The following is a 57,671-nucleotide window of genomic DNA, read 5'->3' as shown; positions in this document are numbered from 1 at the left end:
CTAGTGCCCAGGGAGCTTCTATTACTTCTAAAGGTAGAGCAGCTTTAGGTAAAAAATTTAAATGGGGAGGAGCTCCTATTGATGCTAGTCATAGTTCTATGACCGCTACACTTGGTATTATGGCAACAGAAGACAATACTGCAATTACAATTAGCGGTTATAATACAGAATGTAAATTCAGGTCAGAAGGAGTAGTGGATGGCATAGACGCTAACTCTATTAATATCGTTTTAAATAAAGGAGAGTCTTATGTAGTTGAAGCTGCAAAAGAAGCTACTGATGCAAATATAGACGGATGGATTGGAGCCTCTATTAATTCTGATAAAGACATTGCTATAAGTAACGGAATGCTAAATTTTGGTGTAGAATCTAATAGTGAAGCTAGAGATGCAGGAGCAGATCAACCAGTACCAGAAGATAAATTAGGTCAAGAATATGTTTTTGTTCGTGGGCAAGGTGGGGCAACTAATGAGTTTGTTATCATTATTGGTACACAAGCAAACACTAAAGTCTATGTAAATACAATAGTTGATGAAAATACTATTCCATTTGCTACTATTGGGGTTGGAGAATATGTAAAAATACCTGCTTCTAAATACACAGGTACATCCGTTGGAAAAAACATGTTTGTAAAATCTAACAAGAACGTATATGCTTATCAAGTGCTTTCTGGTAGCTCTTTCACTAAAACAGTTAGCTTAAATTTTGTAGCACCTGTAAGCTGTTTGCTACCAGATACTATGGATTTTATATACAACATTACAGACCTTTCTGGAATCTCGGTTACAGGAGGCATATTTATAATTGCGTCTACCACAACAAACAACGCAGATATTATTGTAAAAGACAACAACAAAAAAATTGATTTAGCTTCAGAAGAAGCCGTTTCGGGTAATTCTGCTTGGAAAACATTTTACATTGCAAACCTTAAAGGAAATGTTTCCGTAGAATCTACAGGACCAATAGCTGTTGGTTTTACAGGACAAAGTAAAAACATAGGTGTAGCTGGATATTTTTCTGGGTTTGATACTGTACCTGTTACAGAATTAGCTATTACAGGCGGTGGATGTTTACCAAATGCTGCTATTGAAGTAGTAAATAAAGATTTTGAAACATACCAATGGTATGATAATGGTGCTTTAGTACAAGGAGCAACTAGCCCTAGTTATACACCAACTACATCTGGTGATTATTATGTAAGTGTTTCTAAAGGAGGATGTACTTATAATTCTCAACCAATTTCTGCTTACTACTGTAACCCAGATATTGTTGTAAATAAAACATCAGACAAAACAGAAGTTATAGAAGGTGGTACAATTACTTTTAAAATTACTGTAGAAAGTAAAGGATTAGGCCCTGTAACAAATGTTAACATTTCAGATGTAATCCCTAGTGGATTAACAATATCTAGTGCGGAAGCAAGTACAGGATCTTGGTCTGCACCAAACTGGACAGTAGGTACACTTACAAGCGGACAAATAGAAACCATTACAATAAAAACTATTGTTGATCCAATGACAGGCATTACCGCTAGCACAGAATTAACAAACACAGCAACAAACTCACAAGACCAAGTAGATAGTAATATTACTACAGACACCCCTTCTGTATCTTTTAATACTTTAAGAGATTATGATGGTGATGGCGTTGCAGATATATATGATATTGACGATGATAACGATGGTGTTTTAGACACTGTTGAAGGAAACGATGATATAGATAACGATGGTATCCCTAATTTATTAGATTTAGATTCTGATGGTGATGGTTGTCCAGACACTATAGAAGCAAGAATACCTGCTGCTTTAGAAAATACAGGTGTAACCAATGGTAATGGCACAAACAACACAATCACCAATACCACAAATGCTGTTATAAACATTACAAACAACCCTGTTGGCAGCAACGGATTAGCTAACAGCTTAGAATTAAATGATACAGATGCAACCTCAATAAACTATACTTCTACCTATAACACGTATGCTTTAAACTCTACTGTTAATGTTTGTGGAGTTGCTATGATAACACAAGTATATCAAACCGAAAATGAACGTTGGATAGAAATTACCAATACAGATACTACAAATATTGTAGCACCAAACGCAGCTATTATTACACTCTTTAAAAATACTAATGGAGATCAAACAGGTAAAGCACCTACAGCCTATACTTCTAATACAAATACTATTAACCCAGGTGAATCTATATTGATATCAGCAGGTAGTGTTACAAATAAACTTTCTTCTGCAGTAGAAATAGTAAATACAAATGTTACCAATTTTGCTGGAGAAAATGATATTATAGCATTAACAAGAACATCTAACAATACTGCTTGGGAAACAAGAATTGATGTTTTAGAAACAATAAAAGACAGCACTAGTTATGTGCGTATTGATGAAATTTTAGAACCAAATATAACTACAGACACAACAGAATGGGTAGCTTTTATAAATGATAATATTATTACGTATTCAGATTTAGAGAATGAAGATAACGTAGAACGTCATACACACGATCCTTTATTATCAGAAATAGCAACTGCCAATAACAACGCTAACATTAAACCAGGTTTACACAACTTTGGACTAACAAATAGAACGAGTTCTGATTGGTCTAATGGATATCCTGATAGATCTAGAAACGTACAAATTTCTGAAACATATTCTTTTTCAGAAAAACTAAGTGCTAGAAAATTTGAAGTTAAAAACGGAAGTATTTTTAGTATTACGGATAATTTATTAGTAGTAACAAACAACATTAACATCGATAGTGCTACAGATGAAATTAGATTGGTTAGTTCTGATGATACTAATAAAGCACAACTAATACAAACGCACGAAGGAGATAAACTAGTAACAGGTTTAGGTAAAATTCTTATCGATCAAAACTCAAATGTACCAAGTAAATACAGATATAACTACATGAGTTCGCCTGTAAACACTGTTGGTAGCAATTCTTTTACTTTAGAAAATGTGCTAAAAGACGGAACAACACCTACCTCTACAACTTCTACAATAAAAGATATAAATTTTGTAACCGGTTATGACGGTAGTGCAACATCACCAATTTCTATAGCAGAGTACTGGGTTTACACCTATTCAAACGCATCAGGAAGAAGTAATTGGTCTCATAAATATAAAAACAGAACAATTTCACAAACCGACGGTTTTACAATTAAAGGAACTGGTACTGCACAAAATTACACTTTTACAGGTACACCAAAAGACGGAGATTTAAGCACTACTATTGGCGCGCAACAATCTTACCTTCTAGGAAACCCATACGCATCTACAATGAGTGCTAAAAAGTTTATAGAAGACAATAAAAACACAATAACAGGTAATATCTATTTTTGGGAACATGATGGAGAAGAAAGTACCGAAGCTAAAAACCAAGGACATAATTACGGTGGGTATATTGGTGGTTACGCAATAAGAAACAGTGCTATGGGAATTGCTGCAAACCAAGTATCAACTAACAATGGTGCAACACGCACAAATAGTGTTATTGAAGCAGAAACAGGAACACTATCTAATGGTGCAGAAATTTATACCGATGATGAAATGAGCGGAGTATTGTTAAACGGATACAATCAAAAAGTTGCTTTTACAAGTGGTGTTAACGCAGATTCATTATTTATAAATTATAAAACAAATCAATCTCTATTTTTAAATATTAAAATAAACGGGGTAGATCATCCTACTTACCTTAACACTGTACCTGGTAACTATGCAAATGTTTTTATTGTAACAGATATAAAAGTTTCTGATGAAATAGAATTTATTTATCCTGATGAAACTTCAAAGATAAAAATCTATATTAACGAAATTACTTTAACCGGAGATGGCGCAAATGATGCAGCACCTTCATTAGGTAACGGAGACTACAAAATTCCAGGTGCGTATATACCTATCGGACAAGGTTTTTTTGTTACAGCTAATGAAAATGGCGGAACGATTAACTTTAATAATAGCCAAAGAGAATATATTACTGAAGGAGCAGAATCCGTTTTCTTTAAAAGCAGTAATAAAAAAGCAAAAACAACCGACTTTACAAACACATTACCTATTATTAAACTAGGTATGGATTATAAAAACAATAATGAATTAAGCCTGCATAGACAAATAGGTATTTCATTTAAAAACGGAAATTCATTTGAATTTGAAACAGGATACGATGCACCAATTTATGATGCTGGAACAACCGATATCTACTGGAAATTTCCAAGTAATGACAATAAATATGCAATTACAGGTGTGCAAAGTATTACCGAAGACCTAGAAATTCCTTTAGAAATTACTTTAAAAAACACAGGTACAATTACTATTGGTATTGATGAGTGGAATGCAATTGACAGAAACATCTATTTAATAGATAGAGTAACAGAAACCTCTTATTTATTAAACAACGCAAAAATTGCTTTAACTTTAGTAAAAGGAACCTATTCAGAAAGGTTTTATTTAGGATTTAAAAATATTAAACCAGAAATAGAAGCAACTCTAGATACTAAAGATTCTGTAATTTTAGACACAAACATCTCTGTTTATTTAGATAATAATACACAAGAGTTGGTTATTAACAATAACAGTAATTTACAAATAGAAAATGTAAAATTATTTAACCTTACAGGTCAACAAGTAAACAAATGGACTGACTTTGAAACAGCTACAGCAGAAAGTAGATTAAAAATTAAAAACCTTTCTAAAACCGTTTATATTGTAAACATAGCAACAGAAAAAGGAATCGTTTCTAAAAAAGTTATATTAGAATAATTTAATTTTAAAGCACTTATAAGGTAACCACGTTTTTATTTTTAGAACGTGGTTATTTTTTTATTCCTAAAATTAATAAAACTATATCCAAAAATTAAACTTTAGAAGTGTTATTTTTAAGGTAATCTCTTCTCCGTCAATTAATGGCCAAAAAAAATCCATCCCAATAAACATACAAAAAACCAAATTTAATCCATGGTTTTCTCTTATTCAAATTGATTAGAACTACTTACTACTAATACCACAAACCCATCATTTATAAATTTTACTTTTTTAATAAATTGAATATCTTCCATTGTATTTGTAGGCACTAAATATATGTGTACATATAGTACTTCTAAACCCATAACACTCGTACAAACTCTTTTACATGCAACTTCTTTTTTAATGATTTATCATTTGGATTGATATCTAAAAAAGCAATATAGTTATCATCTTCTAAAGCTCTTTTAAAATATAGAAGAAGCAACTAACAGCCTATTTACCATATAAAATCAATTATTAATATTCTAAAGTACTGATACCTTTGTTTTACAACAACTCATTTTATTATTACATTAGCATTTTATAATATAAAATACTCAACATCCCCCAAAATGAGAAAAAATTTATATAAAATAGTTCTCAGTATTATTTTATTAACCTTAACACAAGTTGGTTATAGCCAATTAAGTGACTTACACTACCTCCCTCCTCTAAAACAAGCAGTTAATAATCAAGCAATTGAACAACAAACCATCTATTTATCTACTCCAGAAACTTCTAGTTTTAATGTAAATATATTTAGAGGTACTAGTACTACAGCACTTGCCACTTTATCAATATCAAAAACAAATTCAGCAACTTACTCATTAGCTGACGGTGATAACGAAATAACTCTAGTAACCAATTCCAATACAGGTATTGCACTATCTAATAGTGGTTTGAGATTTGAATCTGATAATAAAGAAAAATTTTACGTGAACTATAGAGGGAGTTCTTCGGAACAAGCAGCATCAATAACCTCTAAAGGTAGAGCCGCTTTAGGTAAGAAATTTAAATGGGGAGGAGCTCCTGTTGAAGGAAAAAATACTACAAAAAATAAATCTACGGATATTAGTGCTACATTAGGTATCATGGCTACGGAAGACGGCACTACCGTAACAATAAGTGGTTATGATCCAACATGTAGATTTAGATCTCCAACTGCAGTAGACGGCATTAGTTCTAGTACTATAACGATTAACCTAAACAAAGGACAGTCTTATGTACTTGAAGCTGTTACAGACTTTACACTACCAACACCCGCGGCTAATAAAGACGGATGGATTGGCGCATCTATTGTCTCTAATAAAGACATAGCCATCAGTAACGGAATGTTAAATTTTGGGGTAGATACTGATAAAGTCTCTAAAGACGCTGGAGCAGACCAACCTGTACCAGAAGATAAATTAGGTAAAGAATATATTTTTGTTCGTGGTAACGGAACGGAAGTAGATAAAAGTGAATTTGTGATCATCATAGGAACACAAGAAAACACAGAAATTTATGTAAATGATGAGACAGTTCCTTTTGATACAATTGGTGTCGGAGAGTATACAAAAGTACCTTCCTCTAAATATTCTGGTGCCACTATTGGAAAAAACATGCACATAGCCACTACAAAAAACGTTTATGCCTATCAAGTTCTTGCCGGATCCAGCAACAAATCTGATAAAACAGTAAGTTTAAATTTCGTAGCCCCAGTAAACTGCTTATTACCAGACACCATGGACCACATCTCCGCTATAGAAGATATTCCTGGGCTTAATCCTGTAGGTAGAGTTGGAGGTTTATTTATTATCGCATCAACTACAACAGCAAACGCTGATATTGATGTTGCCGATAGTAATGGAGCGGTTATTTTACCTACAGAAGAAACTGTTTCAGGCACTACCGAATGGAAAACATTTTATATTACCGGACTTACAGGAGATGTGTCTGTAAAATCTACAGGCCCCATAGCTGTTGGGTTTTTAGGTTTTGAGGAAAATAGAGGTATTGCAGGGTATTTTTCTGGGTTTGACACTGTACCTGTTACAGAATTAGCTGTTACAGGTGGAGGTTGTTTACCTGGCGGTACTATTGAAGTCGTTTCTAAAAATTTTGAATCTTACCAATGGTATGATAATGGTCTTTTAATTATAGGCGAAACCGACCATACCTATACCCCTACAACATCTGGAGATTATTTTGTACGTGTTACAAAAGGAGGCTGTACGTATGATTCTCAACCAATTTCTGCTTACTATTGTAACCCAGATATTATTGTAAATAAAACTGCTGACAAAACCGAAGTTATGGAAGGAGAAAACATTACTTTTAAAATTACAGTAGAAAGTAAAAGTTTAAATACAGTTACAAATCTTAACATCTCAGATGTGGTTCCTAATGGTTTAACAATTATTAGCGCAAGTACAAGTATAGGTTCTTGGACAGCTCCTAATTGGACAGTAGGAGACCTTATAAGTGGGCAAGTAGAAACTATTACAATTGTTGCAAAAGCAGATGCAATGACAGGAATTAACGCTACTTCTGCTAAAGTAAACACAGCTACAAATACACAAGACCAAACAGACAGCAATACTACCACAGACTCACCTTCTGTTTCTTTTAATCTCTTAAGAGATTATGATGGAGATGGCGTTGCAGACATCTATGATATTGATGATGATAATGATGGTATTTTAGATACGGAAGAAGGAAATATTGATACAGATAATGATGGTATACCAAACCATTTAGATTTAGATTCTGATGGAGATGGTTGCCCAGATGCAATAGAAGCAAATGTGCCAACTACATTTAAAGAAGCGCCTGTAAGTAATTTAGATACAGATAATATAACAACCATAATAACCAATATAGCAAATGCAGTTATAGATATTACACAAGACCTAGTTGGTGCCAATGGATTAGCAAATAGCTTAGAAGATGTAGACACAGATGCATCAGCCATAAATTACACATCAACATACACTAATTATGCTTTAGATACGGCATTAAAAGCATGTGGTACACCAATGATAACACAAATATATACTACAGACACAGAACATTGGGTAGAAATTACAAACATAGACCCAACAAATATTGTTGGTATAAACGCAGCAACATTAGCATTATTTAAAGACGAATCTGACCCAACAACAGCAACATCTCCTGTAATTTTTGCCAATACAACAGCTATTCAACCAGGTACTTCTATTTTAATTACTAATAATCTTACTAATACTTCATTAACTAATGCTAACGTTACGCCGATTACCGATGCAAACGTAGTAGATTTTGAAAATGCAGATGATGTATTAGTACTAACCAAAGGTACAGAAATCAATGCTTGGAACGGAAAAGTAGATGTTGTAAGTGCAATTGCAGACAATACAAGTTATGTTCGTATAGATGAAACTTTAGTACCAAATACAGCCTATGACGCTACAGAATGGGTTGCTTTTATAGATGATACTATTGTTACTTATTCAGATGCAGCAAATGATAATACCATAGAGCGTCATGCACATGCACCACTTTTATCAGAAATTGTTAATGCAAATGATGACGCCAATATACGACCTGGTTTGCATAACTTTGGACGTACTAGAAGATCAAATACTGCTTGGTCTAGCGGATATCCTGACAGATCTAGAAATGTCCAAATTTTTAAAAACTTTAGTACTTCTGATAAAATAAGTGCAAGAAAACTAGAAGTTAGAAACAGTATATTTAGTATTACAGATAATTTACTAGTAGTTACTAATGAGGTTAAAATTACAAATTCGACCGATGAAATTAGATTGATAAGTTCTGACAACACCAACAAAGCGCAATTAATACAAACGCATACATCAACATCTAAAGTAACCGGTGCTGGTAAATTATTAGTAGACCAATACGCTACCGTACCAAGTAAATACAGGTATAACTATTTAGGCTCTCCTGTAAATACAATTGGTAAAACAAATTTTACGGTTGCTAGTGTTTTAAAAGATGGTACAAAACCATTAGACGCAACCTCTACTATTGGTAATGGAAGCACTAACATAGCTAAAGAAATTACTTTTGTAACAGGTTATGATGGTGATTATACAAAATCTCCCATAGAAATTGCAGAATACTGGATTTATACGTACGCAGCCTCTGCAGACGGAAAATCTAATTGGTTACAGAAGTTTAAAGGAGGAATCATTGCACAAACAGATGGGTTTCTACTTAAAGGACCAGGAAGTTTAAATCAGAATACAAAAGGACAAAATTATACTTTTGTAGGCACACCAAAAGACGGAACATTAACAACAACTATTAGTGCGGGAGATTTTTATTTAGTAGGAAATCCATATGCATCTGCAATAAGTGCTAAAAAGTTTATTCAAGATAATTTAGATACTACTAACGGAAGCTTATATTTCTGGGAACATGGAGGAGAAAAAGCTTCTAGTGATGGATCTGAAGGACATAATTACGGAGGATACATAGGAGGATATGGAGTTAGAAACCTATCTGGTGGAGTTGCTGCAACCAGTGTATCTAGCAATAATACTAGCGATAATGGCACACCTACTTTGGGTACTGGTTCTTATACAGAGCCAAAGGCTTTTATAGCAATCGGACAAGGTTTTTTTATAAATGGAGATGATGCCGCCTCTACAACTATAGACAATATTCAGTTTAACAATAGCCAAAGAGAATACATACAAGAAGGAAATGATTCTTATTTCTTTAAAAGTGAAAACAAAAAATTGAGTGCTAAAACACAAGGTACTCAAAATACATTGTCAATTATAAAATTAGGAATGAATTATATAAATGATGACAATTTACCATTGCATAGACAATTATTAATTTCATTTAAAAACAATAACTCTTTTGATTTTGACAGAGGATATGACACAGAAATTTATGATGTAGGAACTACTGATATCTACTGGAAGTTTCCAAACAATGATAAAAAGTATGTAATTACTGGCGTACAAAGTATTTCTGATGAATTAGAGATTCCTTTAGAATTAATAATATCTAAAGATGGACAAGTAACAATTGGTCTAGATGAATGGAATGCGATTGAAAGTGACGTTTATTTAAAGGATAAATTAACAAATACATCTTATGCTCTTAATAGTAAAACGATTGACTTAACACTTGCAAAAGGAACGTATACAGATCGTTTTGTACTTGCTTTTTCTAAAACCACAACATTAAGTGTAGATGATACTCTTTTAGAAAATAAAGTTACTGCCTATGTAGACAACAATGCTAAAGAAATTATAATTAACAACAACAGCAATTTAGAATTAAAAAAAGTAGCTTTATTTAATCTATTAGGTCAAAAGATAGTTGAATGGAATAACATTAAAACTGAAAGTAGACTAAAAATTAATAACCTCTCTAAAGCTATTTATATTGTAAACATAGCGACAGAAAAAGGAATGGTTTCTAAAAAAATTATATTAGAATAATTTATTCTAAAACACTTATATGGTAACCACGTTTTAAAATAAAAACGTGGTTACTTTTTTTTTCTTTCTAATCTTTATAAAAGCATATCCAAAAATTAACCCAAAAAACATCCAAAATAGAAACTTTAAAAGAACTGTTTTTAAGATAATTTCTTCATCATCAATCAATGGCCACAAAAAAGCCTCACCAATAAACATACAAAACCCACAAATTAAACCAATTCCAACCCACGGTTTCATCTTTATTCAAATTGATTAGAAATACTTGCTGCTAACGCCACAAACTCATCGTTTGTTAATGTTACTTTTTGTGTAAATTGCATATCTGCCATTTGGTTTGTTGGCACTAAATGCACATGTACATGTGGCACTTCTAAACCAATAACACTCATACAAACTCTTTTACAAGCAACTGCTTTTTCTAAAGCTTTTGCAACTCGGTAAGAAAAGTCCATTAGGTTTAAATACTCTTCTTTAGACAAGTCGAATAATTTATTTTCTTCCTTTTTTGGCACTACTAAAGTGTGTCCTTTTGCATTTGGGTTGATATCTAAAAAAGCAATATAATTATCGTCTTCTGCTACTTTGTAACACGGAATTTCTCCTTCTATTATTTTTGTAAAAATGCTCATTATGTATGTGTAATTGGATTATAGATTAAATGTAAACAGTAATAAAACTGACAAACAGTAGTAAATATAAAAAAGAATTCGGGTTCTAGCAGTGCTAAAACCCGAATTTATAATGAATAAAAACGTCATTGCGAATGTAATGAAGCAATCTTTTAATCGATAAAGAGATTACTTCGTCATTCTTCCACGTAATGACTTTATCTCGAAATTTCTACAATCTCGAATTTCATAATTCCGTTAGGAACCTTAATTTCTGCAATATCTCCAACTTTTTTACCTAGCAAACCTTTACCTATTGGTGAGTTTACAGATAATTTACCGTTTCTAACATCGGTTTCAGAATCTGCTACCAAGGTGTAAGAAAACTCCATTCCGTTTGCAGAATTTTTTATTTTAACGATAGAATGAATCAGTACTTTAGAAGTATCTAATTGAGATTCATCTATAATTCTAGCATTAGAAATTACATTTTTTAATTTTGCAATCTTAAACTCTAAGTGAGATTGTTCTTCTTTTGCTGCATGGTATTCTGCATTTTCACTTAAATCTCCTTTATCTCTTGCATCTGCAATTTCTTGTGTTACTCTTGGTCTTTCTACTTGCTCTAGTTGCACCAATTCTTCCTTCAATTTCTTTAATCCTTCTGCCGAATAATATGATATATCGCTCATTTTTTTTTAATTTAAATTCATCAACTCTACTTAATAAATTACCTAAATCTATTAATAAAAGAGTAACTCTCTCACTTATAACACCCTTTAGGGGCTTAAATTTAAAAATCCCATTACCTTTGCAGTAATGAGATTGTCCTACAAAGATACAAAATATTTGTAAATTTCAATCGTTATTAAAATAACAAGGCTGTTTTATGTTAAAAAAATCACTCTTTTTTGTTAGTTTATTTGCATTTTTTTCTTGTGGAGAGGATAATCTTCCTGATAACTGTTTACGCCCAGCTTCTTTTAGCAGAGTAATATCTTCTAACAACCCTGATTTCAATAAAGCGTTAACACCGAATGGGTTTGCTATATTTCCTGGAGGTATAAAAGGAATTTTACTCTTTAATACAGGAAAAAGCAAAAATACTTATGTTGCATTCGATTTGATTTGTCCGACCAATGATTGTAATAATCAAATGGTATTTGAAAACAGATTATTAAAATGCACTTGCGATGGAAGTACTTACAGTGTAGATATTGGAGGAATACCTCAAACACCAGGTTTTATTTGTCCTGCGTTAGAATACAAAGTCACAGAAATTGGAAATTCAATTCGAATCAGTAATTATTAATAGGGTACTTTATATAAGTTGCTTATTTTTGCCTAAACACAACAATATTCAACGTGAAAAACTATTATTCTTCAGATTTTAAATTAGGCGTTCTTGGTGGCGGACAATTAGGCAGAATGCTTTTGGCCGAAACTCAAAAATTAGACATTCATACTTCTATTTTAGAAAGCAATAAAAACGCACCTTGTGCAGAAATTTGCAACACTTTTGTTGTTGGAGATTTATTAGATTTTGATGCTGTTTATAACTTTGGTAAAACAGTAGATGTACTAACTATTGAAATTGAAAATGTAAACCTAGATGCCTTAGATAGATTAGAAGAAGAAGGTTTAACAATTTTTCCGAAGCCAAAAGATTTACGTATTATTCAGAGTAAAGCAAGACAGAAAAATTTTTATATAGATCATCAAATTCCTACTGCAGCCTTTTCTCATTACGCGTATTTAGAGGAATTAAAACATTGTTTTGAAAACAATATTATAGATTTTCCTTTTGTCTGGAAAGCTGCTCGTTTTGGTTATGATGGTACTGGTGTTAAAATTGTTAGAAATATAGACGATTTAAACAACTTACCAAATGTAGAATGTATTACAGAAAAACTGATTCCTTTTAAAAACGAATTGGCAGTAATTGTAGCAAGAAATGTTAGTGGAGAGGTAAAAACATATCCCGTTGTAGAAATGGAATTTCATCCAGAAGCAAACCAGGTTGAGTATGTTATTTGTCCGGCAAGGATAGATAGTACCGTTGCAGAAAAAGCAAGAGAGGTTGCTTTAAAAGTAGTAAGTGATTTAGATTTTGTTGGTTTGTTGGCTGTAGAAATGTTTCAAACAGTAGATGATAAAATTTTAGTGAATGAAGTTGCTCCAAGACCTCATAATTCTGGTCATTATTCTATAGAAGCAAGTTATACCAATCAATTTGAACAACATATTCGTTCTATTTTAAACCTTCCTTTAGGAAATACAGACAGTAAAGTTGCCGGAATTATGGTAAACCTTGTTGGTGAAGAAGGTTTTTCTGGTGATGTAATTTACGAAAATATAGAAGAGATTCTAAAGATTGATGGTGTTACGCCACATATCTACGGAAAAAAAGAAACTCGTCCGTTTCGAAAAATGGGACATGTTACGATTGTAAATACAGATATTGATATTGCAAGAAAAGTAGCACAAGAAGTAAAAGAAACGATTAGAGTTATAAGTAAAAACAATTAACATTAAACAATTATCAGTTATCAATGATAACTGATAATTGATAACTGAAAAATTATGGTAGGTATAATAATGGGAAGTGATTCTGATCTTCCAATAATGCAAGAAGCAATAGACATTTTAGAGAGTTTTAATATTGCAATAGAAGTAGATATTGTTTCTGCTCACAGAACTCCAGAAAAATTAGTAGACTATTCTAAAAACGCGCACAAAAGAGGTATTCAAGTAATAATAGCGGGTGCTGGTGGCGCAGCGCATTTACCAGGAATGGTTGCTTCTATGAGTCCGTTGCCTGTAATAGGAGTTCCTGTGAAAAGCAGAAATTCTATTGATGGTTGGGATTCTGTTTTATCAATTTTACAAATGCCTGGTGGCGTACCTGTAGCAACGGTTGCTTTAGATGGCGCAAAAAACGCAGGTATTTTAGCGGCTCAAATAATTGGTGCTTCAGACAAAGCTGTTTTAGATAAAATAATTGCTTACAAAGAAGAATTAAAATTGAAGGTTGAACAGGCTTCTGAACGAGTTAGAAAATAAAAAATGTCTCCTCGAGCGCAGTCGAGAGGTTTATTTTAGGTCTCAACTGCGCTCGACCTGACACAGTTTAACAATTACACCTTTTTAGATGAATCCACTTTTACAAGATTTTAATACACCTCCTTTTTCTAAAATTTCTAATAAAGATTACAAACCTGCTATTAAAAAAGGGATTGAAATTGCCAAAGCAGAAATTGATGAAATTATAAACAACCCTGAGGTTCCTACTTTTGAAAACACAACCGTTGCTTTAGATTTTACTGGTGAAAAACTAAATAAAATTACGAGTATTTTCTTCAACTTAAACTCTGCAGAAACTAATGATGAGATTCAGAAAATTGCTCAAGAAGTTTCTCCTTGGTTAAGTGAATTTAGTAATGATATTACCTTAAACGAAGATTTGTTTAAAAGAGTAAAATCGGTTTTTGATAGTAAAGAAACGTTAGATTTAACACCAGAGCAAACAATGCTTTTAGAAAAGCAGTACAAAAGTTTTGCAAGAAATGGTGCTAATTTAAAGGAATCGGATAAAGTAAAGCTTCGTAAAATTGATGCTCAACTCTCTAAATTATCTTTAAAATTTGGAGAAAACGTATTAGCAGAAACCAATGCTTTTGAACTTCACTTAACAAATGAAGAAGATTTAGCTGGCTTGCCAGAAAGTGTAAAAGAAGCAGCCAAAGAAGTAGCAACTTCTAAAGAGAAAGTAGGATATATTTTTACCTTAGATTACCCAAGTTACATTCCTTTTTTAACCTATGCAGACAATAGAGAGTTGCGTAAAAAAATGGCAATTGCAGCTGGTAAAAAAGCTTTCCAAGACAATGAATTCAACAATGAAAAAATTGTTTTAGAAATTGTAAATCTTCGTCATCAAAGAGCTAATTTATTAGGTTATAAAACACATGCTCATTTTGTTTTAGAAGAAAGAATGGCAGAAACGCCAGAAAAAGTAATCGAATTTTCTAATAATCTTTTAGAAAAAGCAAAACCTGCTGCTTTAAAAGAGTTTGAAAACTTAGAAAACTTTGCTAAAAAATTAGACGGAATAGATCATCTTGAAAAATGGGATGGTTCATACTATTCTGAGAAGTTAAAGAAAGAATTATTCGATTTAGATCAAGAATTATTAAAGCCTTATTTTAAATTAGAAAACGTAATTGATGGTGTTTTTGAAATTGCCAACAGATTATATGATTTAAAATTTGAAGAAGTTTCTAACATCGACAAATATCACGAAGATGTTAAAACCTATAATGTAACAGACACAAACGGTAACTTTATTTCTGTGTTTTATGCAGATTTTCATCCAAGAAAAGGAAAACGTAATGGTGCGTGGATGACAAGTTACAAATCGCAACAAATTAAAAACGGAATTAACGAAAGACCACAGGTTTCCATTGTTTGTAATTTTACCAAACCCACCGAAACCAAACCGTCTTTATTAACGTTTAACGAGGTTACAACCTTGTTTCATGAATTTGGTCATGCATTACACGGAATGCTAGCAAATACAACTTATAACAGCTTATCTGGAACGTCTGTTTCTTGGGATTTTGTAGAATTACCAAGTCAGGTTTTAGAAAACTGGTGTTTCGAGAAAGAAGCCTTAGAATTGTTTGCAAAGCATTATGAAACCGGAGAAGTTATTCCGATGAAATATGTAGAAAAAATTAAAGAATCTGCAAGTTTTCATGAAGGTATGCAAACCTTACGTCAGTTAAGTTTTGGGTTGTTAGACATGCAGTGGCATGGTAGCGAGTCTTCACAGACAATTACTTCTATAAAAGAGTTTGAAAATGCAGCTTTTGAAAACACAAAATTATATCCTGATGTTGCAGAAAACTGTATGAGTACTGCTTTTTCTCATATTTTTCAAGGAGGATATTCTGCCGGATATTACTCGTACAAATGGGCAGAAGTTTTAGATGCAGATGCTTTTGAATATTTCTTAGAAGAAGGAATTTTTAACAAAGAAGTAGCTACAAAATTTAAAGACAATGTACTTTCTAAAGGTGGAACAGAAAAACCTATGGAATTATACAAACGTTTTAGAGGTAAAGAACCTAAACCAGATGCACTTTTAAGAAGAGCGGGGTTAATTTAGTATTCAGTTTTCAGTAGCAGTTTTCAGTTCTCATCTTACTGAAAACTGCTACTGCCAACTGTAAACTGTTTTACTGCCTACCAAAATGCTACGCATTTTTCACTTCTATCCATTTACTCATATATTTTGTAGCTTGTAACGTTTGATACTGCAACAAACTTCCTAAAAAATTATGAGTTCTATGTTGATCTAAATTTTCTTGAATTTCTTTTATTTGGTTGATAAAAAGCACTCCTAACCTCTCTTTATCATAGATTTGATTGATGATTTCAATTCCGTTTTTTTGAGATGCTTTCCAAAGTTTTTCATCAGTATATAATTGAACTGCTTTTTCTGAAAATTTAGAGTAATCAGATTCTATAAAACCGTTCCAAAGTAATGTGTTGTGCATTCCTTCTGCGCCAATTTCTGTTGTAACACTTGGCGTACCACAAATCATAGCTTCCGTTAACTTTCCTTTTATACCTGCTCCAAAACGAAGAGGCGCTAACACAACCCTTGCGTTTTTAACAACCTCTTTAGCTTCTTCTGCAAAGCCTTTAATAATAAATCCTTCTTTTTTATTATGTAATTGATTTATTTGCTGGTTTGCATACGCTCCATAAATATGAACCTCTACTTTTGGTAAAACCTTTCTAATTTCTTTCCAAATCTCATTTTTTAATGTTAAAACAGCATCCACATTAGGTTTGTGAAAAAAGTTACCAATAAAAATAAAATGCGCTCTTTCCTCAAAAGTTTTCCATTTTTCTTGCTGATGAACATCAATCTTATCTAATAAAAAAGGGAGATAATACAAGATTTTTTCATCAACTTTAAAAACATTTTTTAATAAATTCATTTCAAAAGAAGAGATAATCAAACTCATATCACAACGTAAAATTGAAGCGATTTCTCTTTTAGCATCATCCGACTTTAATAATGCATCCGTTGTAAATTCTTCTCCTTTTCTTAATTGCTGATGACGGGTTTTTCTTAAAAAATGTAAATCTTCCGTATCTAAAACTCGTATTGCATTTGGGCAATTTTCTGCAACTCGCCAACCAAATTGTTCTTCCATCATAAAACGATCAAACAAAACAATTGTTGGGTTTAATTCGGTTATAAAATCATCAAAAGAAGCATTATTTAATGCTATAGCAACTTCATCAACACCTAAAGAACTTAAACTTGTTGCTTTCTCGCTTTTTTGAGCCGGAGAAGCAAACGTTATTTTAAAACCTTCTTGTAAAAACTGTTTTATAAGCTGTAACATTCTACTGCCGGCTGCAGAAGAATTAGGCTCTACCCAAACATACCCAATAATTAAAACCGATTGATTGCTCAATTATTTTGTATTTAATTGTTGTTTATATTCTGCTTGTACTTTTTTACCCCAAGCAACCACAGCATCAATTTGATCTTGTGTTAAATTCGCCTCTGCATGCGTCCAAGTATAAGAATCTAACGGCATTTTTTTCTCTTCAACCTCTTCATATAATTCATCCATTTTATGTTCTTTCTTTTTTAAGGAATAGGTGCTCCATGCAGAAAAATTTAAATGTTTCTTACCGTCTTTAACATGCTCTGCTAACCAATAATTTACAGGTGTAATAGTATTATACCAAGGATATACCGTTTTATCTGTATGACAATCGTAACAAGTAGTTTCTAATATTTTTTGTACATCTGCTGGCGGATTTGTTTCTGCTATAAAGGTTTCTACAGAAGCTAAATCTCCTTCATTTTTTTCTGGGCCAAAAAATTGCGCCACTAAAAATATGAATACGACAGCAATTCCTATTTTCTTTAGAATTTTCATTGGGTAAATTTTAAGATTTGTAGTACTGTAAAACTACTAAAATCTCTCTTTATTCTGTGAAAATATCCGTATTTTTGTCAACTATCATTAAAAAAGAAACCGAAAGGTTACATTATACGCAAAATAAACGCACTCATGAAATACGATATTATTGTAATTGGTTCTGGTCCTGGAGGATATATTGCCGGAATTAGAGCTTCTCAATTAGGTAAAAAAGTAGCAATTATAGAAAAATACTCAACTTTAGGAGGAACATGTACAAATGTTGGATGTATTCCGTCTAAAGCTTTATTAGATTCATCTCATCATTATTATGATGCGATTCATCATTTTGAAGAACATGGAATTGCCGTAGAAAACCCAACTTTCGATTTTAGCAAAATGGTAGACAGAAAAGCTAAAATTGTAGAAACAACTACAGGCGGAATTAAATACCTAATGGACAAAAATAACATTGATGTTTTTGAAGGTTTAGGTTCTTTTGAAGATGCTACACATATTAAAGTTACTAAAAATGATGGTTCTTCAGAAATAATTGAAGGTACAAATATTATCATTGCAACAGGCTCTAAACCATCTACTTTACCGTTTATTTCTTTAGATAAAGAGCGCGTAATTACCTCTACCGAAGCCTTAAAACTACCAGAAGTTCCAAAACATTTGGTTGTAATTGGTGGTGGTGTTATTGGTTTAGAGTTAGGTTCGGTATACAAACGTTTGGGTGCAGATGTCACTGTTGTAGAATATGCTCCAAAAATTACTCCAACAATGGATGCTGATGTTTCTAAAGAACTACAAAAAGTTTTAAAGAAACAAGGTATTAAGTTTGCCGTAAGTCATGGTGTTACTTCTGTAGAAAGAAATGGTGATGAAGTTGTTGTAAAAGCAAATAATAAAAAAGGTGTTGAAGTAGAGTTTAAAGGAGATTATTGTTTAGTTGCAGTTGGTAGAAAAGCGTATACAGAAGGTTTAGGTTTAGAAAAAGTTGGTGTAGAAGTTAATGAACGTGGACAAGTTGCCACCAACGAACATTTACAAACTAACATTTCTAATATTTTTGCAATTGGTGATGTTGTTGCTGGTGCAATGCTAGCTCACAAAGCAGAAGAAGAAGGTGTTGTAGTTGCAGAATATTTAGCAGGAGAAAAACCACATATCGATTATAATTTAATTCCTGGTATTGTTTATACATGGCCAGAAGTTGCTGCTGTTGGTAAAACAGAAGACGAATTAAAAGCAGCAAAAGCAGATTATAAAGTTGGTAAATTTTCTATGAGAGCTTTAGGTAGATCTCGTGCTAGTGGAGATTTAGATGGTTTTGTAAAAGTTTTAGCTGATAAGAATACTGATGAAATATTAGGAGTTCACATGGTAGGTGCACGTGTTGCCGATTTAATTATGGAAGCTGCCGTTGCTATGGAATACAGAGCATCTGCAGAAGACTTGGCAAGAATTTGTCATGGTCACCCAACATATTCAGAAGCGGTAAAAGAAGCTGCAAAAGCTGCTTGGGACGGAAAACCTTTAAACGCTTAAAACAGTAAAAATACACTAAAAAAAAATCTCAAAATACATTTATTTTGAGATTTTTTTTTATTTCAGCCTCTTACAACTATTAACTTACTTAAATTTGTTAGGCTGTTACTTTTTTAATTTCTTCATTTGTTTCTAAGGCTGTAAAATCTAATTTCCAACCAATCGTTTCTACTAAGTTTTCCATTAAAAGAATTGCTTCTAAAGCTTCTTTATTTGCAAGGCGAATTAAATTACTTTCTGGTATTTTAGCCAATACATGCTCTTTTGCTTCTTTATTTAGAGTTGTTAAATCTTCTGTATCAAATTTATTAAGATACCCATTTTTTAAATCATAAAATTTAATATCACATTCTATAGAAACCACTTCTGGTTGCGGAAAATCAGACATCACAATTTCTTTTTTTTCTGTATTAGCTTCTAATTTAATTTTTCTAAAATCGAAGCCAATATGTGCTTTTGCGTGAATTAAAATAATGGCTTTTTTCTTACTTGTAAATCCCCAAAAATTTTCTTTGGTATTTTCATGATGATAAATTTCAGAAAAATCTCCTTCTACGGTAATCAATTTTGATACCTTCTTTATTTTATCTAATAAAATTACCGACTGCTTTTCTGTTAAACTCTTTTTTTTTGATAAAGAGAATTTTTGAGATATAAGATACGAAATCCCTAAACCAATAACTAACCCTAAAATAACTAACTCCATACTGTAAATATACTATTGTTTTCTTAAATTTTAACACTATTTAAGAGGAGGAATATCAAAATTGAAGCCAAAAAAATATTTACAACAAACTCTTTGGGTTAAAAAGTAGAGAAGCTTTTTTTTTAAATAGCTTTAGTTTATTTTTATCCCATGAAAAAAAAACACCTACTTTACTTTTTTCTATTGATTTATGGAACTTGTTTCTCACAAAAAACAGACAACATTCCGCTTAAAAATGGAATAGACAAACCTAGTTTATTGCCCATTCATCATTTTGGGATGTTTTCGGCAAGAATCAATCAAAACTTTAAAATTAGACCACCAGAAATAGCTACTTTAAATTTTTCTTATGCAAGCGCAAATACATTTCATCCTTTTGTAGAAATGTACATACCAAAAGATGAAGCTACTAGGCAAGCTTTAAGTAAGCAAACTTGGTATGACAGACACTTTTATGAAAATCAGCAAACAACTCCTGCGGAGTACGAAAACATTATTGTAGATGCCGTTTTTAAAAACTTTAGGGTAGATTACACTACCAAAATTGGAAAAAAACATGAACTCGGAATTACACTCCGTTCTTATTTAGTTAGCAAAGGTAAATACCCTTTTTCGGTTTTTACAAGTGATGAAACCATTGAGTGGTTTCATAGCAATGTTGCTGGCGGTGAAGATCCTTTTGGTAGAAAATATTATGGTATTAATAAAGTAAATGTAAAATACCAAGATAGAAATGGCAATACTTTAGAATTAAAAGACGGTCAATTTCTTTTTGCAGGAATAGAATTCAACCATTTTTACTACCCAAATTTCATCAACCTAAAAAACAGAAATATTCATGTTAATTTTGGTTCTCATTTAGGTGTTAACACTTCTAAACACAACCCTTCTATTGATATTGGTGTTTCCGGAAACATTGTAAAAGAATGGAAATTAAACGAAAAATCAGAAATAAGATCTGCCTTTGGTACAAGCGTTTTAAGAAAAAATGCTATTAATTTTAAGGAAAATCTTGTAAGCTTAGGAAACAATAAATATTTAGGAAGTTTAGAAGCCATGTTTGAGTTTACAAAATACACAAGAAAGAAAAATTATCATTCTGTATCTGTTAATTATCAAATTCAATCTCGCTTTAGTAAAAGAGCAGAAGCAGATTATTATCAATTAGTAGGTCTTTGGCAAGAAATTCATTCTGGTTGGCAAAATGGTTTCGCAAAATTATACGAATACCAATCTGCTTGGAGTTGGCTATATACTTATACTAGAAAAAAATATAGCTTTACCATTTATGTAAAGGAGGATTTGTATTTAAACAACTCGCCAGATTTACAAACAGGAATCAGTTTAAAAATTCCGCTTTCTAACCAATAAGATTTGTATTTTTGACGCAAATATGCAAAGAACAATTCGCACTTTTTCTGTTGATAATATTATTGAATTCAAAAACAATTTATTGTCTTGGGCACAACAATTTGAAACCGTACTTTGGTTAGATTCTAATAACTATCACCAAAAATACGCTAGTTTTGATGGTGCTTTGGCAGCAGATGATTTTACTTCCATTAAAACAGATTATCATCAAGGTTTTAACAAGTTAAAAGAATACCAAACTATAACCAAAGATTATATTTTTGGTTACATGACTTATGATTTAAAGAATGATGTAGAACGACTTTCTTCTAATAATTTTGATGGTTTACATTTTCCTGATTTATATTTCTTTCAGCCTAAAAAACTAATTTTTATTAAAGGAAACGATGTTGAGTTTCATTATTTAAGAATGGTTGATGATGAAATTGAAGATGATTTTGATGAAATTAAAGTATTAAAAAAGCAAGAGTTTTCTAACAAAGAACCAGAAGTAAAGATAAAACTAAGGATTCACAAAGATGAATACCACGCTAAAGTAAGCCAAGTTTTAGAACATATACATAAAGGAGATATTTATGAAGCTAATTTTTGCCAGGAGTTTTATGCAGAAAATGCTACCATAAACCCGGTGGAAGTTTACAAACACCTCAACCGCATTTCGGAACCCCCCTTTGCTTCTTTCTTAAAACTAGACAACAAGTTTGCCTTGTGTGCATCACCAGAAAGATATATTAAAAAACAAGGCACAAAAATAATTTCTCAACCCATTAAAGGCACTGCTAAAAGGTTGGTAAGTGAGTTTGACGACGCTCAATTAGCTTTAGATTTAATGCGCGACGAAAAAGAGCGTGCAGAAAACGTAATGATTGTAGACTTGGTTAGAAACGACCTATCTAAAACAGCAAAAATAGGAAGCGTAAAAGTAGAAGAACTTTGTAAAGTATATTCTTTTAAGCAAGTACATCAATTAATATCTACCGTGGTCTCTGAGGTTGAAGAAAACACACACCCAATAGACATAATTCAAAGTACCTACCCAATGGGAAGTATGACCGGAGCACCTAAAGTTTCTGCTATGAAAATTATTGAAAACTTAGAAGAAACCAAACGCGGCTTGTACTCTGGATCGATAGGCTATTTTACACCAGAAAATGATTTCGATTTTAATGTAATTATAAGAAGTATCTTATATAATGAAGAAAAAAAATACATTTCATATTCTGTTGGTGGCGCCATAACAGCACAATCTGTTGTAGAAAAAGAGTATGAAGAATGTTTATTAAAAGCAAAGGCAATGAAGTATGTTTTACTGAATTCTAAGTAGAATTAAAATTCGTTAAATAAGCGCTACATAAATAAAAATCAAGGGAATTTACCTCTTTTTTTTCACTCAATTTGTCATTTCGACCTTAAGAGAGAAATCACATAAAGTTACATCGTTTTTTACATTATCAGCCACATGAGATTTCTCCTTCGTCGAAATGACATAGTACAAGGTTCTGTATTTTTCTTTACAATACTTCTACTAAAAAAGACCAAATATTACTAAAATTAAAAGTAATTTTGATTAAAAGTATAATACGCAGCTAAAAAAAAGAAATTTCATCACTAAAATAAGATTTCTCAATCGCTTAAAAAAGCTCATTTCGAAATGACAAATTCTTAATACATTTACCAAATGATACCAAATCAAGACGAACTTTTTCAAAAAACGTTAGATAGTTTAGATGAAAAACCAACGGAACAAAATATGTTTAACATGTTCTTAAAGTTATATCCAGCAGAATGGAAAGCACTAAAAGTTACCTTTTCTAAATTTAACCGAAGTAAACAATTTGGTAAAACAATTCCGTTACCAAAACCAGAAGTATCTATTAGAAAAGACATTCGTGTGTGGTTAAATAAACAATAAATGACTGATTTAATATCTTTCTTTTTAGATATTTATTTAGACATTAAATATTGGATTAAATACAAGAAACAACGGAAGTTTGAGAAAGAAAATAACCTGCCCAAAAGCATTGTTTTGTATCCGTACATAAAACAATTTGCAATAGTATTTAGCGTTCTTTTTGCTGTTTATTTTCTTGTTGTTATTTTTATCTTAAAGGATAATAATCAGAAAAAAACAACCAAAAGAATGACAGAAATATCTAAACTTTTAGCCTCAGAAAAAAAACAGTTTGGTAAATTTCCATCAGAGTTAAAAGACATTATTAGAAACAATCCTTTAAGATCTAATATAATCATAGATAATTGGAAAGCTGCTTTTGTGTATATTCCATCTAAAGATGGACAAAATTATCAACTGATTTCTTTAGGAGGAGACGGAAAATTAGGTACAAAAGACGATATTGTATATTCTTCTAATTAAAAAAACATCAACATATATAAAATGTGTTATTTTTGAAATATAATGCTACAAGAACTCTCTAACCACATCAACCATAATCTTCCTTTTTTAAAAGGCAAGAAATTATTAATCGCCATTTCTGGTGGAATTGACTCTGTAGTTTTAACGCATCTGTTATCAGCATTAAAATTTAACATTTCACTGGCACATTGCAACTTTAATTTAAGAGGAAAAGAAAGCGATTTAGACGAAGCGTTTGTTAGGGAATTAGGAAAAAAACTAAAACTTAACACTTTTGTTACTCAATTTAAAACAAAAGAATTTGCTGAAGAAAACAAACAATCTACACAAATTGCTGCCAGAAATTTACGTTATGACTGGTTTGATAAATTGATAAAAGACCATCAATTTGATTATCTCTTAACAGCACATCATGCCGATGATCATTTAGAAACTTTTCTTATCAATTTAACCCGTGGTGCTGGTTTAGATGGTTTAACAGGCATTCCAGAAATTAATGGAAACATTGTGCGTCCGCTTTTAAAATTTTCTAGAAACGATATTTTAACGTTTGCAAAAGAAAACAATATTTCTTGGCGAGAAGATAAAAGTAATGCATCAACAAAATACATTAGAAACAAAATTAGACATCAAATACTCCCTGTTTTAAAGGAAATTAATCCTAGTTTGTTAGAAACCTTTGCAAAAACAACAGAACACTTAAAAGAAAGTCAGCAAATTATTGAAGACAGAATTAAACAAGTTGCATTAGAAATACTTATTACGGATAACAATTACATCAAAATTAATATTGAAAAACTAGAGAAATTATCGAACCCGAAAGCGTATTTATATCAACTTTTAAAAGAGTATAATTTTACAGAGTGGAATGATGTTGCTAATTTACTTGCTGCACAATCGGGGAAACAAATTTTTTCTAAAACACATACTTTATTAAAAGATCGAGACTTTTTATTCCTTTCTAAAAAACTTTCTACGAGTACTGTTGATCAATCTTTAATTGAAGAAAACACTATAGAAATTACAGAACCTATTCATCTAAAACTTGAAAGCGTAATAGAAAAATCAGCAGAAAATAACCAAACCATTTATGTTGATAAAAAACGTTTAGACTATCCTTTAAAACTTAGAAAATGGCAAGATGGCGATTTCTTTTATCCAACAGGAATGACCGGGAAAAAGAAATTAAGCAAGTATTTTAAAGACCAAAAATTATCGCTTTTAGAAAAACAAAATACATGGTTACTTTGCAATAATAATGAGGATATTATTTGGGTAGTAGGGTATCGTTTAGACAATCGTTTTAAAACCACTCAACAAACAAAATCGGTTTTAAAAATAGCTATTTTATAAAAAAAATGATGTTGTTTTTCTATCCCTAAAAAAAACAAAAATAACTCAGAGTAACAGAAAATGATAATTTCATAAAAAAAAGTTGAAATTTATATCGTTTTCTTAAATAAATCAAGGATTATTCATTAAAAAGTAGGTTTAATCATTTCTCTTTTTTGTAATTTTAATCCCGTAAAATCATAAGAACATGAACAATTTACCTAAGCTAGATAGATTTAATGAAAATGTACTGTCTAAATATCAAATTTACAACAGTATTTTCACAACGCTACCTTTTGATACTATAGACGATACTGGGGTTTTGTTACCTCTTTTACATAAAGTTTGTAACAAAGGTTTTAAACTAGAAAAAAACCCTACAGAAATTGTAGAACATTTTTTTAGTAAATATCAAGACGAACCTACAGAAAAAGAAAAAGCAGATTTACTTTTTCGTTTTATTCAATTTATAGAACGTCAAGTTGTTTTATTTGATGCCGTAGAAGATGCCGCATATCCTATTGTAAATAATATGGATGGTTTTGGAACGCTTAGAAACTCTAAAGAAGCTGCATTTCTTAGCAATAAAAAAGACGAATTAAGAGCGCACTTAGAAGATTTTAAGGTTCGTATTGTATTAACAGCGCATCCAACGCAATTTTACCCAGGTTCTGTTTTAGGTATTATTACAGACTTAGATAAAGCAATACAAGATGATGACTTATTACTAATTAGAAAATTGTTAGCTCAGTTAGGTAAAACACCTTTCTATAAAAAAGAAAAGCCATCTCCTTTTGATGAAGCTGTAAGTTTAATCTGGTATTTAGAACATGTATTCTATCACTCAGTTCCTAAAATTTACAACTATATTCAACAACATATTTATGATGGTGAACCGATAGAAAATGAAATTATAGAACTAGGTTTCTGGCCTGGTGGCGATAGAGATGGTAACCCATTTGTAACTACTAAAATTACTTTAGATGTTGCAGAAAGACTGCGTCAAACAATTTTAAGAAACTATTATAGAGACATTAGACGTTTAAAAAGACGTTTTACGTTTGATGAAGTACAAGAAATCTTTTCGAAATTAGAAAAGAGACTTTATAAGCATGTTGTTAGAAGTTATACGAAAGTTAATTTTTCTCAAAAAATCTTATTAGAAGAGTTATATGCTGCAAAAGAAATCATTGTAAATAAGCATCAATCTTTATTTGTAGAAGAATTAAATGATGTTATCAACAAAGTAAAAATCTTTGGTTTTCACTTTGCAACTTTAGACATCAGACAAGATAGTAGAGTGCATCACCAAGCATTTACACAAATTGTAAAAGACTTATTAGAGACAGGAGACACTACCTTCCCTGAAAATTATTTAAGACTTTCTGACGAAGAACAAGTTGAAATTTTATCTGTTGTAAAAGGAAGCATAGACCCAAGTATTTTAACTGATGAAACTTCTATTAAAACCATAGAATCTATTTATGCGTTAAAAGAAATTCAGCAAAGAAATGGAGAGCGCGGAGCAAACCGTTACATAATTAGTAACAACCAAAGTGCTTTACATGTAATGCAAACCTTTGCAATGCTAAACTTATGTGGTTTTGAAAACGAATTACCGGTAGATGTTATTCCACTTTTTGAAACGGTAGAAGATTTAGAAAATGCAGAAGACGTAATGAGAACTTTATATTCTAATAAAGTTTATAGACATCATGTTGCCAAAAGAGGACACAAACAAACTATTATGTTAGGTTTTTCTGATGGAACAAAAGATGGTGGTTATTTAATGGCAAACTGGGGTATTTTTAAAGCAAAAGAAGCTTTAACAAGAATCTCTAGAGAATATGACATTGAAGTAGTTTTCTTTGATGGACGTGGAGGACCACCTGCTCGTGGAGGAGGAAAAACACACCAATTTTATGCTTCTTTAGGCCCAACAATAGAAGACAAAGAAATTCAATTAACCATACAAGGACAAACTATTAGTTCTAACTTTGGTACACAAAACTCATCTCAATACAACTTAGAGCAATTGATAAGTTCTGGTATTAAAAATGATGTTTTTACCAAAGATCAATTAAATGATAGCCATAGAGAATTGATAAATGATATGGCCACTACAAGTTACCAAACTTATGTAGACTTTAAAAATCATCCTAAATTTTTACCGTATTTAGAAAAAATGAGTACGTTAAAATATTATGCAAAAACCAATATTGGAAGTAGACCAAGTAAACGTGGTGGATCTGACAAACTTGACTTTTCTGCACTTAGAGCCATTCCTTTTGTAGGTAGCTGGAGCCAGTTAAAACAAAACGTTCCTGGTTTCTTTGGAGTAGGAACTGCATTAAAAAAATATGAAGACGCTGGTAGATTTGATGAAATTATTGAATTCTATAACGCATCTGACTTCTTTAGAACTTTGTTAGAAAATAGTATGATGAGTTTAACCAAATCTTTCTTTGGCTTAACTTCTTATATGGCAGAAGATGAAGAGTTTGGAGAATTCTGGACCTTAATTTTTACAGAATACGAAACCACAAAACGACTACTTTTAAAGTTAACTGGTCATAAAGAATTAATGGAGAATTTCCCTGTAGGAAAAGCATCTATTGAAGTTAGAGAACAAATTGTATTGCCTTTATTAACCATACAACAGTTTGCTTTAAAGAAAATTCAAGAACTTCAAAAAAATGGCGGAAGCGCAGAAGATATAGAAGTATATGAAAAAATGGTAATGCGTTCTTTATTTGGTAACATTAATGCAAGTAGAAATTCTGCTTAAAATTTTGTTTATCAAATAATTACAGTACATTTATAAAGTAAAATTACGTACTATTAATACGCTTCTTTACTTTTAACTTTATTTGTTGGTAGTTTTTGTTTTTCACAACAGAAAACTACCAACAATAATTTTATTCCAATTAGTATTTACACTTCTACTTTTGGAGTTAAAACAAATCAGACCTCTTCTTATTCATCCATTAAGAAAAATTTAAATCTCAAAAATAATTATAAGTTTACCACAGTTTCTTTTGAAGAAATTGACAATAGCCAATTTTTACTTTCTGATAAAAACCTAAGTACAAAAGCTACGCTATTTATTTATGATGACTATAAAAGTTATAGAGATGAAAACCTTTTAAAAGGATTTTACAAAAACACGACCCTACTCGATGGGATTCATGTAACTTTAAACAACCGGCCATTAATTAATTTTTTTTATCTTTAAAGAAAAAAATGCTTGTTAAAGTCTATGGTTCTGCCGTTTTTGGTATCGAAGCAACTACAATTACCGTTGAAGTAAATATTGATAAAGGAATAGGTTACCATTTAGTTGGTTTGCCAGATAATGCAGTTCGTGAGAGTTCTTATCGAATTTCTGCTGCACTCAACAACAATAACTACAAACTTCCAGGTAAGAAAATTATTATCAACATGGCTCCCGCCGATATTCGGAAAGAAGGTGCATCTTATGATCTAACTTTAGCTGTTGGAATTTTAGCTGCATCAGCACAAATAAAATCAGAACATATTGATGAATACATTATTATGGGTGAACTTTCTTTAGACGGAAGCTTACAGCCCATAAGAGGGGCGTTACCAATTGCCATAAAAGCAAGAGAAGAAGGTTATAAATATTTAATTCTACCGAAGGAAAACGCTAAAGAAGCTGCCATTGTAGATGATTTAGAAGTTTTAGGAGTAGAAAATATTTTAGAAGTTATCCATCATTTTAATGAGGATCAAAAAATTGAACCAACCATTGTTGATACAAGAGCTGAATTTTATAAAAACATAGATTTCCCAGAATTCGATTTTTCTGACGTTAAAGGACAAGAATCTATAAAACGATGCATGGAAATTGCCGCTGCAGGCGGACATAATATTATTTTAATTGGTCCACCAGGATCAGGAAAAACAATGTTGGCAAAAAGATTGCCTTCAATTTTACCACCAATGACGTTGCATGAAGCATTAGAAACTACAAAGATTCATTCTGTGGTAGGTAAGATAAAAAAAGAAGGTTTGCTATACCAACGTCCTTTTAGAAGCCCACATCACACAATTTCAAACGTAGCTTTGGTCGGCGGTGGACAATACCCAAAACCTGGCGAGATTTCTTTATCGCATAATGGGGTTTTATTTTTAGATGAATTACCAGAATTTAAAAGAGATGTTTTAGAAGTTATGCGTCAACCTTTAGAAGATAGGGAAGTTACTATTTCTAGAGCAAAATTTACAGTTACCTACCCAAGTAGTTTTATGTTGGTAGCAAGTATGAACCCGAGTCCGAGTGGTTTTTTTAACGACCCAAATAGCCCAATGACATCTTCTCCACAAGAAATGCAACGTTATTTAAGCAAAGTATCTGGCCCCTTATTAGATAGAATAGACATTCATATAGAAGTAACTCCGGTTCCGTTTGCAAAACTATCTGAAGAACGCAAGGGTGAATCTAGTGTAGATATCAGAAAACGAGTTACTGCCTCTAGAGAAATACAGTCTGAACGATTTAAAGACTTTGAAAACATACATTATAATGCACAAATGAGTGTAAAACAGATTCGTGAGTTTTGTAAATTATCCGAAGAAAGTAAAACACTTTTAAAAACCGCTATGGAAAAATTAAACCTTTCTGCCAGAGCTTATGACCGAATTTTAAAAGTATCTAGAACCATAGCAGATTTAGCAAATTCTAAAGACATTTCTCCAGATCATATTGCAGAGGCAATACAATATAGAAGCTTAGATAGAGATGGTTGGTTGGGGTAAATTATTAACTTTTTTTATTCTTAATATAAATATTATAGAGCAAACCAAACATAATTAAAAAGACACCTAACAAGGTCCAAAGATTATAAATTTCTCCGAACCAAAATGCACCAATAGCAATCATAAAAATAACTTCTAAATACTTTAAAGGTGCAATTACATTTGTCTCGTGAGATTGTAATGCTTTGGTCATGTATAATTGACCAACATAACCAAAAACACCTAAACTTAGTAGCAACAACCATTCTATTAAACTTGGGTTTCTCCAATGATTGATAGACATAATACCTCCAAAAACAAAAGCCATTACCATAAAGTAATTGATAATTACTAATGGATTTTCTTTATCGCCAATTTTACGAATGACCACAAAAATAACCCCTAAAGAAATTGCAGATAATAGTACAAAAATTATTCCTATAGAATCTACATCTACCCCAAAACCTTTAATGATTAAAACCCCAGAAAATGAGAGTAAAAACAAAAACCATTGTATTGGTTTTATTTTTTCTTTTAAGAATATAAAAGCAAGAATAGCTGCAAAAATTGGTGATGTATATCGTAATGAAACGGCAGTACCAACCGCTAAATAATTTAAAGATTGAAAGAAACAGGTTAATGAAATTACACCTGCAAGCCCCCTAATAAATAATAATTTTTTATGCGTACCTAGAATAGGAATTTTAGCCTTTAAAATTAATGGCATTGTAAAAAATAATGTTCCAATAGATCTAAAAAATACAATTTGATAGGCACTAAAATCATTTAAATATTTTACAACTGCATTCATTAGAGAAAATGCAATGACACTAAAAATCATGTAAAAAATGGCTGTTGAGCTTTTCATAAAGAAGTAGTTTGTACTATTTTTATTATAAGCGTACAAAAATAACATTAAAATAAAGAAAACTACTTTAGTTTGTATAGAACCTTAGCTTTAGAAATAATAGAATTTGAATGTTTTTTAAATTAAAAACTCCAATTTTTATAACTACTGGAGCTTTCTAACTTATTTTCTATAGAATCGTCTAATTCTTTAAAGAAATCGATACCCGTTAAAGCTTCAATTTTATCTACCGAAACCACAAATTTATACAATGGTAAATTCGATTCTCTATGAGGCATTAAAAACGCCAACATTTTAATTTTTCCGTTTGTTTTATCTAAGATTACTTTATAAAATTGATTTGGTACAGAAACAGCTTCACTACCAATTGTTTTTAAATTATTTTCTAAAACGCCTCCTGTAATTACAAATACACCATCGTTTTTCTTTGCCCAATAACGCACTTTCTGTTCTAGACGATTCCAGACTCCTGCATTAAATTGATGTTCTTGCGGACTGATATTACTTGTTAAAAAAGTTTCGTCGTGTGCAGCTTTAGAAAAACGTCTGTCTGCTGCAGGACATAAATGCCCTTTATCATAACCAGATTTTTTATAATTACGCCAATGTGCGGCTTTGGTTTTTACAGCGTTGTCAATTTCAAAATAAGGTCTTTTGTAATTTGTACTACTTAAATCGGATGCTTTTAACTCATACGCAACCCACTCTGCTTGTTCGTGTTTTTCGCTATAGGATAACGAATAATTTTGATGATGCACCACTTGGTTGGTTGTACTTGTTGGCAAAAAATATTGATTGGTAGTTGCTTTTGGTGTTTTACCAGCTTCTATTACAACATTTTCTTTTTGAGCATCTAACAGTTCTTCAGAACCTAAAACAGCTACTAAAATGATAATGGCTATTATGGATAGTACTTGTTTTTTTTTCAAGGTGATTATTTTAAGTTGTAAAGGTATGAATAAAGATAAAGTTAATCCACTTCATAAATTATATGAGATTCCTCAATCGCCCAAAAAGCTCATTTCGGAATGACAGAAAGAGAAAATGACAATAGGATTACTAAGAACTGTTCTTTAAACTAGTATTCTTTTTTTAATCCTAAAACTCCGCGTTAAGGATAGAACGGTCTGTTTGAGCTCTTTTTTATTTTTCATAAAAAAAGCGAGTAGTGATAGCCTGTTAAAACGCCCAAAAAAGTGAGGTTATAAATTCTTATGAGATTCCTCAATCACCTAAAAAAGGCTCATTTAGGAATGACAGGAGTGAAAAAATAAAAAAAATAAGCAAAGAAAAACCCTTTCAAATTAATGAAAGGGTTTTGTATTTATGAGATTCCTCAATCACCTAAAAAGGCTCATTTCGGAATGACAAATAGTTTATAAATTTTAGTTGTTACTAATAACTAACAACCAAAAACTAACAACTATTTAGTATCTATAGTGTTCTGGCTTATAAGGACCTTCTACTGTTACACCAATATAAGACGCTTGTTCTGGTCTTAATTCTGTAAGCTCTACTCCTATTTTTGCAAGGTGTAATTTTGCTACTTTTTCATCTAAATGTTTTGGTAACATATATACTTCATTCTCGTAAGCATCTCTGTTTGTCCAAAGTTCTATTTGCGCTAAAGTTTGGTTTGTAAATGAGTTAGACATTACAAAACTTGGGTGACCTGTTGCACAACCTAAGTTTACTAAACGACCTTCTGCTAATAAAATAATATCTTTTCCGTTGATGTTATATCTATCAACCTGTGGTTTGATCGTATCTTTTGTATGACCATGGTTTTTGTTTAACCAAGCCATGTCAATTTCATTATCAAAGTGACCAATGTTACATACAATAACCTTGTCTTTCATAGCCTCAAAATGACGCCCTTGAATAATATCTTTGTTTCCTGTAGTTGTAATAATAATGTCTGAATTACCAACAACAGTTTCTAAACGTTTTACTTCAAAACCGTCCATTGCAGCTTGTAAAGCACAAATAGGATCGATCTCTGTAACCGTTACAATAGAACCTGCTCCTTTAAAAGAAGCTGCTGTTCCTTTACCAACATCTCCATAACCACAAACAGTTACACGTTTACCGGCTAACATAATATCTGTTGCTCTACGAATTGCATCTACTGCAGATTCTTTACAACCGTATTTATTATCGAATTTAGATTTTGTAACAGAATCGTTTACGTTAATTGCTGGCATTGGTAAAGTTCCTGCTTTTACTCTTTCGTACAATCTATGAACTCCTGTTGTAGTTTCTTCTGATAAACCATTGATTCCTGCAGCTAATTCTGGATATTTATCTAAAACCATATTGGTTAAATCTCCACCATCATCTAAAATTAAGTTTAATGGTTTTCTGTCTTCTCCAAAGAATAAAGTTTGTTCTATACACCAGTCAAACTCTTCTTCTGTTAAACCTTTCCAAGCATAAACTGCTGTTCCTGCTGCTGCAATTGCTGCTGCTGCCTGATCTTGAGTAGAAAAAATATTACAAGAACTCCAAGTAACTTCTGCACCTAAAGCTTGTAAAGTTTCTATTAAAACTGCTGTTTGAATTGTCATGTGAAGACAACCTGCAATTCTAGCTCCTTTTAAAGGTTGCTCGTTTTTGTACTCTTCTCTTAAAGACATTAATCCTGGCATTTCTGCCTCTGCCAATAAAATTTCTTTTCTTCCCCAAGCTGCTAAAGAAATATCTTTAACTTTATTTGGTACGTAAGCTAATTTAGTGCTCATATTATGTATATTTATATTCTAATTTTTCGAACTGCAAAGTTACGACATCCATTTTAAAAAAGTATGCCTCTTTACAAAAGTTTAACGATTAACAAAAACACTAAAGTATTCATTTGGAAAATCGAAGAATCATTTAATCAATTAAATACAAACGTTTTACTTACGGATAAAAGTCAAGCTCGTTTAGACGGAATGAAATCTGACTTACACCAAAGAGGTTTTTTAAGTGTGAGACATTTATTAAAAGAAGCTGGTTATTCTGATTCGGATTTGGTTTATGATGAATTTGGAAAACCACACTTAAAAGATGGAAAGTTTATTTCTATAACACATTCCTTCACTTTTTCTGGGTTGATAATTTCTGATAATTTACATGTTGGGATTGATATTGAAATGCAACGTGATAAAATTCTGAAAATTGCACACAAATTTACACACGTTAAAGAGTACGTAACCATTGCAAACCACGATGCTTTAATAAGTAAACTAACCATTGTTTGGGGAGGAAAAGAGAGTTTATATAAAATATACGGTAAGAAAAAATTACGCTTTTTAGAAAATATTTATATTGAAGATTTTGATTTTAAAGACGCAAAAACCACTGGAGAAATTAGATATGATGGTAAAACTACCTCCTATCATATTGAGTTTTTAGAGTTTGAAGGTTTTACGTGTGTGTACGCTTTTTAAAAAGCGATCTAAAAATATTAAAGAATGATGAAAAAACAAATAGATAAACCAAGAGATGTATCTGACGATGCTATTTTTTCCATCATCGAATTGCAATTATCTAAGAATTATAAAACTACAAGGGTTTCTAATTCGAGATTAAATATTAGAAAATTATATAATTATACTTCTGCTAACCATAGAGAAGTTACTCATAAACAATTGAATTTTAAGGATTCTGGATGTTTTACTGTAAGCGATACTTCTATAGTATTTATGATGAATCTAAAAAAACAATTCCTTTTTTGGATGATTTTATGGACATTCGGCATACTTATTACCTGGAAAATATGGAATGCCTCTCTTCTACTCTCACTCTTTCTGATCACAACACCTATTTTAATAATTTGGTTGATTAGAACTGTTGCCTTAAAAAAGTTTATGTCTAATGAGCTTGTTGAGATTTCAAAACAATTAGGTAAATCACTCGGTGTGACACCATCTAATAATCATAGCTGAGAAAACGTAATATCAGTTCGAGTGATTTTGATTTTTTTATCTAAATTATATCGAGAACACATCAAAAATAAAAACCTACAAGGTTTTTGAAACCTTGCAGGATGACAAAAATTCGTATTTTCGCAGTTGTGAATATTTATCAAAACATTTTATTAGCAAAAAAAGAGGGCAAAAAATTATTGGCTGTTTTAATAGATCCTGAAAAAATCGACTTAAACAACATTACTGCTTTTTTTGAAAAAGTGCATCAATCTATTGCTACACATATTTTTGTTGGTGGCAGTACAGATATAAATAACCTAACCGAAAATGTGGTTGCTGCTATTAAAAAAGAAACTCAATTGCCTGTTGTTCTTTTTCCTGGTGATGTAAAACAAATTACACAACAAGCAGACGGAATTCTATTTCTAAGTTTGCTTTCTGGTAGAAATCCGGAATATTTGATAGAACAACAGATAAAAAGTATTCCTTTTTTAAAGGATTCTAATTTAGAAATTATTTCTACGGGGTATATTTTAATTGACGGACAAAAAGAAACGGCTACTCAAAAAGTAAGCAACACAAAACCAATTGCACAAGAAAATACAGAACTGATTTTAAACACGGCTTTAGCTGGCGAGTTTTCTGGCAAAAAATTGATTTATTTAGAAGCCGGTTCCGGCGCCAAAGTGCCTGTGGCCACAAATATTATCACTGTTGTAAAAAATAACTTATCGATTCCTTTAATTGTTGGTGGCGGAATTAGAAGTAAAAAACAATTAGAAAATGCTTTTAATGCTGGCGCAGACCTAGTGGTTATTGGAACTGCTTTCGAAAATGATGAAGCTTTTTTTAATCAACTTAAAAAATAATACGCTATAATATTTCTCCACAGTTTGTCATTGCGAAGCGAGGAGAAATCTCATAACAGTGATAACACAACACCAACCAAGCCTTATGTGATTTCTCCCAAAAGGTCGAAATGACAGTAGTTGTGTGTTTTTTAAATAGTTATAAATGAATTATACTTTTGTCTTTACTAATAAAAACTGAAAAGATTACATTTACAACTTCAAATAAAATTAAATGTCAGAAATTATCGATTTCCTTTTTGGACAATACAAAACGTATGAAACCACAGATATTGTTTTAGAAATTATTGCGGTAATCTTTGGCTTTTTATCGGTTTGGTATTCTAAACAGAATAAAATTTGGGTGTTTCCTACAGGAATGATTAGTACTCTAATTTTTGTATATCTTCTTTATAAATGGGAACTTTTAGGTGATATGATGATAAACGCTTACTACTTTATAATGAGTGTTTATGGTTGGTATATTTGGACGTATAAAAGTGATGGAGAGCATGAAACGCCAATAAGCAGAACAACATTAAAGGAAAAAAAACTGAGTATTGTTATTTTTATAGCAACACTTATTTTTGTGTATGCAGTGTATACTTATTTTGAAAAATGGACAAGTTGGACTGCCTATGTAGACACCCTTACAACCGCAATTTTCTTTGTAGGTATGTGGTTAATGGCAAAACGAAAAATAGAAAACTGGGTGTATTGGATTATTGGAGACATCATTTCTGCTCCCCTTTATTTCTATAAAGGGTTTACTTTTACTAGTTTTCAGTATTTAATATTTACTTTTATAGCAATATTTGGTTATTTAGCATGGAAAAGGAACTTAAACAAGACCCAATTAACATCGTAAAAGTTGTTTTATTCGGACCTGAATCTTCTGGTAAAACAACACTTTCTCGTCATTTAGCACGTTATTATAATACGGTTTGGGCGCCAGAATTTGCACGCGAATATTTACAAGAAAAATGGAACAACGAGCGTAAAACTTGCGAAAAAGATGATTTATTACCTATTGCAATCGGGCAAATGAAGTTAGAAAATACGTTGGCTAAAAAGGCTGATAAAATTTTAATTTGTGATACCGATTTATTAGAAACCAAAGTATATTCCGAAGAGTTTTACGGTGGTTTTGTAGATGAAAGACTAGACGAAGCGGCAGATGAAAACACATACGACTTGTATTTGTTAACATATATAGATACGCCTTGGGAAGAAGATGATTTACGAGACAGACCAGAGCTACGTTTAGAAATGTTTAATGCTTTTGAAAAATCTTTAATAGACCATAACAGACCTTATATTTTATTAAAAGGCGATAAAGAAACGCGTTTAAAAAATGCTACAGCAGCTATAGATAAAATAATTGCTGATAAAGAAAATTTACATTCTTTTTCTGATTCTTTACAAGATGTAGACATGCACTTTCTACATCAAAATACGGGTGATTTTGGCACTCCGTTTGAGTATTGAAATAGTAGAGAACAGTGATAAGTGATAAGTGATAAGTGATAAGTGATAAGTGATAAGTGATAAGTGATAAGTGATAAAACTATCGAATATTTATCTAAAAACGCTACTATTTTACTTTTTATAGCCTTTATTTTTAGAACAAATGAACAAAGAAAACATCTTAAAAGAACTCAGTTTTAAAGGCATTAGAAGTTCTGGTGCTGGTGGGCAGCATGTAAATAAAGTGTCTTCTAAGATTGAGTTAACTTTCGATTTAGAAAATTCTCTTTCTCTTTCTGATAACGAAAAAACACTTTTAAAAACAAAGCTTTCAAATAAACTTACTAAAGAAAACACCTTAATTTTATTTTGTGATGAATCTCGCTCTCAGCACAGAAATAAAGAAGTAGCTATTAAACGTTTTTTAGAATTATTACGGATCAAGTCAAAAAGTTGTGGGATTTTAGGATTAGGCAAAAATAGTAGTAAGTCTATATAAGAAAAAATCGACATTTCTGACGCCTCTAAACTGAGTTCTAAAGGCTTTAATTTTAGCATTGAATGATTCCGCAGAAGCATTAGTACTTCGGTTATCAAAATAGTTTAAGATATTTTTATAATGTATGGACATCGTTCTAGCTATCGTGTTGAAGCTTTTAAACTGTGCTTGTCTTACTTTTTCATCCCATTTAGCAAGTCTTATAAGTGCTGATGTTTTATCTGTAGTGTTATTGAATATCCAAGATAGATTTTGGCATAACTTGTATGCTTTCTCTATATCAGGATATTTTTCAAACAGTATTTCTGCTCTTATGGCTTGATTTTTAGTCCATTTACTGCTGGACTTATATAATAGATATCTGCTTCTAGCTAATAGTTGTTTAAGTGTATCTCCATTAGGTAATAGTTTTGGGGTGTATTTTAAAGATTTACTTCTGGCGTTTTCAATGGCATCATTCTCAGTATCAATCGCTTCCCATCGATGTTTAATTCTTATTTCTTGCAGTGCATCTAATGCTAATTTTTGCACATGAAAACGATCTATTACTAAGGCAGCGTTTGGAAAGGATTTCTTGACTATAAGCCCCATATTTCCCGCCATATCTAAGGTTACTTCCATAACTTTCTTCCTATGTTTTAAAGGAATTTTATGAAGTATTTTTATGACAACTTCAGCTTTAGTTCCTTTGATCATGGCTACTATTGCGCCTTTCTTTCCTTTAGCTAATTTATTTGTTATTATGGTATATAAATCACCGTTAGAAAAGGCAGTTTCATCAAGTGATAAGTGAGTCCCAAAATTCTTTGCAAACAATAACCAGTCTGTTGCGTGCTTCTGTTGATCCCAAGCTTTAAAATCACTTAAATAATCTTTATACTGTCTTTGTAAACTTCTAGGGTTTACGCCGTAGAAATTAGCTACAGTAGTAGTGCTAGTAGCGTTATTACTGACTGATATCTTTTAAAAAAGCAGCAAATTCACTAGTTATTCTAGTACCTTTTGCTACTAATTGCCAATCTCTAGTAACTACTTTTTTAGAATTTTCTTCAACCCAACGTCGTCTAATAACGTGTAGAAAAACGTTTTTACCTCGAATTGGGAAATCTTGAATAGTAGCTTCAGGAAAGAAACCTTTAGAACTTAATTTAAGTGCTTTAAATTCTTCTGGAATTGTATTTAATTCTGTGAAATGGAAATGAAGTTCTCCATTTTTAACTTCGTGTTTCGTTAGTTTAAAATAGTCAACAAGAATTTCTGGTAATAATAGTTTTGTTAGTTCAATTGAAGTATCCAAAATAGAGGTTTATTAGAAAGCAAAGTTCATGCTTTTTAATTTACTCCACAACTTTTTGTGTTGATCCATTATTACGGGTAAATTTAATTCGTCCGAAAAAAAGAAGACCTACAAAACCGAGCAAATCTTCTGTTCGAAAAAATGCCGAAAAGAAAAAAAGAAATTCGGTTAAAAAAACATTGAGAAAGAAACCTGGTTTAGATTAAAAATTCCATTTTTTAACTTAAGATTCCTCAATCGTCAAACGACTCATTCGGAATGACATATGTATTATTACTTTTTAAAATGCGTTATTGCGAGGTACGAAGCAATCTTTTTATAATACCAAATAAGCATCAAAATAACCGATTAAATTCGTTTGGTATAAGAATGAGATTGCCACAGTTTACAAAAAAGTAAACTTCGCAATGACAGAAATTAAAATCTACCTAAAACCAAAAGCTAACAAACAGGCTTAGCCCTGATTGAACCTTTCGACAATGCTCAAGACAGGCTATCTGTTTGAGCTCTTTTTTACTGACAGTTCGAGTGAATTTTGAAGAATGAAAAATTTGTATCGAGAACAGACTGTAAAAAAAGCGAGTAGTGAAAGCAGGAAATAGCTTCTAAAAAAAGTGCTTTTGTTATTCTCTATGTCAAAAAACTGACTTAATTTTGCGCCGTTCTCATAAAGGGGTGCTAAAATAAGTTACCAGTAGCAGTTTTCAGTTCACAGTAATTTTGAACTTTAAATCTAAAACTTTGAATTTATTAAAGCTGAGATCATACCCATTGAACCTAGAACAGGTAATGCTGTTTAGGAAATATCAAATGTCATTGCGAAGATTTTTTTCTGAAGCAATCTTTCTTATTGAAGAGATTACCACATTGTAAACTCCTCGTAATGACAGTAATTAATTATTCAACATAAATCACAAGAATAATTACCTCTTTTTATTCGTTTTAAAATTTTTAAAATGAAAAAAATTACTTTTTTTTTATTCTTGTTTACAAGCATTCTTGTAAACGCCCAGACATTTACTCTTAACGGAAAAGTAGTAGATGAAAACAATGATTCTTTACCAGGAGCAACTATTTTAGTAAAAGAAACTAAAAAAGGAACCTCAACAGATTTTGATGGAAAGTTTAGTGTAAGTCTTCTTAAAGGAGATTATACCATTCAGGTTTCTTTTATAGGTTATAAAACTGTTTCTAAAACAGTTTCTTTAACCAAAAATGATACAATTGCGTTTTCTTTAGTACCAAATGCTACTGTTTTAGAAGAAGTTTTGGTTTCTGCAGTAAGAGTAAATGCAGATGTACCTGTTACGTTCTCTAACCTTTCTAAAAAAGAAATTGCAAAACGTAATTTAGGTCAAGATATTCCTATTCTACTAAACTATATGCCGTCTGTGGTTTCTTCTAGTGATGCAGGTGCAGGTGTTGGTTACACCTACATGAGCGTGCGTGGTTCTAACGGAGAGCGAATTAATGTTACGGTAAACGGAATTCCGTATAACGATGCCGAAAGTCATGGTTCTTTTTGGGTAAATTTAAGCGATTTTGCTTCTTCTACTCAGAATTTACAATTACAACGTGGTGTTGGTACATCAACAAATGGTTCTGGTGCTTTTGGTGCGAGTTTAAATATTTTAACAGATGCGGTTTCTGAAGAGGCTTCTGCAGAAATATCGAACTCTTTTGGTTCTTACGGAACTAGAAAACATACTGTAAAATTTAGTACTGGTAAGATTAATGAGCATTTTGAAGTTGCAGGACGTTTGTCTAACATTAATTCTGATGGTTATGTAGATAGAGCTTCTGCCAATTTAAAATCTTACTACTTACAAGCAAGTTATACGGATGAAAACACGTTGATAAAAGCGATTACTTTTGGTGGTAAAGAAGTTACCTACCAAGCTTGGGAAGGTTTAACAGCAGATCAATTAAAGGAAGATAGAAGACAGAACCCGTATACGTACGAGAATGAAGTAGATGATTACGACCAAAACCATTATCAATTACATTGGAATGAAAAATTGAATGAAAATTGGTCTACAACCTTAGGTTTAAACTACACAAAAGGTGCTGGTTTTTTCGAGCAATTTAAAGCTGAGACAGAAGTATTTAGTGATCCGGATGAAGATGGTGTTGCTGATTTTGATAATTATAATGGAATTTTAGAAAGTACAGATTTTGATACCCAATACAATCAAGATGGAACTACAACAATGATTCCTATTACTGATGCCATTGTAAGACGTTGGTTACAAAATGATTTTTACGTAGTAAATTTTAATACCAATTACAAAACTGATAAACTAAATTTAATTTCTGGAATTTCGTATTCCAACTATTCTGGAAATCATTTTGGTGAAGTTATTTGGGCAAAATCATTTTCTAATACAGCAAACATTAGAGATCGTTATTATTTTTCTGATGCAAAGAAAACAGACTTTTCAATCTTTGCAAAAGCTACTTTTGATATTAGTGAGAAATTGTCTGGTTATGCAGATTTACAAGGACGTTTTGTTGGTTACCAAACAAAAGGAATTACTTCTAAAAGAAAAAATATTGATGTTGATGCTAATTTTAATTTCTTTAACCCAAAGGTTGGATTAACTTATAAGATTAATGACGATAATAACTTATATACTTCTTTTGCGGTAGCAAATAGAGAGCCTAATAGAAACGATTTTGAAGGCGGAGTTACCACACACGAAACTTTAAATGATTTAGAATTTGGATGGCGTTTAAAAAAGGAAAGCGTTAAATTAAATACCAACATCTATTATATGGATTATAAAAATCAGTTGGTTTTAACAGGTGCTTTAGATGATGTTGGTGCGCCAGTAAGAGCAACTTCTGGTAACAGTTATCGTTTAGGTTTAGAAATTGATGCAGACATTACTATAAGTGATCAGTTTTCTATAAAACCAAATGCTACATTTAGTTCTAACAAAAACAAAGACTTTTTTATAACAAGAGACGGCGTTGATACACCAGAAAGCTTAGGAAACACAGACTTATCTTTTTCTCCGGAAATTGTTGCAGGAAACATGTTTATATACAAACCTATAGAGAACTTACAGATTTCATTTTTATCGAAATATGTTGGTAAACAATTTATGAGTAATTTTAGTAGTAAAATTTCTGACAATGATGTTTTAAACGATTATTTTACTTCTGACTTAAATATTGTTTATGAAATAAACCCAAACAAGATTTTTAAATCTATTGTGTTTTCTGCATTAATAAATAATGTTTTTAACACAGAATACGTAGACAGAGGTTATTATTACACCTATGATGATACTTGGTCTGATCCAATCGAAATTACAACTTTAGATGGTGCAGGTTATTACCCACAAGCCACTAGAAACTTCTTAATTGGGGCTACTTTAAAGTTTTAAAAAACTTCACTTTTTAATCATTTTTGATTAAAAATAGTCTAAAAACAAATAAAACGAGCATTTTCTATTGAAAATAGCTCGTTTTTTCGTATATTGTAGATTCATGAGAAATTCTTTCTTTTACATCAAAAATAATACGAGCATTTATAGTCTAGATTTTTGTAGTACAAAAAATCATACTGATAAATCGATTACCGCTGCTTTCTAGTTTTTTAAGAAAATTACATTAGTTATCATCTTTTACTTCATAAAAAAGTGTTTTTACACTTCTTTAAAACTATATATATGAAAATTATTAAAATTCAAAGAAAAACAAAATATCAAAAATACTATTCTTCTGCCATGGGAACTCTAAACTCTAGAGTTACTTACATCAAAAAATACTTTTTAGGGATTCCTTTTAAAACGATTCACAAATACCGAGAAACCTATTACGGAGAAATGAAAATGTGTGATGATTGCAATCTATTTATTTAAAATTAATCTTAAAAAAACCCAAAACAATATATGAGACAACTTAAAATTGTAAAGCAAGTAACCAATCGTGACGCCAAATCTTTAGAAAAATATTTTCAAGAAATCAGTAAAATTGGGCTTATTACTGCTGATGAAGAAGTAGAACTAGCTTTGAAAATAAAAAAAGGGAACAATAGAGCGTTAGATAAACTTGTTACCGCAAATTTAAGGTTTGTTGTTTCTGTTGCAAAACAATACCAAGGTCAGGGTTTAAAACTATCTGATTTAATTAATGAAGGTAATTTAGGTTTGGTAAAAGCAGCAAAACGTTTTGATGAAACAAGAGGTTTTAAGTTTATTTCTTATGCCGTTTGGTGGATTCGTCAATCTATTATGTCTGCCTTGGCAGAACAATCTCGTATTGTGCGTTTGCCTTTAAATAAAATAGGAAGTATTAATAAAATACGTAAAATATATGATCGTTTAGAACAAAACCAACAACGCATGCCTACTAATAAAGAAATAGCAAAACAGTTAGACATGACAGAAACTGAGGTTGCACAGTCTTTAAAAAACTCTGGGAGACACGTTTCTATGGATGCACCATTTAAAGAAGGTGAAGATTCTAATTTATACAATCTAATGCAATCTGATGATTCTCCTAGACCAGATAAAAACTTAATGACACAATCTTTATCGATAGAAATAAATAGAGCTTTAGACACGCTTTCTAGCAAAGAAGCTAAAGTGATAAAAATGTTTTATGGCATTAATCTTCCTGCGCCTTGCAGCTTAACTGAAATTGGAGAAATTTTTGACCTTTCTAGAGAAAGAGTTCGACAAGTAAAACAAAAAGCAATTAGGCGCTTGCAACATCAATCTAAGACACATCTTTTAAAAACATATTTAGGGTAAATAGTTTACTATTCTTAAACTATTTTACAAAAAAAAAGGAAGCAAAATTGCTTCCTTTTTTTTTGTAAAAATTATAGAAATCTACTTTGAAGGCTCTAACAACAATACAATTTTATTAAAATCTGCAGCACTATTAATTACAGTTCTGTATTCTTCATACATTGCAACTTGTATGTTATTTTCTCTGTAATGCTCATCGGCAGTTACGGTTAACGTATTCCCTTTTAATTGATAAGCAGATTTAAAGGAGAATAATTCTTTACCATCTTTCACATACGAATTATCAATAATGATATCCTCTAAATTGGTTATTTTATATCCTTTTGGAATATGAAGTGTTAAGGTTCTGTAATAACTTCTATGAAACTGACCTTCTAAAGGCAACACTCGTTCCTTTTCTTGATACATTTCTAATTGTTGTCCAATTAAATCGCCTAATTTAAATAAGTATTTTCTGCCTGCTTTTTCTACAAATCCTTCTGTTGTAAAATCTACAATAACTTGCAATGGTTTTACCCCAAACAACTCTGCATCGTCATTTATTAGTTTTCTGCTTTTAATTTCGAACTCTGGCGTGGCACTTTCTACAAAACTATCTACTAAATCATTTCTAGCTTCTTTACCTTGAATTAAATGCATAAAAGGTTGAATATTCATGGCATAATATCCGCTGAAAGCTCTGTCTAAATGGACCGTGTTTTCTGTTAAATTATCTTCATCAAAATCGATGGTAACCTTCATAACATCTGCAATTTTATCTGCGGTTACCGGTTCTATATATTTAATTTTACCAGTTACAGATTTCTGATCACCATTTACTACTTCCTTCAAAAACAAACCGTAATTATCGGTTACATAAGGCATCGGGAAACCAAATCTTGTACCTGATGCATTTGGTGACAAATACTTATCAGAAGCAGGGAAATACAGTAAAAAGTCCGTTAAAAAATTAGTCGCTTCAAATTCTGGGTCAAACTTTATTTCATTTCTATCTGTTGTTACAACCAATTCATGCGCTATATTTAATGTTCTTAAAACCGCAATATATAATTTTATTACTCCGGTTTCATTCGCTATTTGTTGGGCTAAAATTAAATCTAAATTTTCTAAATCATCTCCATAAATATCTTGAGAATACACGGTTGTTTTTATGTAATAATCTAATTTTCTTACAATCGTTTCTTCATCTGCTTTTTTTGACAAGTCTAATTCTTTTATAAAATCGTTAAGTAAACCAGTTGTTTTTTCTGAATATGCTGGATAATAAGAAGTATATAAATTATGGGCGATGTTGCCATAAGAAATAATATCAACACCCATATTATTGGTGTTTTTATCCATTTTATAAACAATAAATCCTCTGGATGCATTATAAGGTGCTTGGTATTCATTTTCTAATTTAGGTACTTTGGCAACATATAATTTATAATGTCTTTTATCGGCACTTAAAGTATCTGTATCAACATCTGGCACATTATTATAACTCTTAAATTTAAACAGCAAATTACTTGGTGAAAATAAATCGAACTCTACATTTTCTTTATAATAAGCATCTTGAATGTACCTTTTTTCTCCGGTATAACTTGGTGGTCTTTTTACCACATACATATATTCAATAAAACTACCTTTTGTAATCCCTTCTAAGGCATAATATTTATAAGTACTTCCTGTCTCTTCATCTTCTGCCGTTAATATTTTAGATTGATCTAGATTGATAATTTTGCCTTCTGGCGTAATTACTCTAGCTTTATTTATTTGTAATTCGGCACCCACCGTAAATGGTAAATAAATTTTGTTATATTCTTCAATTGCGTCATCAGAATTTAACCACAACACTTTGTGCTCTAAAAAATATTCCACTAAATCTTCTTTATCAAAAGTAAATTCTGTTACAGTTTTTTCTTTTACAGCAATCATGTCTTCTGTTCGCTCTTTTTCTACGGTGTAATTAGGACTTGCTTCCCAATCATAACTTTTAAAAAAAAGAGTTTCTTGCGCTACTGCAATCTGAAAAGTAAATAACAAGGCAACTAATAAGCTAATTTTAATCTTCATAATTTGTTTTTATTGTTTTTTTAGAACGACAATTTCTTTATAATTTCTTTCAATTTTTTTAATCGCTGTGTTTACTTCTTTTTGTTCTTCTAAAGTTAAAACTAAGAAGTTTAATTCGATTTCTTGCTTGTAAACAACCTCTTTACCATTTGTTTTATAACTAATCTTACAAGTCAACAAATCATTAGAAACAGTTACATCTTCGGGCACAGAATCTACCACATACCCTTTAGGAATTTCTAATATAGTTGCATAACTAAAGAATTTTTTATAATCGTATTCTATGGCGTTCTTTCGATTCTTATCTGTTTTATAAGAAGAAATATCTTTATTTAAATTTAGGTTGATGTAAATTTCATCGCCCAAATTTTTAGCATAATTTTTAATCTCAAAATCATAGTCCACAATAAAATTATCGTCATAATGATATTTATTGGTCTCTTTAAAATTGCTAATTAAAAAAGTATTATTCCCTTTCTGAAACACGTTGTTATAGAACTTTTTTAACTTCGTTTCTGTATTTCCTGTTTCTAAACTATGAAAAATATCGATTTTTGGGTATCCAGAAATATCAGTTTTAGAAGCCCCCATAATGCTTCCATTTTCAATTTTTATACGAGTAACATCTGTAACTGCATTTTCTTTAGCAGCTACAATTGGTACTTTTTTAATTTTAAAGTCTTTTCCGTACCCAACCAATGCTTCCTTTCCTTGAATAAAGGAAGTTGGCATTCCGAATTTTATATACCTACCTGTTGCATCTAAATAATAGGTTTTTCCGTTGTTCTCATAAGAGAGAATCATGTGATTGTCTACAACGGGTGTTGGCACCTCATCATACGTATACGGAATGCTTCTTGTACCAATCCATGTTAGATTTCCTTTCACACCTGCAATTTCTAACATTCTGTACAAAATACTAGAATTGTCTTTACAATCGCCATATTTTTTTCTAAAAACATCGTTTGATTCTCTCGGAATAAAACCACCTAATGCATACTCAAAAGCGATGTATTTTATGTTTTGCTGTGTCCAATAATAAATGGCTTTTACCTTTTCTAAATCGGTTTTTTTATCCGCAGTAATACTTGCAACTAAATTTACCAACTCTGCATTGGGTACTTCTGTATTTACATTTTCTACCAAAGAATAATACCAATTGTACAAATCGGACACTTTGCCTAACAACTTACTATTTTTACCCTTAATTTTATAAGAAGTAATGATGGGTACAATGTGCGGTAAAATGGTTTTGTAACTTGGTGTATTTGCCTCAAACTCATATTCTGGTTGGTTATTTAACGTCCAGGTATAAATTACGTTACCCCCTTTTTTATCTTCGGTAAATTGAATTTCTGCATCAGAAATATTAAATTTCTTGAATTCTAAATGCACGTTTTCATCAACAATAATGGTGACTTTGTTTTTTTGAACAGGAAAATAATCACCAAAATAAAAAGGTGTTAAAAAACGAGGATTTTTAATTTTCTGAGAATATTTTAAAATCGATTTTGATCCTTTTTTCAAATTCGGATACACATAATTTAACAACTTAGAATCGTCATGAAAAGACTGATTTAATTCATCTTTCTCTGTAAACTTTTCTACTTTATTTTCTACATATTTGTTATTTTCATAAGAAAAAGAAGCGGCTTCTATTTTATTTAATTCAAAAAATGCAGAAAAATTTAAGGTGTTTTTAGAGTTATAAGTGGCAGCATCATTTAAATACAAGTCTTCTTCTAAAAACTCTTGATTAATTTGTAAACTATCATTAACAATATCTATAGTAATAATAGTTTCTTGCTGTAAACGAGTTCTTGCCGCTTCTGGGTGCAGCTTGTGATACTTTAAATACTCGGCAGAATACTGAGCATTTAAACTTGTTATTACAAATAAAAAGAACGCAATTAAACTTAATCTATAAATCTTCAACCTTGTTTGTTTTTATAAAACTAAAATACAAAAAAGAGAGAACAAAACCCCTAAATAAAGGCTCTTGTTCTCTCTCTACTATGTATTTTTATGCTTCTATTTTTCTTTTATCCATTGATTATATCCACCAAGAACGTTTATTACTGTAAATCCTTTTTCTTGAAGTACCTCAGAAGCTTTTGCGCTTCTTCGTCCACTTCTACAATAAACATACACAGGCTTATTTTTGTCTAAAGAGTTTGCTGCTTTTACAGGAAAATCGGCATCAAACAAATTTGCAAATTTTGCAGTTTCTATAAACCCTAACTGTACTTCTTTAGGCGTTCTAACATCTAATAACTGAATGTTCTCTTTTTCTAATAAGACTTTTAATTCTTGTGTAGAAACAGATTTTAACCCTTCTTGAGAATTACAACTTAAAAAGAATAGTGTTAAAAAGAATAATGGAATTAATTTCTTCATTTATTTTATTTTAAAGTTGATGGACACACTGCTGCTGTTCTTTCGATATTTGTATTTCTTATTGCTGCATAACCACCAGCAACATCAATTACATTATGAATACCTCTTGCTTTTAAAATAGAAGCCGTAATTACAGAACGATAACCACCACCACAATACACGTAAAAATCTCCTTTTTCAGGAAACTCAGAGATGTGTTCGTTTAAAGAATCTAACGGTGTATTTTTTACACCTACAATATGTTCACTTGCATATTCACCTGGTTTTCTAGCGTCAAAAACCACTGCATTTTCTTTAATTTTTTCTTCTAAAACATCTGCAGAAACAGAAGTTAAAGTATCTATTTCTTTACCTGCTTTTATCCAAGCATCAAAACTACCTTCTAAATACCCTAAAACATTATCGAAACCAACTCTAGACAAACGTGTAATGGTATCTTCTTCTCTACCTTCTGGAGCAACCAACAAAATAGGTTGCTTAATATCTTTAATTAATGCGCCAACCCAAGGAGCAAAACCACCATCTATACCAATAAAAATAGATTGTGGTATAAACCCTTTTACAAACTCCGTTTGATGACGAACATCTAAAATAACTGCACCCGTTTCATTTGCAATAATTTCAAAATCTTTCACAGATAATGGTTTCTCACTATTTTTTATAACATCATCTATATTTTGATATCCTTCTTTATTTAACTTTACATTTAAAGGAAAGTAAGCAGGAGGCGGCAACAAACCATCTGTAACTTCTTTAATAAACTCAGCTTTGGTCATGTTTGTTCTTAACGCATAATTGGTTTGTTTTTGATTGCCAATTGTACCTACCGTTTCTTTACTTAAATTTTTACCACAAGCAGAACCTGCTCCATGTGCAGGGTATACAATAACATCATCTGCCAATGTCATTACCTTATTTCGTAAACTATCAAATAGAAAACCTGCTAAGTCTTTTTCTGTAATATCTCCTTTTTGTGCTAAATCTGGGCGACCAACATCTCCTAAAAACAAGGTGTCTCCACTAAAAAGTGCGTGGTCTTTTCCGTTTTCATCTTTTAACAAATAACAAGAACTCTCCATGGTATGCCCTGGAGTATGCAATACCGTAATGGTAATATCACCAACCTTAAAAACTTGATTGTCTTTTGCAATTATTGCCTTAAAATTTGTTTCTGCCGATGGACCAAACACAATTTCCGCACCCGTTCTTTCTGCCAAGGTTACGTGTCCGCTCACAAAATCTGCATGAAAATGCGTTTCGAAAATATATTTGATTTTTGCATTATTTTTAGCTGCACTATCAATATAATCTTGTACTTCTCTTAAAGGATCTATAATAGCCACTTCGCCATTACTTTCTATGTAATAAGCTCCTTGCGCCAAACAACCGGTATAAATTTGCTCTATAATCATAATCTTATCTATTTAATACTTTAAAGTTTATTAAAAACAATAAACTTCTCAGATAACTTTTATCAGTTACGTTAATAATTATTTATATGCTTGATGTATATATTTTGCATACTTTTCTTGATGTTCTCTATTGCCTGTCTTATAAAATTTTACAGCTTCGTTTGCACGCATAAAAAAATGATTGATTCCTATAATCTGTAACACTCCACTTCTAAACAAATCGTCTCTTACAGGGCCTTTAACACCTGCAAAATAAAACATGATATCTTTTTTCTGATAGAACTTAATTCGCTCTTTTAGCATTTCTACACCAGTACTATCAACCCTATTAATGCTCTCTGCATCTATAACTATCAATTTTAATGCCTTTCCTTTTTTTGCAGCCATTTCATCTAAATTATCTCTAAAATAACTTGAGTTGGCGTAAAATATTTGTGCATCAAACCTAAAAATTAAAATATCATCGTGTATAATTACCTCTTCAAAACGATTTTTATTTCTGTAAAAATTAGAATTTGGTACTTTTCCCAATTCCGTTACATAAGGTCTAGAGGTTCTATAAATTAACACAATTAAAGAAAGACCCACTCCAACAATAATGCCGAATTCGATTCCTAATAATAATGTAGCAATAAAGGTGGCTAACATCAACCAAAAATCTAAATAATTGGCTTTCCATAAAAAAGCAGCTTCTTTAATATTTACCAAATTAAAAACAGCTACAATAATAATTGCTGCCAATACTGTTTTTGGTAAATGATAAAATAAAGGCGTTAAAAATAAGAGTGTAAAAACCACCATTAATACAGAAATTAATGCTGCCATACCTGTTCTTGCTCCGCTTTCTTGATTAATAGCAGAACGAGAAAAACTTGATGTGGTTGGGTATGCACTAAAAAAAGACCCTACCATGTTTCCTAAACCTAAAGCAATTAATTCTTGATTGGGTCTTATTCTGTATTCATCTTGTTTTGCTTCTAAAGACTTTCCTATAGAAATGGTTTCTAAATAACCAACCATCACCAAGGTAAAAGCAATAGGCAATAACTCTCTTATTAAATCGATATCAAACTCAGGAATGCCAAAAGTTGGTAAGCCAGAAGGAATGTCTTTTACAATAGAAACATCCTTAAAAGCTGCACCAAAATACTTTAACATTACAATTCCGAGAATCACAACAATTAAGGCACTAGGTATTTTTTTATTGATTTTTCTAAAGATGATAATCACCACAACAGAAATGAGTCCGATAATAGTTGTGTGTTCATTCAAATCAATTATACGCCTCCAAATATCTGCTACCACATACTGAATTTGATCACTTTGAACAAAGTCTACACCAAACAAATTCCGAAACTGATTAAACCCAATAATTAACGCTACCGCGGATGTAAAGCCAGTTATTACGGGTTTGGATAGGAAGTTTACAATAAACCCCAAACTAAAAACCCCCATAATAAATTGGATTGCTCCAACCATTAATGCTAATAAAATGGCGATGGAAATATAACTATCAGAACCTGCTAAAGCCAAGGTAGAAACCCCTGTTGCAACTATTAAAGAATCCATTGCTACAGGACCAATTGCCACTTGTCTAGACGACCCAAAAATAGCGTACATAACTTGTGGCATTAATGCACAATACAAACCATAAATTGGTGGTAAACCTGCAATTAATGCATACGCAATACCTTGCGGAATTAAAATAATACCAACAGTTATACCCGCTAACAAATCTCCCTTAAAAAGAGATCTATTGTAGTTTGGTAACCATTCTAAAATTGGTATTATTTTTTTTATATTCATTCTTTAGCAATATGCTTTAAGCAATATGCTTTAAGCTTACAGCCTAAAGCTTAAAGCCTTTTAAAATAACTCTCCTTGATTTCTTCCTTTTACTCTTCCTAAATGTGTGTATGCTAATGCTGTTACTTCTCTTCCTCTTGGAGTTCTCATAATAAAACCTTGCTGAATTAAAAAAGGTTCGTACACTTCTTCAATCGTTTCTGTATTTTCTGAAACAGCAGTTGCAATGGTACTTAAACCAACAGGTCCTCCTTTAAATTTATCAATAATAGTCATTAGAATTTTATTGTCCATTTCATCTAAACCATGCGCATCTACATTTAATGCCTTTAAAGCATACTTTGCAATTTCTATGGTAATACTTCCATTTCCTTTTATCTGTGCAAAATCTCTAACTCGTCTTAACAAAGCATTTGCAATTCTTGGTGTACCTCTACTTCTACCTGCAATTTCTATGGCAGATTCCATAGAAATAGGAACATTTAAAATATGTGCACTTCTTTGAATAATGGTTGTTAATAATTCTGTTTTGTAATAATGTAATCTACTACTTATTCCAAAACGAGCTCTCATTGGTGCGGTTAACAATCCAGATCGGGTTGTAGCACCAATTAAGGTAAAAGGCTCTAAATTTATTTGAACAGTTCTGGCATTTGGGCCAGATTCTATCATAATATCAATTTTATAGTCTTCCATTGCAGAGTATAAATACTCTTCTACAATAGGACTTAATCTATGAATTTCATCAATAAATAATACATCGCGTTCATCTAGGTTTGTTAACAAACCTGCTAAATCACCTGGTTTGTCTAAAACAGGGCCAGAAGTAACTTTTATACCCACCTCTAATTCGTTGGCTAAAATATGCGCCAAGGTTGTTTTTCCTAAACCCGGAGGACCATGAAAAAGCGTATGATCTAAAGCCTCGCCTCTTTGGTTTGCGGCTTCAACAAATATTTTTAAGTTATCTATTGCTTGGTCTTGTCCTGTAAAATCATCAAAAGAAAGCGGACGTAATTTTTTTTCTACATCTAAATCTTCATTTGATAAATTGTCGTTTTCAGGATTTAAGTTTTCATTCATAACTACAAAGATAATTTATTTTAAAGTACAGTTTTGTAAGATTTGTTACATATCAAAAAAACCTTTCTGAATAAGAAAGGTTTTTTTGAATACGGTATCTAATTTTTAATTTTTTAAAATCTTACTAGTAAATGTACCTTTGTTGGTTTTTATACTAACAATATATATAGAAGAAGATAAACTACCTACCTCTAAATCAAGTTTTTCATCAGATATATTCAGTTTCCATTTTTTAATCTTCTGACCTAGTACATTAAATATTTCTACATTTTCTATAACCAAATTGGTGTTATTTATTATTAACAAATTACCAGAACGTTCATCCATATAAGTTCTTAAATTTATATCATAAATTTCATCCCTAGTAATTAATGTTTTAGCTGGGGTAAAGGTGATAAAAAATCTATTCTCATAAATTCCTTTTGATAATTGCAATTCAACCAACTCATTAAATTTTAATTCTGTGGTTGTGTTTTCTAAAGCATCAAATAGATAAATTTTTTGACTAATATTTTCTAATTCATCTATCCTTATAAAAACAGGTTCTTGAGATCCTATAAGAAGTGTTAATGGAATTTTTAATGCATCATTAATCCCTTCAACTCCTGCAATTGCTAATTTCTGATTATCCATTTCATCAAAATTCCAATATACATCTGTAGATTGAACATCTATCATTACACTTTCATATCCATAATCAAAACCATAAGAATGATTTTCATTAAATGAAATTCCTATTTGCCTATGAATCTTTATATAATCTTTATTCGTAAAATTCATCCCTAGTTTTAAAATAGGAAGCGTATTATTAGTTGTTTTCTTCTCTTTTCCTTTAAAAAAATGAGGCTCAGTTACTTGATAACTTCTTTGCTTATTATTAAAATTAACAGTTCCTCCATCTTCATCCGAAAGAACAAAAAAACCCTGACCTACAGCGATATATCTTGTTGGCTCTGTATATGTGTAAGAATCTGTTAACCCACTTGTACCCTCAACAACACTAGTGGCAGCTGTACCCATAGAAAAAGTTAATTGAGCATAACCTCCTTCATAGCCTCCTTTTACATGTCCTTGATCTGTCGCTTCTCCCGAATGTTCCCAAAAATAAAGCGTACCATCAATTGTATCTTCATTATTTAATATAAATGCCTTACCATCTAAAGTACCTGCGTATGGATTCCCTAAAAGACTATTTGTATTTGCAGATAAGTTAAATGAAATATCTCCATCAATTGGACTTCCATAAAAAGTAAAATATTGAGGATTCTCACCTGTACTTTTCATAATATACCCTAAACCTTTAGATAAATACCCCGTATCTTTTAATTGCACCCAATCATTACCTGCTGTACTATTAAAATAAGCCCAAATCCAATAACTTGCTATTTGTATAGGACTAGTAGCTGCTCCATCATAACCGCCAACAAAATTAATATCTGTAATTATAGAATTAGCAGAAAGACTACCTCCAGGATCTTTCATTATTTCTGAAACTCTATACGTATTACCTCCAATAAACTCTACAACAGGTGATGACCAATAGTTATATCTAAATACGTTAGGAACCTCGCTTTTTTGGCTTATTAATAATTTTCCATTACCCGTTACCTTACTACTACCATCGTGTACTTGAATAAACTGTGCGGTTCCTAAAATTCTAATTTGTGCATTTACATTTATATGAGTGTTATTTAAAACAATTAACGCATTATCACTAACACTTAACACATTACTATCTTGCACATTTAATATTCTTGCATTTAAACTACCTGCAGAATGCATGTAAGTTTCTTTAATTATTACACTTCTAGATTTATCAGGAAAACCATTACTCCACGCAGACCCTATACGTATGGTTGGATTTATTTTATGTAATCCCAAACCACTGTTGGTTTCTAAAACTGGAGTTTTTACTTCTGATAAGAGCGGTGCATTTACATGCCTTACAATTGCAGGAATTGGATTTGTATCTCCAACAACTGGTATTGAATCATCAATAAAAGAAATCCATTCTGATGGGGTAAAAGTGGTATTTGCTTTGGTTATTTCATCGATACGTACTAATGATGTTGTATTACTAATATTCTTAACAACATCATATCTATTCTCCCAAGCAGAAGCATTTACGGTTTTTGAAAGAATTATAGTGTCGTCTCCACCACTAAAATCAGTAATATTTGCGTCTGTTAATTCGGTAGGATTATTTATAAGAGTAACTCCTGGAAGTGATGCAACAGATTTTATAACAACAGAGCCACCGGCTGGTATACTTGCTATTGTTAAATCTGCCGTAGGCATAATAGCACTTGCAGAAGCAATACCTAAATCTTTAAATAAAACTAAACTGATATTAGTTACAGGTGTTGTTCCAATATTTGTTAATTCTATTGCGTTACCTGACGCCGTTTGATACACTTGACTAATAATTACAGGCAACAAACTACAGCTTTGGTCTTGTACTAAATTATCTTGACTACTCCCTAGTAATTGACCACTATCAGTAGCTATAACCGGAATACCATTTACATCTACATCTCCTTTTAATCGATTGTTACCTTCTACATCTGCAAAAGTAAAAGTAGCACCACCTTCTAATGCATCAGGGCAACCATCTCCATCACTATCTGCATCAAACTGATCTATAATTCCATCTAAATCAATGTCATATCTATCATCTATATTATCTGAATTAGAATCTACAAAACTGCTAAGACTGGGGTCTTTGTAATCTATAATTCCGTTTTTATTTGTATCTGCAATCGGGTTTCCACTATATGCATTTTCTGCAGTATCTAAAATACCATCATTATCGTCATCTAAATCAATAATATCAATTATTCCATCTAAATCAGTATCCGTTGTATCACAAGCTAAAACACTACCATTTTGGCTATCACCAATATTTTGTCCTGTACCACCACCCGCTTCTGTTAAAGTTGGTATTCCCAGTGCGTTTACTGCTCCGGTAATTACAAAATTAGCATCTAAATCCGTTTGCTTAACAGTACCTGTTGCTTCTAAAGCATCCGGACAACCATCTCCATCACTATCCAAATCTAAATAATTAGCAATTCCGTCTCCATCAAGATCACCAGTCCCTTCAATAGAATCTAAAACACCATCATTATCATCATCTAAATCATCAGTATCTTTTACACCATCACAATCGTTGTCTTCACCAGCCTCAGATATTGTTTGTGTATTATTACTTGGATCACTATCTGGCTGAAACAACCCCGTTGCTGTAGCTGTAAAACTGATAGGAAATGAAGCCGTACTTACAGATGTAGTAACTGTTAGCGTTACACTTTCTCCTTCTGTTAAATTATCCACAGTCCATTTATTATTAGTATTATTAAAACTTGCTGATAAAGGAGAAACACCTGCTTCAGAAAAAACTGCGGAGTTACTTGTTGCAGACATTCCGGTTGGAATTTCAAAATCTACATCAAAATCTTTTGATAGTTCGGTAGCTGATTTATTTGTTATCGTTGTTGTAAAAGTAGCTGTGGTAGGTGCACAAAAATCATCTGCAGAAATCATTGAGTTTGCCACTTCTAAATCTGTAGCTGGTAAAAGTATTTTTATTGCATCGTAATTATATGCTGTAAAGGCAATGTCTGTATTACCAGATGTAGTATGTACAAAATTAGTTATTTGGTTAAAATTACTAGTTGTAATTCCAAAATCACTTAATTTAATAGAAAGCACTCTTAAATCTCTCTTGGTATTTACACCAAAGGTACCGGTTACCAAACCTGTAGCAGGATTTACTTTGTAAATAGTCCAATCTGTATCGCCAACAGTCGCAACACCTCCAAATGTCACATTTACTTCCGCCCCCACTATATTACCTGCGCTATCTATAAATTTAAATTTATCTGTATTTCCAGGAGACCCTGTTTGAGTAACAATAATGTCTGGCAATGCATCATTAATACTTACTGCTTGGTTTATTACAATGGCATCATACACTATTACTTGACTTTTAATATTAAAAAAGTTTGATGCTAATTCTAATCCATTACTACCATCTCTAACAAAATGAGAAGGAACAATAGGATTAAATGTTTTTATATAATCTGTTGCACTATTATTTTGTGAAACACCTCCCCAATTGGTTCCAATACCAATTAATTCTTCCGATTTATAATTAATAGAAGCTGGCATTGGAAATGAAACAAAATTCCCGCTTGTATATGTTATATTATTAGCCGTTAAAATTGCATCATTAACACCCGTAGAGTAGGTAGCCCCACCTACGGTAAAACCTAATAAATTATTAGAATCATCATAAGTAGCTGGTACTATATTAGAAGATATAAAAAACCCTCCATTATCACCATAAATGGATGTTACAGCTGTTTGTGCATTAAAAAATAGAGTAAAATGCAAAATGCAGATTAAAATTATAGAATGAAAAAACTTCTTAGATGAGTTTAAATAAATAAGGGGCATGCTTTTAAATTAAATTTAATAAAATTAGTTTTTTTAAAGATGAATTTTTATTTATAAATAATCTTGTTAGTAAAGATAAATACTAGAGCATCATAACAAATCACTCCTTAATCAGAAATATTTACAAATTTTAATGGGGGAGATAATAATTTAAAACTTATTGATAATCGTAAATATAATAAAATCAAAAAAGCCTTTACAAATTGAAAAGGCTTTTTTTATTGATTTTAAAAAATTTATTTTACTTCAAGAATATTATTATCTAAATTAATGTCTGCCATTAATCCGCTTTTATCAATAGCAACAGATTTTACAGCTTTAGAAGTTGTAAAAGAATATGTTGGCATTGCCCAACCCCAATCTTTTAAAATGGTTGCTGTTGTTGGTTTATTGCCTCTCATCATTTCTAAAGGTATATTAAAACTTTCTAAAGTTCCATCCACATAAGTTACCTCAACATCCATTGGCATTGGCATTTGCCCGATTCTTTCTAAAGTAATTGTTTTATTATCAACAGATTTTACACCATAATCTATAGTATGTGTTGTTTCTGTCCACTCATTTAAATACCAACCTAAATCTAATTTAGATGTTTTTTCCATAGATCTTTTAATATCATTTGGAGTAGGATGCTTAAAACTAAAATCTGTAAAATACTTTTTTAATCCGTTTGCAACATTCTCTTTACCAATAACATATTCTAACTGACTTAAAAAGATGTTTCCTTTAGAATAACTTGCTGTGCTATACGCCCAATTTGTGTTGTATCTATCTGCATGTGTAGATAAAGACTCCTCATACCCTTTTGCAACAATTGCTCTATATCCTTTATAAGAACCTGCATGCGGATTTTCTTTATTTTCTTTTAAGATTTCGTTTTCTGCTTTGTTAGAAATATAGGTTGT

43 protein-coding genes (2 of these 43 running past the window's edge) are annotated in these 57,671 nt (G+C 31.4%); 23 read left to right on the top strand and 20 right to left on the bottom strand.

All coding sequences use genetic code 11. The features are described from left to right. Positions 1 to 4,772 carry the 3' portion of a T9SS type A sorting domain-containing protein gene (locus WG951_RS12410; RefSeq protein ID WP_105049504.1) on the top strand. Its footprint begins 394 nt before the window's first position, so 4,772 of the gene's 5,166 nt are visible here — the last part of the coding sequence; the start codon falls outside the window, past its left edge; it ends in the stop codon at positions 4,770 to 4,772. Positions 4,773 to 4,978: 206 nt separating this feature from the next. Here the strand turns inward: WG951_RS12410 and WG951_RS12405 are convergent, their stop codons facing one another. Beyond that, the gene (locus WG951_RS12405) at positions 4,979 to 5,119 is read right to left on the bottom strand and encodes a hypothetical protein (RefSeq protein WP_317044729.1); all 141 of its coding nucleotides are present in this window, start codon (positions 5,117 to 5,119) and stop codon (positions 4,979 to 4,981) included. Positions 5,120 to 5,368: 249 nt separating this feature from the next. Here WG951_RS12405 and WG951_RS12400 point away from each other — a divergent pair, with 249 nt between their 5' ends. Continuing rightward, positions 5,369 to 10,243, top strand: coding sequence for a T9SS type A sorting domain-containing protein (locus WG951_RS12400; protein WP_105049505.1), 4,875 nt, complete (start codon positions 5,369 to 5,371; stop codon positions 10,241 to 10,243). A 33-nt stretch (positions 10,244 to 10,276) separates the two neighbouring features. Here WG951_RS12400 and WG951_RS12395 read toward each other — a convergent pair whose 3' ends face one another. The 3 genes from WG951_RS12395 to greA form a co-directional block, all read right to left on the bottom strand. After that, on the bottom strand, positions 10,277 to 10,483 hold the full coding sequence (locus tag WG951_RS12395) for a hypothetical protein (protein WP_105049506.1): 207 nt from the start codon (positions 10,481 to 10,483) through the stop codon (positions 10,277 to 10,279). Between the two features lie 2 nt (positions 10,484 to 10,485). After that, the gene (locus WG951_RS12390; protein ID WP_105049507.1) at positions 10,486 to 10,875 is read right to left on the bottom strand and encodes an HIT family protein; all 390 of its coding nucleotides are present in this window, start codon (positions 10,873 to 10,875) and stop codon (positions 10,486 to 10,488) included. Between the two features lie 197 nt (positions 10,876 to 11,072). Continuing rightward, entirely contained in the window at positions 11,073 to 11,546 is a 474-nt protein-coding gene (greA, locus tag WG951_RS12385) for a transcription elongation factor GreA (protein WP_105049508.1), read from the bottom strand. A gap of 197 nt (positions 11,547 to 11,743) precedes the next feature. On the opposite strand from greA, the gene WG951_RS12380 reads away from it, so the two are divergent. From WG951_RS12380 to WG951_RS12365, 4 genes are all read left to right on the top strand, one after another. Further along, positions 11,744 to 12,166, top strand: a complete 423-nt coding sequence (locus WG951_RS12380; protein WP_105049509.1) for a phosphoribosylaminoimidazole carboxylase — start codon at positions 11,744 to 11,746, stop codon at positions 12,164 to 12,166. A 53-nt stretch (positions 12,167 to 12,219) separates the two neighbouring features. Further along, complete coding sequence (locus WG951_RS12375) at positions 12,220 to 13,383, top strand: 5-(carboxyamino)imidazole ribonucleotide synthase (RefSeq protein WP_105049510.1); 1,164 nt, start codon at positions 12,220 to 12,222, stop codon at positions 13,381 to 13,383. A gap of 54 nt (positions 13,384 to 13,437) precedes the next feature. Then, a complete protein-coding gene (gene purE, locus WG951_RS12370; protein WP_105049511.1) occupies positions 13,438 to 13,917 on the top strand; it encodes a 5-(carboxyamino)imidazole ribonucleotide mutase in 480 nt (159 codons plus the stop codon). Positions 13,918 to 14,005: 88 nt separating this feature from the next. Continuing rightward, complete coding sequence (locus tag WG951_RS12365; protein ID WP_105049512.1) at positions 14,006 to 16,024, top strand: M3 family metallopeptidase; 2,019 nt, start codon at positions 14,006 to 14,008, stop codon at positions 16,022 to 16,024. An 88-nt stretch (positions 16,025 to 16,112) separates the two neighbouring features. Here WG951_RS12365 and WG951_RS12360 read toward each other — a convergent pair whose 3' ends face one another. Together WG951_RS12360 and WG951_RS12355 are read right to left on the bottom strand one after the other, a co-directional pair. After that, a complete protein-coding gene (locus tag WG951_RS12360; RefSeq protein ID WP_105049513.1) occupies positions 16,113 to 17,351 on the bottom strand; it encodes a glycosyltransferase family 4 protein in 1,239 nt (412 codons plus the stop codon). Continuing rightward, positions 17,352 to 17,825 (bottom strand): heme-binding domain-containing protein, encoded by a 474-nt coding sequence (locus WG951_RS12355; RefSeq protein ID WP_105049514.1) that lies wholly within the window; start codon positions 17,823 to 17,825, stop codon positions 17,352 to 17,354. Positions 17,826 to 17,960: 135 nt separating this feature from the next. Here WG951_RS12355 and lpdA point away from each other — a divergent pair, with 135 nt between their 5' ends. Continuing rightward, positions 17,961 to 19,361, top strand: a complete 1,401-nt coding sequence (gene lpdA, locus WG951_RS12350) for a dihydrolipoyl dehydrogenase (protein WP_105049515.1) — start codon at positions 17,961 to 17,963, stop codon at positions 19,359 to 19,361. Between the two features lie 97 nt (positions 19,362 to 19,458). Here the strand turns inward: lpdA and WG951_RS12345 are convergent, their stop codons facing one another. Continuing rightward, positions 19,459 to 20,067, bottom strand: a complete 609-nt coding sequence (locus WG951_RS12345; protein ID WP_105049516.1) for a DUF4230 domain-containing protein — start codon at positions 20,065 to 20,067, stop codon at positions 19,459 to 19,461. A 150-nt stretch (positions 20,068 to 20,217) separates the two neighbouring features. On the opposite strand from WG951_RS12345, the gene WG951_RS12340 reads away from it, so the two are divergent. The 7 genes from WG951_RS12340 (at position 20,218) to WG951_RS12310 (ending at position 29,923) form a co-directional block, all read left to right on the top strand. Then, positions 20,218 to 21,438 carry a hypothetical protein gene (locus WG951_RS12340; protein WP_105049517.1) on the top strand — a complete coding sequence of 407 codons (1,221 nt, stop codon included), beginning with the start codon at positions 20,218 to 20,220 and terminating at the stop codon, positions 21,436 to 21,438. A gap of 22 nt (positions 21,439 to 21,460) precedes the next feature. Beyond that, entirely contained in the window at positions 21,461 to 22,762 is a 1,302-nt protein-coding gene (locus WG951_RS12335; protein ID WP_105049518.1) for an anthranilate synthase component I family protein, read from the top strand. A 354-nt stretch (positions 22,763 to 23,116) separates the two neighbouring features. Beyond that, the gene (locus WG951_RS12330) at positions 23,117 to 23,350 is read left to right on the top strand and encodes a hypothetical protein (RefSeq protein ID WP_105049519.1); all 234 of its coding nucleotides are present in this window, start codon (positions 23,117 to 23,119) and stop codon (positions 23,348 to 23,350) included. Continuing rightward, positions 23,351 to 23,812: a type II secretion system protein GspG gene (locus tag WG951_RS12325; protein WP_105049520.1), complete on the top strand. Its 462-nt coding sequence runs from the start codon at positions 23,351 to 23,353 to the stop codon at positions 23,810 to 23,812. A 42-nt stretch (positions 23,813 to 23,854) separates the two neighbouring features. After that, the gene (gene tilS / locus WG951_RS12320; RefSeq protein ID WP_105049521.1) at positions 23,855 to 25,165 is read left to right on the top strand and encodes a tRNA lysidine(34) synthetase TilS; all 1,311 of its coding nucleotides are present in this window, start codon (positions 23,855 to 23,857) and stop codon (positions 25,163 to 25,165) included. Positions 25,166 to 25,352: 187 nt separating this feature from the next. Beyond that, on the top strand, positions 25,353 to 27,932 hold the full coding sequence (locus WG951_RS12315) for a phosphoenolpyruvate carboxylase (RefSeq protein WP_105049522.1): 2,580 nt from the start codon (positions 25,353 to 25,355) through the stop codon (positions 27,930 to 27,932). 455 nt (positions 27,933 to 28,387) lie between these two features. Further along, complete coding sequence (locus WG951_RS12310) at positions 28,388 to 29,923, top strand: YifB family Mg chelatase-like AAA ATPase (RefSeq protein WP_105049523.1); 1,536 nt, start codon at positions 28,388 to 28,390, stop codon at positions 29,921 to 29,923. A gap of 4 nt (positions 29,924 to 29,927) precedes the next feature. On the opposite strand, the gene WG951_RS12305 is transcribed toward WG951_RS12310, so the two are convergent. The 3 genes from WG951_RS12305 to ahcY form a co-directional block, all read right to left on the bottom strand. Further along, a complete protein-coding gene (locus WG951_RS12305) occupies positions 29,928 to 30,770 on the bottom strand; it encodes a DMT family transporter (protein ID WP_245893528.1) in 843 nt (280 codons plus the stop codon). Between the two features lie 122 nt (positions 30,771 to 30,892). Beyond that, positions 30,893 to 31,699 carry a DNA/RNA non-specific endonuclease gene (locus tag WG951_RS12300; RefSeq protein ID WP_105049524.1) on the bottom strand — a complete coding sequence of 269 codons (807 nt, stop codon included), beginning with the start codon at positions 31,697 to 31,699 and terminating at the stop codon, positions 30,893 to 30,895. A 498-nt stretch (positions 31,700 to 32,197) separates the two neighbouring features. After that, entirely contained in the window at positions 32,198 to 33,511 is a 1,314-nt protein-coding gene (gene ahcY, locus WG951_RS12295; protein ID WP_105049525.1) for an adenosylhomocysteinase, read from the bottom strand. A gap of 63 nt (positions 33,512 to 33,574) precedes the next feature. Between ahcY and WG951_RS12290 the strand changes: the two genes are divergently transcribed. The 6 genes from WG951_RS12290 (at position 33,575) to WG951_RS12265 (ending at position 37,495) form a co-directional block, all read left to right on the top strand. Further along, positions 33,575 to 34,201 carry a 4'-phosphopantetheinyl transferase family protein gene (locus tag WG951_RS12290; RefSeq protein ID WP_105049526.1) on the top strand — a complete coding sequence of 209 codons (627 nt, stop codon included), beginning with the start codon at positions 33,575 to 33,577 and terminating at the stop codon, positions 34,199 to 34,201. Between the two features lie 24 nt (positions 34,202 to 34,225). Beyond that, positions 34,226 to 34,699, top strand: a complete 474-nt coding sequence (locus WG951_RS12285; protein WP_105049527.1) for a hypothetical protein — start codon at positions 34,226 to 34,228, stop codon at positions 34,697 to 34,699. A 101-nt stretch (positions 34,700 to 34,800) separates the two neighbouring features. Continuing rightward, positions 34,801 to 35,550: a geranylgeranylglyceryl/heptaprenylglyceryl phosphate synthase gene (locus WG951_RS12280; RefSeq protein ID WP_105049528.1), complete on the top strand. Its 750-nt coding sequence runs from the start codon at positions 34,801 to 34,803 to the stop codon at positions 35,548 to 35,550. 214 nt (positions 35,551 to 35,764) lie between these two features. Then, positions 35,765 to 36,397, top strand: coding sequence for a nicotinamide riboside transporter PnuC (gene pnuC / locus WG951_RS12275; RefSeq protein ID WP_105049529.1), 633 nt, complete (start codon positions 35,765 to 35,767; stop codon positions 36,395 to 36,397). After that, positions 36,358 to 37,017, top strand: coding sequence for an AAA family ATPase (locus WG951_RS12270; protein ID WP_105049530.1), 660 nt, complete (start codon positions 36,358 to 36,360; stop codon positions 37,015 to 37,017). Before pnuC ends, WG951_RS12270 begins: the two co-directional genes overlap by 40 nt. Positions 37,018 to 37,159: 142 nt before the next feature. Next, a complete protein-coding gene (locus tag WG951_RS12265; protein ID WP_340914329.1) occupies positions 37,160 to 37,495 on the top strand; it encodes a peptide chain release factor-like protein in 336 nt (111 codons plus the stop codon). Here WG951_RS12265 and WG951_RS12260 read toward each other — a convergent pair. Both WG951_RS12260 and WG951_RS12255 read right to left on the bottom strand, forming a co-directional pair. Further along, the gene (locus tag WG951_RS12260) at positions 37,466 to 38,455 is read right to left on the bottom strand and encodes an ISAon1 family transposase (RefSeq protein WP_340916159.1); all 990 of its coding nucleotides are present in this window, start codon (positions 38,453 to 38,455) and stop codon (positions 37,466 to 37,468) included. The genes WG951_RS12265 and WG951_RS12260 overlap by 30 nt on opposite strands. Further along, positions 38,442 to 38,792, bottom strand: coding sequence for an ISAon1 family transposase N-terminal region protein (locus WG951_RS12255; protein WP_158838929.1), 351 nt, complete (start codon positions 38,790 to 38,792; stop codon positions 38,442 to 38,444). The genes WG951_RS12260 and WG951_RS12255 overlap by 14 nt, the downstream gene beginning before the upstream one ends. A 956-nt stretch (positions 38,793 to 39,748) precedes the next feature. On the opposite strand from WG951_RS12255, the gene WG951_RS12250 reads away from it, so the two are divergent. From WG951_RS12250 to WG951_RS12240, 3 genes are all read left to right on the top strand, one after another. Further along, positions 39,749 to 42,184 carry a TonB-dependent receptor gene (locus WG951_RS12250; RefSeq protein ID WP_105049532.1) on the top strand — a complete coding sequence of 812 codons (2,436 nt, stop codon included), beginning with the start codon at positions 39,749 to 39,751 and terminating at the stop codon, positions 42,182 to 42,184. 285 nt (positions 42,185 to 42,469) lie between these two features. After that, a complete protein-coding gene (locus tag WG951_RS12245) occupies positions 42,470 to 42,661 on the top strand; it encodes a hypothetical protein (protein ID WP_105049533.1) in 192 nt (63 codons plus the stop codon). A 30-nt stretch (positions 42,662 to 42,691) separates the two neighbouring features. Next, complete coding sequence (locus WG951_RS12240; RefSeq protein WP_105049534.1) at positions 42,692 to 43,555, top strand: sigma-70 family RNA polymerase sigma factor; 864 nt, start codon at positions 42,692 to 42,694, stop codon at positions 43,553 to 43,555. A gap of 81 nt (positions 43,556 to 43,636) precedes the next feature. Here WG951_RS12240 and WG951_RS12235 read toward each other — a convergent pair whose 3' ends face one another. The 8 genes from WG951_RS12235 to WG951_RS12200 all read right to left on the bottom strand — a co-directional run. After that, a complete protein-coding gene (locus WG951_RS12235; protein ID WP_105049535.1) occupies positions 43,637 to 45,610 on the bottom strand; it encodes a DUF3857 domain-containing protein in 1,974 nt (657 codons plus the stop codon). A 9-nt stretch (positions 45,611 to 45,619) separates the two neighbouring features. Beyond that, positions 45,620 to 47,545 (bottom strand): transglutaminase-like domain-containing protein, encoded by a 1,926-nt coding sequence (locus tag WG951_RS12230; RefSeq protein ID WP_245893529.1) that lies wholly within the window; start codon positions 47,543 to 47,545, stop codon positions 45,620 to 45,622. Positions 47,546 to 47,641: 96 nt separating this feature from the next. Further along, a complete protein-coding gene (locus WG951_RS12225) occupies positions 47,642 to 48,007 on the bottom strand; it encodes a rhodanese-like domain-containing protein (RefSeq protein ID WP_105049536.1) in 366 nt (121 codons plus the stop codon). Between the two features lie 5 nt (positions 48,008 to 48,012). Beyond that, entirely contained in the window at positions 48,013 to 49,419 is a 1,407-nt protein-coding gene (locus WG951_RS12220; RefSeq protein WP_105049537.1) for an MBL fold metallo-hydrolase, read from the bottom strand. A 78-nt stretch (positions 49,420 to 49,497) separates the two neighbouring features. Further along, the gene (locus tag WG951_RS12215) at positions 49,498 to 51,225 is read right to left on the bottom strand and encodes a SulP family inorganic anion transporter (RefSeq protein WP_105049538.1); all 1,728 of its coding nucleotides are present in this window, start codon (positions 51,223 to 51,225) and stop codon (positions 49,498 to 49,500) included. Between the two features lie 60 nt (positions 51,226 to 51,285). After that, positions 51,286 to 52,308 (bottom strand): Holliday junction branch migration DNA helicase RuvB, encoded by a 1,023-nt coding sequence (gene ruvB / locus WG951_RS12210; protein ID WP_105049539.1) that lies wholly within the window; start codon positions 52,306 to 52,308, stop codon positions 51,286 to 51,288. Positions 52,309 to 52,413: 105 nt separating this feature from the next. Continuing rightward, positions 52,414 to 56,703: a T9SS type A sorting domain-containing protein gene (locus WG951_RS12205; protein ID WP_170062907.1), complete on the bottom strand. Its 4,290-nt coding sequence runs from the start codon at positions 56,701 to 56,703 to the stop codon at positions 52,414 to 52,416. Positions 56,704 to 57,002: 299 nt separating this feature from the next. Next, on the bottom strand, positions 57,003 to 57,671 hold the end of the coding sequence (locus WG951_RS12200) for a M1 family metallopeptidase (RefSeq protein ID WP_105049541.1). Its footprint extends 1,158 nt past the window's final position; only the last 669 of its 1,827 coding nucleotides appear in the window; its start codon lies off the right edge, out of view; it ends in the stop codon at positions 57,003 to 57,005.

It is taken from the genome of Polaribacter butkevichii (assembly GCF_038024105.1).
Taxonomy (GTDB): domain Bacteria; phylum Bacteroidota; class Bacteroidia; order Flavobacteriales; family Flavobacteriaceae; genus Polaribacter; species Polaribacter butkevichii.
This window is presented reverse-complemented; position numbering and strand designations above follow the sequence as displayed.

Excerpts from the sequence above, each read along its gene's own strand:
- WG951_RS12405 (WP_317044729.1), bottom strand. The coding sequence starts at position 5,119 with ATGGGTTTAGAAGTACTATATGTACACATATATTTAGTGCCTACAAAT.
- WG951_RS12400 (WP_105049505.1), top strand. The coding sequence starts at position 5,369 with ATGAGAAAAAATTTATATAAAATAGTTCTCAGTATTATTTTATTAACC.
- WG951_RS12395 (WP_105049506.1), bottom strand. The coding sequence starts at position 10,483 with ATGAAACCGTGGGTTGGAATTGGTTTAATTTGTGGGTTTTGTATGTTT.
- WG951_RS12390 (WP_105049507.1), bottom strand. The coding sequence starts at position 10,875 with ATGAGCATTTTTACAAAAATAATAGAAGGAGAAATTCCGTGTTACAAA.
- greA (WP_105049508.1), bottom strand. The coding sequence starts at position 11,546 with ATGAGCGATATATCATATTATTCGGCAGAAGGATTAAAGAAATTGAAG.
- WG951_RS12380 (WP_105049509.1), top strand. The coding sequence starts at position 11,744 with ATGTTAAAAAAATCACTCTTTTTTGTTAGTTTATTTGCATTTTTTTCT.
- purE (WP_105049511.1), top strand. The coding sequence starts at position 13,438 with ATGGTAGGTATAATAATGGGAAGTGATTCTGATCTTCCAATAATGCAA.
- WG951_RS12365 (WP_105049512.1), top strand. The coding sequence starts at position 14,006 with ATGAATCCACTTTTACAAGATTTTAATACACCTCCTTTTTCTAAAATT.
- WG951_RS12355 (WP_105049514.1), bottom strand. The coding sequence starts at position 17,825 with ATGAAAATTCTAAAGAAAATAGGAATTGCTGTCGTATTCATATTTTTA.
- lpdA (WP_105049515.1), top strand. The coding sequence starts at position 17,961 with ATGAAATACGATATTATTGTAATTGGTTCTGGTCCTGGAGGATATATT.
- WG951_RS12345 (WP_105049516.1), bottom strand. The coding sequence starts at position 20,067 with ATGGAGTTAGTTATTTTAGGGTTAGTTATTGGTTTAGGGATTTCGTAT.
- WG951_RS12340 (WP_105049517.1), top strand. The coding sequence starts at position 20,218 with ATGAAAAAAAAACACCTACTTTACTTTTTTCTATTGATTTATGGAACT.
- WG951_RS12335 (WP_105049518.1), top strand. The coding sequence starts at position 21,461 with ATGCAAAGAACAATTCGCACTTTTTCTGTTGATAATATTATTGAATTC.
- WG951_RS12330 (WP_105049519.1), top strand. The coding sequence starts at position 23,117 with ATGATACCAAATCAAGACGAACTTTTTCAAAAAACGTTAGATAGTTTA.
- WG951_RS12325 (WP_105049520.1), top strand. The coding sequence starts at position 23,351 with ATGACTGATTTAATATCTTTCTTTTTAGATATTTATTTAGACATTAAA.
- tilS (WP_105049521.1), top strand. The coding sequence starts at position 23,855 with ATGCTACAAGAACTCTCTAACCACATCAACCATAATCTTCCTTTTTTA.
- WG951_RS12315 (WP_105049522.1), top strand. The coding sequence starts at position 25,353 with ATGAACAATTTACCTAAGCTAGATAGATTTAATGAAAATGTACTGTCT.
- WG951_RS12310 (WP_105049523.1), top strand. The coding sequence starts at position 28,388 with ATGCTTGTTAAAGTCTATGGTTCTGCCGTTTTTGGTATCGAAGCAACT.
- WG951_RS12305 (WP_245893528.1), bottom strand. The coding sequence starts at position 30,770 with ATGAAAAGCTCAACAGCCATTTTTTACATGATTTTTAGTGTCATTGCA.
- ahcY (WP_105049525.1), bottom strand. The coding sequence starts at position 33,511 with ATGAGCACTAAATTAGCTTACGTACCAAATAAAGTTAAAGATATTTCT.
- WG951_RS12290 (WP_105049526.1), top strand. The coding sequence starts at position 33,575 with ATGCCTCTTTACAAAAGTTTAACGATTAACAAAAACACTAAAGTATTC.
- WG951_RS12285 (WP_105049527.1), top strand. The coding sequence starts at position 34,226 with ATGATGAAAAAACAAATAGATAAACCAAGAGATGTATCTGACGATGCT.
- WG951_RS12280 (WP_105049528.1), top strand. The coding sequence starts at position 34,801 with ATGACAAAAATTCGTATTTTCGCAGTTGTGAATATTTATCAAAACATT.
- pnuC (WP_105049529.1), top strand. The coding sequence starts at position 35,765 with ATGTCAGAAATTATCGATTTCCTTTTTGGACAATACAAAACGTATGAA.
- WG951_RS12270 (WP_105049530.1), top strand. The coding sequence starts at position 36,358 with ATGGAAAAGGAACTTAAACAAGACCCAATTAACATCGTAAAAGTTGTT.
- WG951_RS12265 (WP_340914329.1), top strand. The coding sequence starts at position 37,160 with ATGAACAAAGAAAACATCTTAAAAGAACTCAGTTTTAAAGGCATTAGA.
- WG951_RS12250 (WP_105049532.1), top strand. The coding sequence starts at position 39,749 with ATGAAAAAAATTACTTTTTTTTTATTCTTGTTTACAAGCATTCTTGTA.
- WG951_RS12245 (WP_105049533.1), top strand. The coding sequence starts at position 42,470 with ATGAAAATTATTAAAATTCAAAGAAAAACAAAATATCAAAAATACTAT.
- WG951_RS12240 (WP_105049534.1), top strand. The coding sequence starts at position 42,692 with ATGAGACAACTTAAAATTGTAAAGCAAGTAACCAATCGTGACGCCAAA.
- WG951_RS12235 (WP_105049535.1), bottom strand. The coding sequence starts at position 45,610 with ATGAAGATTAAAATTAGCTTATTAGTTGCCTTGTTATTTACTTTTCAG.
- WG951_RS12225 (WP_105049536.1), bottom strand. The coding sequence starts at position 48,007 with ATGAAGAAATTAATTCCATTATTCTTTTTAACACTATTCTTTTTAAGT.
- WG951_RS12220 (WP_105049537.1), bottom strand. The coding sequence starts at position 49,419 with ATGATTATAGAGCAAATTTATACCGGTTGTTTGGCGCAAGGAGCTTAT.
- WG951_RS12215 (WP_105049538.1), bottom strand. The coding sequence starts at position 51,225 with ATGAATATAAAAAAAATAATACCAATTTTAGAATGGTTACCAAACTAC.
- ruvB (WP_105049539.1), bottom strand. The coding sequence starts at position 52,308 with ATGAATGAAAACTTAAATCCTGAAAACGACAATTTATCAAATGAAGAT.